Origin of the sequence: Nocardiopsis terrae, from assembly GCF_014651695.1 — a bacterium.
GTDB lineage: Bacteria > Actinomycetota > Actinomycetes > Streptosporangiales > Streptosporangiaceae > Nocardiopsis > Nocardiopsis terrae.
In genome coordinates this window covers 366,866-423,754 of the sequence record NZ_BMXJ01000007.1, presented here as the reverse complement: position 1 = coordinate 423,754, position 56,889 = coordinate 366,866, and the positions used below count along the sequence as shown (strand labels likewise).

The 56,889-nt window shown below is 70.7% G+C and carries 53 protein-coding genes and 1 tRNA gene (2 of these 54 only partly in view); 14 read left to right on the top strand and 40 right to left on the bottom strand.

What is annotated here, in order from left to right; genetic code table 11:
* Positions 1–370, top strand: partial view of a hypothetical protein gene (locus tag IE195_RS21775; protein ID WP_191274540.1) — the 3' portion only. Its footprint begins 95 nt before the window's first position; 370 of the gene's 465 nt are visible here — the last part of the coding sequence; its start codon lies off the left edge, out of view; its stop codon occupies positions 368–370.
* 42 nt (positions 371–412) lie between these two features.
* Here the strand turns inward: IE195_RS21775 and IE195_RS21770 are convergent, their stop codons facing one another.
* The 24 genes from IE195_RS21770 to IE195_RS21655 form a co-directional block, all read right to left on the bottom strand.
* Complete coding sequence (locus tag IE195_RS21770; protein WP_191274538.1) at positions 413–718, bottom strand: MTH1187 family thiamine-binding protein; 306 nt, start codon at positions 716–718, stop codon at positions 413–415.
* A gap of 47 nt (positions 719–765) precedes the next feature.
* Entirely contained in the window at positions 766–1,254 is a 489-nt protein-coding gene (locus IE195_RS21765) for a DUF2550 domain-containing protein (RefSeq protein WP_191274536.1), read from the bottom strand.
* Between the two features lie 22 nt (positions 1,255–1,276).
* The gene (locus IE195_RS21760) at positions 1,277–1,666 is read right to left on the bottom strand and encodes a F0F1 ATP synthase subunit epsilon (RefSeq protein ID WP_191274534.1); all 390 of its coding nucleotides are present in this window, start codon (positions 1,664–1,666) and stop codon (positions 1,277–1,279) included.
* A 129-nt stretch (positions 1,667–1,795) separates the two neighbouring features.
* Positions 1,796–3,241, bottom strand: coding sequence for a F0F1 ATP synthase subunit beta (atpD, locus tag IE195_RS21755; protein WP_191274531.1), 1,446 nt, complete (start codon positions 3,239–3,241; stop codon positions 1,796–1,798).
* Positions 3,242–3,246: 5 nt separating this feature from the next.
* Positions 3,247–4,167 (bottom strand): F0F1 ATP synthase subunit gamma, encoded by a 921-nt coding sequence (locus IE195_RS21750; RefSeq protein WP_191274529.1) that lies wholly within the window; start codon positions 4,165–4,167, stop codon positions 3,247–3,249.
* 3 nt (positions 4,168–4,170) lie between these two features.
* A complete protein-coding gene (gene atpA, locus IE195_RS21745) occupies positions 4,171–5,808 on the bottom strand; it encodes a F0F1 ATP synthase subunit alpha (protein WP_191274527.1) in 1,638 nt (545 codons plus the stop codon).
* A 74-nt stretch (positions 5,809–5,882) separates the two neighbouring features.
* Positions 5,883–6,704, bottom strand: a complete 822-nt coding sequence (locus tag IE195_RS21740; RefSeq protein ID WP_191274525.1) for a F0F1 ATP synthase subunit delta — start codon at positions 6,702–6,704, stop codon at positions 5,883–5,885.
* The gene (gene atpF / locus IE195_RS21735; protein ID WP_191274720.1) at positions 6,704–7,246 is read right to left on the bottom strand and encodes a F0F1 ATP synthase subunit B; all 543 of its coding nucleotides are present in this window, start codon (positions 7,244–7,246) and stop codon (positions 6,704–6,706) included. Before atpF ends, IE195_RS21740 begins: the two co-directional genes overlap by 1 nt.
* Positions 7,247–7,302: 56 nt before the next feature.
* Entirely contained in the window at positions 7,303–7,533 is a 231-nt protein-coding gene (gene atpE / locus IE195_RS21730) for an ATP synthase F0 subunit C (RefSeq protein ID WP_191274523.1), read from the bottom strand.
* A 124-nt stretch (positions 7,534–7,657) separates the two neighbouring features.
* Positions 7,658–8,488, bottom strand: a complete 831-nt coding sequence (atpB, locus tag IE195_RS21725; protein WP_191274717.1) for a F0F1 ATP synthase subunit A — start codon at positions 8,486–8,488, stop codon at positions 7,658–7,660.
* Between the two features lie 106 nt (positions 8,489–8,594).
* Positions 8,595–8,825: an AtpZ/AtpI family protein gene (locus IE195_RS21720; protein ID WP_191274521.1), complete on the bottom strand. Its 231-nt coding sequence runs from the start codon at positions 8,823–8,825 to the stop codon at positions 8,595–8,597.
* 105 nt (positions 8,826–8,930) lie between these two features.
* Positions 8,931–9,353 carry a hypothetical protein gene (locus IE195_RS21715; RefSeq protein ID WP_191274511.1) on the bottom strand — a complete coding sequence of 141 codons (423 nt, stop codon included), beginning with the start codon at positions 9,351–9,353 and terminating at the stop codon, positions 8,931–8,933.
* A gap of 224 nt (positions 9,354–9,577) precedes the next feature.
* Positions 9,578–10,744, bottom strand: coding sequence for an MraY family glycosyltransferase (locus IE195_RS21710; RefSeq protein ID WP_191274509.1), 1,167 nt, complete (start codon positions 10,742–10,744; stop codon positions 9,578–9,580).
* Positions 10,745–10,756: 12 nt separating this feature from the next.
* Positions 10,757–11,659, bottom strand: coding sequence for an L-threonylcarbamoyladenylate synthase (locus IE195_RS21705; protein WP_191274508.1), 903 nt, complete (start codon positions 11,657–11,659; stop codon positions 10,757–10,759).
* Between the two features lie 80 nt (positions 11,660–11,739).
* Positions 11,740–12,603, bottom strand: coding sequence for a peptide chain release factor N(5)-glutamine methyltransferase (gene prmC, locus IE195_RS21700; RefSeq protein ID WP_191274496.1), 864 nt, complete (start codon positions 12,601–12,603; stop codon positions 11,740–11,742).
* Entirely contained in the window at positions 12,600–13,667 is a 1,068-nt protein-coding gene (gene prfA / locus IE195_RS21695) for a peptide chain release factor 1 (protein WP_191274494.1), read from the bottom strand. The genes prmC and prfA overlap by 4 nt, the downstream gene beginning before the upstream one ends.
* A gap of 118 nt (positions 13,668–13,785) precedes the next feature.
* Positions 13,786–13,995 carry a 50S ribosomal protein L31 gene (gene rpmE, locus IE195_RS21690; RefSeq protein ID WP_191274491.1) on the bottom strand — a complete coding sequence of 70 codons (210 nt, stop codon included), beginning with the start codon at positions 13,993–13,995 and terminating at the stop codon, positions 13,786–13,788.
* 395 nt (positions 13,996–14,390) lie between these two features.
* Positions 14,391–16,376: a transcription termination factor Rho gene (rho, locus tag IE195_RS21685; RefSeq protein ID WP_191274482.1), complete on the bottom strand. Its 1,986-nt coding sequence runs from the start codon at positions 16,374–16,376 to the stop codon at positions 14,391–14,393.
* A gap of 438 nt (positions 16,377–16,814) precedes the next feature.
* A complete protein-coding gene (thrB, locus tag IE195_RS21680) occupies positions 16,815–17,753 on the bottom strand; it encodes a homoserine kinase (RefSeq protein WP_229826379.1) in 939 nt (312 codons plus the stop codon).
* 113 nt (positions 17,754–17,866) lie between these two features.
* Complete coding sequence (gene thrC, locus IE195_RS21675; protein ID WP_191274715.1) at positions 17,867–18,925, bottom strand: threonine synthase; 1,059 nt, start codon at positions 18,923–18,925, stop codon at positions 17,867–17,869.
* Positions 18,926–19,124: 199 nt separating this feature from the next.
* Positions 19,125–20,411: a homoserine dehydrogenase gene (locus IE195_RS21670; protein ID WP_191274477.1), complete on the bottom strand. Its 1,287-nt coding sequence runs from the start codon at positions 20,409–20,411 to the stop codon at positions 19,125–19,127.
* 72 nt (positions 20,412–20,483) lie between these two features.
* Positions 20,484–21,869: a diaminopimelate decarboxylase gene (gene lysA, locus IE195_RS21665; RefSeq protein WP_191274475.1), complete on the bottom strand. Its 1,386-nt coding sequence runs from the start codon at positions 21,867–21,869 to the stop codon at positions 20,484–20,486.
* 197 nt (positions 21,870–22,066) lie between these two features.
* Positions 22,067–23,185 (bottom strand): DALR anticodon-binding domain-containing protein, encoded by a 1,119-nt coding sequence (locus IE195_RS21660; RefSeq protein WP_191274473.1) that lies wholly within the window; start codon positions 23,183–23,185, stop codon positions 22,067–22,069.
* Positions 23,182–23,580 (bottom strand): response regulator transcription factor, encoded by a 399-nt coding sequence (locus IE195_RS21655; RefSeq protein ID WP_191274470.1) that lies wholly within the window; start codon positions 23,578–23,580, stop codon positions 23,182–23,184. The genes IE195_RS21660 and IE195_RS21655 overlap by 4 nt, the downstream gene beginning before the upstream one ends.
* Before the next feature lie 133 nt (positions 23,581–23,713).
* On the opposite strand from IE195_RS21655, the gene IE195_RS21650 reads away from it, so the two are divergent.
* A tRNA-Arg gene (locus IE195_RS21650) sits at positions 23,714–23,785 on the top strand.
* Positions 23,786–23,942: 157 nt separating this feature from the next.
* On the opposite strand, the gene IE195_RS21645 is transcribed toward IE195_RS21650, so the two are convergent.
* Entirely contained in the window at positions 23,943–24,653 is a 711-nt protein-coding gene (locus IE195_RS21645; RefSeq protein ID WP_191274468.1) for an exonuclease domain-containing protein, read from the bottom strand.
* Positions 24,650–25,654: a LysR family transcriptional regulator gene (locus tag IE195_RS21640; protein ID WP_191274466.1), complete on the bottom strand. Its 1,005-nt coding sequence runs from the start codon at positions 25,652–25,654 to the stop codon at positions 24,650–24,652. Before IE195_RS21640 ends, IE195_RS21645 begins: the two co-directional genes overlap by 4 nt.
* 108 nt (positions 25,655–25,762) lie before the next feature.
* Here IE195_RS21640 and IE195_RS21635 point away from each other — a divergent pair, with 108 nt between their 5' ends.
* The 3 genes from IE195_RS21635 (at position 25,763) to IE195_RS21625 (ending at position 27,863) form a co-directional block, all read left to right on the top strand.
* Positions 25,763–26,737 carry a DMT family transporter gene (locus tag IE195_RS21635; RefSeq protein ID WP_191274464.1) on the top strand — a complete coding sequence of 325 codons (975 nt, stop codon included), beginning with the start codon at positions 25,763–25,765 and terminating at the stop codon, positions 26,735–26,737.
* 85 nt (positions 26,738–26,822) lie between these two features.
* Positions 26,823–27,311, top strand: coding sequence for a MarR family winged helix-turn-helix transcriptional regulator (locus IE195_RS21630; RefSeq protein ID WP_191274462.1), 489 nt, complete (start codon positions 26,823–26,825; stop codon positions 27,309–27,311).
* 48 nt (positions 27,312–27,359) lie between these two features.
* Positions 27,360–27,863, top strand: a complete 504-nt coding sequence (locus IE195_RS21625; RefSeq protein WP_191274460.1) for an LURP-one-related/scramblase family protein — start codon at positions 27,360–27,362, stop codon at positions 27,861–27,863.
* 12 nt (positions 27,864–27,875) lie between these two features.
* Here IE195_RS21625 and IE195_RS21620 read toward each other — a convergent pair whose 3' ends face one another.
* The 5 genes from IE195_RS21620 to IE195_RS21600 all read right to left on the bottom strand — a co-directional run bounded on the left by IE195_RS21620 (position 27,876) and on the right by IE195_RS21600 (position 32,605).
* Positions 27,876–28,421, bottom strand: coding sequence for a DinB family protein (locus IE195_RS21620; RefSeq protein ID WP_191274458.1), 546 nt, complete (start codon positions 28,419–28,421; stop codon positions 27,876–27,878).
* Positions 28,422–28,473: 52 nt separating this feature from the next.
* Positions 28,474–29,373: a bile acid:sodium symporter family protein gene (locus IE195_RS21615; RefSeq protein ID WP_191274456.1), complete on the bottom strand. Its 900-nt coding sequence runs from the start codon at positions 29,371–29,373 to the stop codon at positions 28,474–28,476.
* Positions 29,374–29,629: 256 nt separating this feature from the next.
* Positions 29,630–30,181 carry an ATP-binding protein gene (locus tag IE195_RS21610; protein ID WP_191274454.1) on the bottom strand — a complete coding sequence of 184 codons (552 nt, stop codon included), beginning with the start codon at positions 30,179–30,181 and terminating at the stop codon, positions 29,630–29,632.
* 230 nt (positions 30,182–30,411) lie between these two features.
* The gene (locus tag IE195_RS21605; RefSeq protein ID WP_191274452.1) at positions 30,412–31,944 is read right to left on the bottom strand and encodes a glycerol-3-phosphate dehydrogenase/oxidase; all 1,533 of its coding nucleotides are present in this window, start codon (positions 31,942–31,944) and stop codon (positions 30,412–30,414) included.
* Positions 31,945–32,017: 73 nt separating this feature from the next.
* Positions 32,018–32,605: a TetR/AcrR family transcriptional regulator gene (locus IE195_RS21600; RefSeq protein ID WP_191274450.1), complete on the bottom strand. Its 588-nt coding sequence runs from the start codon at positions 32,603–32,605 to the stop codon at positions 32,018–32,020.
* Between the two features lie 17 nt (positions 32,606–32,622).
* Here IE195_RS21600 and IE195_RS21595 point away from each other — a divergent pair, with 17 nt between their 5' ends.
* The gene (locus tag IE195_RS21595) at positions 32,623–34,257 is read left to right on the top strand and encodes an FAD-binding oxidoreductase (protein WP_191274448.1); all 1,635 of its coding nucleotides are present in this window, start codon (positions 32,623–32,625) and stop codon (positions 34,255–34,257) included.
* 19 nt (positions 34,258–34,276) lie between these two features.
* Here IE195_RS21595 and IE195_RS21590 read toward each other — a convergent pair whose 3' ends face one another.
* Positions 34,277–35,200, bottom strand: a complete 924-nt coding sequence (locus tag IE195_RS21590; protein ID WP_191274445.1) for a hypothetical protein — start codon at positions 35,198–35,200, stop codon at positions 34,277–34,279.
* A 151-nt stretch (positions 35,201–35,351) separates the two neighbouring features.
* Here IE195_RS21590 and IE195_RS21585 point away from each other — a divergent pair, with 151 nt between their 5' ends.
* Both IE195_RS21585 and IE195_RS21580 read left to right on the top strand, forming a co-directional pair.
* Positions 35,352–37,892, top strand: coding sequence for an ATP-binding protein (locus IE195_RS21585; RefSeq protein ID WP_191274443.1), 2,541 nt, complete (start codon positions 35,352–35,354; stop codon positions 37,890–37,892).
* Positions 37,873–38,550: a response regulator gene (locus tag IE195_RS21580; protein WP_191274713.1), complete on the top strand. Its 678-nt coding sequence runs from the start codon at positions 37,873–37,875 to the stop codon at positions 38,548–38,550. The genes IE195_RS21585 and IE195_RS21580 overlap by 20 nt, the downstream gene beginning before the upstream one ends.
* Before the next feature lie 455 nt (positions 38,551–39,005).
* Here IE195_RS21580 and IE195_RS21575 read toward each other — a convergent pair whose 3' ends face one another.
* Positions 39,006–39,926 (bottom strand): aminoglycoside phosphotransferase family protein, encoded by a 921-nt coding sequence (locus IE195_RS21575; RefSeq protein WP_191274441.1) that lies wholly within the window; start codon positions 39,924–39,926, stop codon positions 39,006–39,008.
* A gap of 330 nt (positions 39,927–40,256) precedes the next feature.
* Positions 40,257–40,934 carry a sirohydrochlorin chelatase gene (locus IE195_RS21570; protein ID WP_191274439.1) on the bottom strand — a complete coding sequence of 226 codons (678 nt, stop codon included), beginning with the start codon at positions 40,932–40,934 and terminating at the stop codon, positions 40,257–40,259.
* A 790-nt stretch (positions 40,935–41,724) separates the two neighbouring features.
* On the opposite strand from IE195_RS21570, the gene IE195_RS21565 reads away from it, so the two are divergent.
* From IE195_RS21565 to IE195_RS21555, 3 genes are all read left to right on the top strand, one after another.
* Positions 41,725–42,537, top strand: a complete 813-nt coding sequence (locus IE195_RS21565) for a nucleotidyltransferase domain-containing protein (protein WP_191274437.1) — start codon at positions 41,725–41,727, stop codon at positions 42,535–42,537.
* Between the two features lie 152 nt (positions 42,538–42,689).
* On the top strand, positions 42,690–43,247 hold the full coding sequence (gene def, locus IE195_RS21560; protein WP_191274435.1) for a peptide deformylase: 558 nt from the start codon (positions 42,690–42,692) through the stop codon (positions 43,245–43,247).
* Positions 43,248–43,464: 217 nt separating this feature from the next.
* Positions 43,465–44,427, top strand: a complete 963-nt coding sequence (locus IE195_RS21555; protein ID WP_191274433.1) for a coiled-coil domain-containing protein — start codon at positions 43,465–43,467, stop codon at positions 44,425–44,427.
* On the opposite strand, the gene IE195_RS21550 is transcribed toward IE195_RS21555, so the two are convergent.
* The 3 genes from IE195_RS21550 to IE195_RS21540 form a co-directional block, all read right to left on the bottom strand.
* On the bottom strand, positions 44,414–45,718 hold the full coding sequence (locus tag IE195_RS21550) for an MFS transporter (protein WP_191274431.1): 1,305 nt from the start codon (positions 45,716–45,718) through the stop codon (positions 44,414–44,416). The two genes, IE195_RS21555 and IE195_RS21550, sit on opposite strands and share 14 nt — an antisense overlap.
* Positions 45,719–45,789: 71 nt before the next feature.
* Positions 45,790–46,587, bottom strand: coding sequence for an alpha/beta hydrolase (locus IE195_RS21545; RefSeq protein ID WP_191274429.1), 798 nt, complete (start codon positions 46,585–46,587; stop codon positions 45,790–45,792).
* 17 nt (positions 46,588–46,604) lie between these two features.
* Positions 46,605–47,852, bottom strand: coding sequence for a CPBP family intramembrane glutamic endopeptidase (locus tag IE195_RS21540; RefSeq protein WP_191274427.1), 1,248 nt, complete (start codon positions 47,850–47,852; stop codon positions 46,605–46,607).
* Positions 47,853–48,033: 181 nt separating this feature from the next.
* On the opposite strand from IE195_RS21540, the gene IE195_RS21535 reads away from it, so the two are divergent.
* Positions 48,034–50,205 carry an elongation factor G-like protein EF-G2 gene (locus IE195_RS21535; RefSeq protein WP_191274425.1) on the top strand — a complete coding sequence of 724 codons (2,172 nt, stop codon included), beginning with the start codon at positions 48,034–48,036 and terminating at the stop codon, positions 50,203–50,205.
* 94 nt (positions 50,206–50,299) lie between these two features.
* Here IE195_RS21535 and IE195_RS21530 read toward each other — a convergent pair whose 3' ends face one another.
* Positions 50,300–51,067, bottom strand: coding sequence for a M48 family metallopeptidase (locus tag IE195_RS21530; protein WP_191274423.1), 768 nt, complete (start codon positions 51,065–51,067; stop codon positions 50,300–50,302).
* A gap of 42 nt (positions 51,068–51,109) precedes the next feature.
* A complete protein-coding gene (locus IE195_RS21525; protein ID WP_191274421.1) occupies positions 51,110–52,981 on the bottom strand; it encodes an amidohydrolase in 1,872 nt (623 codons plus the stop codon).
* A 453-nt stretch (positions 52,982–53,434) separates the two neighbouring features.
* Between IE195_RS21525 and IE195_RS21520 the strand changes: the two genes are divergently transcribed.
* Positions 53,435–54,595, top strand: coding sequence for an acyltransferase family protein (locus IE195_RS21520; RefSeq protein ID WP_191274418.1), 1,161 nt, complete (start codon positions 53,435–53,437; stop codon positions 54,593–54,595).
* A gap of 186 nt (positions 54,596–54,781) precedes the next feature.
* On the opposite strand, the gene IE195_RS21515 is transcribed toward IE195_RS21520, so the two are convergent.
* A complete protein-coding gene (locus IE195_RS21515) occupies positions 54,782–55,705 on the bottom strand; it encodes a CDP-alcohol phosphatidyltransferase family protein (protein ID WP_191274416.1) in 924 nt (307 codons plus the stop codon).
* A gap of 243 nt (positions 55,706–55,948) precedes the next feature.
* On the opposite strand from IE195_RS21515, the gene IE195_RS21510 reads away from it, so the two are divergent.
* Positions 55,949–56,889: the 5' portion of a GuaB1 family IMP dehydrogenase-related protein gene (locus IE195_RS21510; RefSeq protein ID WP_191274414.1), read on the top strand. Its footprint extends 499 nt past the window's final position; only the first 941 of its 1,440 coding nucleotides appear in the window; it begins with the start codon at positions 55,949–55,951; its stop codon lies off the right edge, out of view.

Here is a 56,889-nt window from a genome sequence, read left to right as displayed (position 1 = left end):
CTTCGGTGCCTTCGTCGTCGAGGGCACCGACCTGATGGAGCAGATGCCGACGGAGATGGACGCCGTGGCCGAAACGGCTGAGCAGAACGTCTGGGCCATCTACCTGGGGGGCGCCGTCTGCCTGGTCTACGCCGTGGCCGCGACGGTCCTGGCCGTGATGGTCGGCAGGGGCGAGCCCCGGGCCCGCCCCCTCACCATCGGTGTCAACGCCGTCTTCGGTGTGGCCAACCCGGCTCTGATGATCCCCATGGTCTACGGACCGGGTGCCGTCATCTCCGCGGTCTTCGCGTTGGTGGTGGCGGGCCTGCTGTTCCGGCGTGCGGCGCAGGACTACTTCAGCGCCCCCGCCGGTGAAACCGTACGGAGCTGACCCGGAGGTCCGGTGCCCGGTCGGGGCACCGGCCCACGAGCCCTACCGGAGGCCGTCGAGTTCACGCTCGACGGCCTCCACCTTGCTGTGCAGTCCGTCGGTGACGCCCTTGCGCACGTCGGCCTTGAGGGTCATGCTCACCCGGTCGGCACCCTCGCCCGCAGCCTCAACCGCACGCCTGACGACTTCCATGACCTCGTCCCACTCGCCTTCGACGGTGGTGAACATGGCCGAGGTCTCGTTGGGAAGACCGCTCTCACGCACCACCTTGACGGCGCGTGCAACAGCCGGGGCGACGGAGTCGCCGGTACCGAGCGGGGATACGGAGAAAGCGACGATCGTACTCATGGGCCCATGCAAACACACCGGTCCGCCCGTGTGAACCTGCCACGGCGTCACGCCTCCCAGCGGGTTCCGGGGGGCATCGACTCGATCCACGACAGGAACCCGGTGAGCACGCTCTCGCCCATGGCGACCTCGTAGGTCGCCTCGCGGGGCTCACTGCCGTCCTCGGCAAGCCAGCCGATCTCCAGAACGGTGACGTCGGCGGGCAGGTGGGCGTCCCCGGCCCCGGGGGAACGGCGCCCCACAACGACAAGACCGCGGCGCGACAGCCTCGCTGTCGGCCGCGGTCTGAGCGAGAGGATCGGGAACCAGCCCAGGTGCTCCGAACCGTACCGGCCGAAACCGATCCGCCAGGAGCCCCGGCGTCCCTTCGCCCCGCGCGCACGCAGGTAACACTCGACGGCACCGCCGCTGCGCAGCAGCACGAACCGTCGCATCACGCCGGCGACCAGCACCAGCAGGACGGCGACGAGGAGGGCGAGGACCACCCACCACAAGGACTCCAACCACGACGTTCCCTGCAGCGGTTCCACACCCACGTCTCGTTGCCCCCTGACTCGGCTAGGCGACTTCCTCGCCAGCAGCACGCAGGCGGCTGCGCGCACGAGCCGCGGCCAGGCTGTCGCCCGACTCGCTCGCACCCTTCAGCGCCTCGCGCGCACGGTCCACATCGATGTCCTCGGCGAGCTCGGCGCTCTCGGCGAGAACGGAGATCCGTCCCTCGCCCGAGACCGAGACGAAACCGCCGTGGGCGGCCACCCGGACCTCGCCGGTCTCACGTGCGCCCAGGACACGAACGACCGCGTCCTCGGCCAGAAGCGACAGCACCGGGACGTGCCCGGGCTGAACGCCGATCTCGCCCTCGACGGTCTTCGCGATGACCATGTCGCCCTCGCCCGCCCAAACCTCACGGTCCGGAGAGACGATCTCGACGAAAAGCTTCTTCGACACTGCCACAAACTCCTCGGCTAGCGGGTGGGTTCGGCGGGGTCGAGTACGAACCGATACCCGACCCCGCCTGGGAACTAGCCCCGCCCGTCGCCCTCCGCTCCCGGAGCGGGGGGACACTGACGCGCAGTACTAGCCTTCCTGCAGCTTCTTGGCCTTCTCGACGACCATGTCGATGTTGCCGACATCGAGGAAGGCCTGCTCGGGAAGGTGGTCGTACTCACCGTCACAGAGCGCCTTGAAGGAGGCGATGGTCTCCTCCAGCGGCACGAACACGCCCGGGTTGCCGGTGAACTTCTCGGCGACGAACATGTTCTGCGAGAGGAAACGCTCCAGACGACGCGCCCGGTTGACGATGATCTTGTCCTCTTCGGACAGCTCGTCCATACCCAGGATGGCGATCTGGTCCTGCAGGTCGTTGTTGCGCTGCAGGATCTCCTTGACGCGCTGGGCCACCGCGTAGTGCTCCTCGCCCACGTACTGCGGGTCGAGGATACGGGAGGTGGAGGCCAGCGGGTCGACCGCCGGGTAGATGCCCTTCTGCGAGATCGGGCGGGAGAGCTCGGTCGTCGCGTCCAGGTGGGCGAAGGTGGTCGCCGGAGCGGGGTCGGTGTAGTCGTCCGCGGGGACGTAGATCGCCTGCATCGAGGTGATCGAGTGGCCCCGCGTCGAGGTGATCCGCTCCTGGAGCTGACCCATCTCGTCAGCCAGGTTGGGCTGGTAACCCACGGCCGAGGGCATACGGCCCAGCAGCGTGGAGACCTCCATGCCGGCCTGGGTGAAACGGAAGATGTTGTCGATGAAGAGCAGCACGTCCTGGTTCTGGACGTCGCGGAAGTACTCCGCCATCGTCAGAGCCGAGAGCGCCACGCGCAGACGGGTGCCCGGGGGCTCGTCCATCTGGCCGAAGACGAGCGCGGTGTCCGGGAGGACGCCCATCTCGTCCATCTCCAGGAAGAGGTCCGTACCCTCACGGGTGCGCTCACCGACACCGGCGAACACGGACACACCACCGAAGTTACGGGCGATACGGGTGATCATCTCCTGGATGAGCACCGTCTTGCCCACACCCGCGCCACCGAAGAGGCCGATCTTCCCACCGCGCACGTACGGGGTGAGGAGGTCGATCACCTTGATGCCCGTGACCATCATCTCGGTCTTGGACTCGAGCTGGTCGAAGGCGGGAGCCTTGCGGTGGATCGGCCAGTACTCGGTCGCGCCGAGCTCGGACGAGGGCACGTCCATGGACTCGCCCAGGGTGTTGAACACGTGGCCCTTGACGACGTCACCGACGGGCACGCTGATGGGCGCGCCGGTGTCGCGGACCTCGGCGCCACGGACCATGCCGTCCTGAGGGGCGAGGGAGATGGCCCGCACCAGGTTGTCACCCAGGTGCTGGGCGACCTCCAGGGTGATGACCTTGTTGGTGCCGCCGATGCTGACATCGGTGTGCAGGGCGTTGTAGATGCCGGGCAGGGAGCCGACGGGGAACTCCACGTCGACGACCGGGCCGGTGACCCGGGCGATGCGGCCGGTGGCGGTGCCAGCGCCGGCCGAACCTTCAACTGTCGCAGTCACTTCTGTTACTCACTTCCCGCGCTGGACCCAGAGAGCGCATCGGCACCGCCGACAATCTCACTGATCTCATTGGTGATCTCGGCCTGACGCGCCTGGTTGGCCAGACTGGTCAGGTTCTTGACGAGTTCTTCCGCGTTGTCGGTCGCGGCCTTCATGGCCGCGCGACGGGACGCCTGCTGGGAGGCGGCCGCCTCGAGGAGGGAGGCGTAGATCCGGTTGACCACGTACTGCGGGAGCAGCTGGTCCAGGACCTCCTCCGCGGAGGGCTCGAAGTCGTAGAGCGGCAACGCGTTGCCACCCTGGGACTTCTCGAGCTCCTCGTCCTCGACCTCTTCCACCTCCAGCGGAAGGGCGCGGACCACCCCGGCCCGCTGGGTCAGCATCGACACGAACTCCGTGGAGACCACGTGGATCTCGTCGACGCCGCCCTCAGCGGTGTCCTGGGAGAACTTCTCCATGAGAACGGAGCCGATCTCCTGGGCGTGCGCGTAGGTCGGACGCTCGGTGAAGCCTTCCCACGACTCCTCGACCTCGCGGCCGCGGAACTTGTAGAACGCCGCACCCTTGCGACCCACCATGTAGGTGAGGACCTCCTTGCCCTGCTCCCGCAGGAGCTGGGTGAGGGCCTCGGCCTCCTTGATGACGTTGGTCGAGAAGGCGCCGGCCAGACCCTTGTCACTGGTGATGACCAGGACGGCCGCGCGGGTGGGGTTCTCGGCCTCGACCAGCAGCGGGTTGTAGGTCACCCGGCTGGCCAGGGCAGACACCGCCCGCGTGATCTCCCGTGCGTAGGGACCGGCAGCCTCGGCCGCGCGCTGCGCCTTGGTGATGCGCGTGGCGGCGATGAGCTCCATGGCACGGGTGATCTTCGCCGTCGCCTTCGTCGCGCGGATCCTCCGGCGATAGACGCGAAGCTGTGCACCCATCGGTTACTTCCCGCCCTTGGCGACCTTGATGGTTTCCTGACCGACCTTCTCCGGCGAGAGCGCCTCGGTCTCCTCGGTGCCCAGCAGGGTGCCCGCGGAGGTCTGGAAGCTCTGCTTGAACTTCTCGATGGCGCTCTGGAGGGTCTTCTGGCTGTCGTCCTCGAACTTGCCGGTGTCCCGGATGGTGTCGAGGACGCCCTTGTGCTCACGGTCCAGGAAGGACAGGAAGTCCTCCTCGAAACGGCGCACGTCCTCGACCGGGACGTCGTCGATCAGGCCGGTGTTGCCCATCCAGATCGAGACGACCGTCTTCTCCATGGAGAAGGGCGAGTACTGGCCCTGCTTGAGGAGCTCCATCATCCGGGCACCGCGCTCCAGCTGCTGCTTGGAGACGGCGTCCAGGTCCGAACCGAAGGCCGAGAACGCCTCGAGCTCGCGGTACTGGGCCAGGCCCAGACGCAGCGTGCCGGAGACCTTCTTGGTGGCCTTGGTCTGGGCCGCACCACCGACACGGGAGACCGACACACCGACGTCGATCGCCGGACGCTGGCCCTGGTTGAACAGGTCCGAGTTCAGGAAGACCTGACCGTCGGTGATGGAGATGACGTTGGTGGGGATGTACGCCGAGACGTCGCCCGCCTTGGTCTCGATGATCGGCAGGGCCGTCATCGAACCGGCGCCCAGCTCGTCGGAGAGCTTCGCGCAACGCTCCAGGAGACGGGAGTGCAGGTAGAAGACGTCACCCGGGTAGGCCTCACGGCCCGGCGGGCGGCGCAGCAGGAGGGAGACCGCACGGTAGGCCTCGGCCTGCTTGGTCAGGTCGTCGAAGACGATGAGGACGTGCTTGCCCTCGTACATCCAGTGCTGGCCCAGGGCCGAACCGGTGTACGGGGAGAGGTACTTGAAGCCGGCCGGGTCGGACGCCGGGGAGGCGACGATGGTGGTGTACTCCATCGCGCCGGCCTCTTCGAGGGCGCCGCGCACGCTGGCGATGGTCGAACCCTTCTGACCCACCGCGACGTAGATGCAGCGCACCTGCTTCGTGGGGTCGCCGGTCTCCCAGTTCGCCTTCTGGTTGATGATCGCGTCGATACCGATCGCGGTCTTACCGGTCTGCCGGTCACCGATGACCAGCTGGCGCTGGCCGCGGCCGACCGGGGTCATGGTGTCGATCGACTTGATACCGGTCTGGAGCGGCTCGCCGACCGGCTGGCGCTCCATGACCGTCGCGGCCTGGAGCTCGAGCTCGCGGCTCTGGGTCGTCTCGATCTCGCCCTTGCCGTCGATGGGTTTGCCCAGGGGGTCCACCACACGGCCGAGGAAGTTGTCGCCCACCGGGACCGAGAGGAGCTTGCCGGTGCGACGCACCTTCTGCCCCTCCTCGATGCCGGTGAAGTCACCCAGCACCACGACACCGATCTCGCCGATCTCAAGGTTCTGGGCCATGCCCAGGGTGCCGTCCTCGAACTCCAGCAGCTCGTTCGCCATCGCCGAGGGAAGGCCACCGACGCGGGCGATGCCGTCACCGGAGTAGGTGACGGTTCCGACCTCTTCCGCGCGGGTGGCGTCAGGCTCGTACGACTGGACGAAGCGCTGTAGCGCGTCCCGGATCTCATCCGGCCGGATCGTCAGCTCCGCCATCTCTACGTTGTCCTTGCTCTCAAATGGCGCCGGGCCGGCGCCGTGCGTGCTTGCCTTGCGTGTGTTCGCGTGTGTCAGCCGGCCAGACGGCGCTGGACCTCAGCGATGCGCCCGGCGATGGTGCCGTCGATGACCTCGTCGCCCACCTGGATGGAGAGTCCACCCACGATTTCGGGGACGACCTCGGTGTTCAGGTGGATTTCACGGCCGTACTTGCGCGTCAGGAGCGCCCGCAGACGCTCCTGGTGCGCCTCACTCAGCGGAACCGCGCTGCGCACCACTGCGATGTAGCGCTGGGCGCGCTCGGCGACCAGTTGCCCGAAGTTCTGGAGCGCCTGCTCCAGAGTACGTCCCCGGGGCCGGGTGACCGCTTCGCTGACCAGGGCCAGCGTCGCGGAGCTCACCTTGCCCGACAGCAGGTTCTCCACCAGCGCGTGCAGGTGTGAGGGGGCCACGCCGTCACGGGTGAGCGCCGACCGCAGGTCCGGCTGTGCGATGACGATCCGCTCGAAACGGAACAGTTCGTCCTCGAGCTCGTCCAGGCGGGTGCCCTCGACGGAGGCCACGGTCGCGTAGACCGCGAGGCGCTCCAGGGCGTCCACCATGTCGCGGGGCCCGGCCCACGGCTGGGACACGACGTCGTTGACCACGATGACCGTGGACGGCGACGTCTTGCCCTCGAGGATCTGACCGATCAGGCCGGTCTTCTTCTCCGCCGGGTTGGCCTGGTCCGCGAGCCAGCGGCGCAGCGAGTGCTCGCCGCCGAGCAGGGCGACGACCTCGAAGAGCTCGCCGCCGAGGGAGACCGCGTGCTGGGCGGCGTCCGCCGGCGCCAGGACGTTCTCGTCCAGGCGCCGGGTCACCTCAGCCAGGGAGCTACGGCTGATACCACGCATCAGCGCACCTCGGCTTGCTTCGCGCTCTCGTCCTGCTCCAGCTCCTCCAGGAACCGGTCCACGACGCGGTTCTGAGCGGCACCGTCGCTGAGCGTCTCACCGACGATGCGGCTCGCGAGCTCAGTGGACAGGGCGCCGATCTCGCCGCGCAGCTGGACGACGGCCTGCTGCCGGTCGGCCTCGATCTGGGCCTTGGCGGCCTCGATGATCCGGTTGGCCTCGGTCTGGGCCTCCTCGCGAGCCTCGGCGATGATCACCGCGCGCTGCTCCTTGGCCTTCTCGAGCTCCTGGGCGTACTCGCGGTGCGACTCCTCGAGCTTCTCGCGGTACTGCTGGCGGATCTCCTCGGCCTCGGCCTCGGCCCTCTTGGCCCGCTCGATGCCGCCCTCGATGGCGTCGTGACGCTCGTCGAGGACCTTCATCACCCTCGGGACCGCCTTGCGGACCACAAAGAAGTAGATCACGGCGAGCGCGATCGCACCGAAGGTGAACTTCACCCAGTCGATCCGCAGAATGTTGTACTCGGCTGCCAACTCCACCAACATGGTCAGCCCTCCTTCGCGTCAGTTGCCATCAGAAAACGGTTGGCAATCTCCGACTAGGCGCCGGCCGGAGCCGCGAAGGCGAGCACGAAGCCCAGAATCGCCAGAGCCTCGATCAGGGCGAAGCCGAGGTAGATGTTGGTCTGCAGCGGGCCGCGGGCCTCGGGCTGGCGGGCGATGGCCTGCATACCGAGACCGAAGACGATACCGACACCAATACCGGCGCCGATGACGCTGATGCCGTAACCGATGGTGTTGATGTTGCCGGTGATCGCAGCGATGTCCATTGTGTTTCCCTTTACTCGACGTCCGGCGTTGCGGTACGCAATTGGTCAGTTCGCCGGTGTGGACGGGTCTGAAGCACTCCTCGTCCCTGGTCCGACCACGGGGCCGGGGGAACGCGGAGGGGGTCTAGTGAGCCGCTTCGAGCGACTGGTTGATGTACAGGCTCGCCAGGAGGGTGAAGACGAAGGCCTGGATGAGCATGATCACGATCTCGAAGACGAAGAAGGCGACGTAACCGAGCAGCGCGGCACCCGAGTAGAGCACCGAGACGCCGGCCAGCAGGGGCTCCGCCGTCAGGTTGAGCATGTACCAGCCGCCGTAGGCGAACACGGCCAGCAGCAGACTGCCCGCGAACATGGTCGCGAACAGACGCAGGGCGTGCGTCACCGGACGGATGAGGAAGACCGAGAGGATCTCGATCGGGGTGACCAGGACGTAGATCGGCTTGGGCATCCCGGGCGGGAAGATCTGGTTCCTGAAGTAGCCCCAGCCGCCCTGGTTGCGGACACCGATCACGATGGTCATCACGTAGATGACCAGTGCGAACATCGCCGTGAAGGCGAGGTTGCTGTTGACCGGAATCATGCCCGGGATCAGGCCGGTGAAGTTCATGGCCAGGATGAGCGTGAAGATGCCCGTCATGAACGGGATGAAGCTGTCGCCCTTGGCACCCATGGTGGGTCGGGTGATGTTGTCCCGGATGAACAGGACCAGCATCTCGCCGACACTCTGCCTGCGGCCGGGGACGAGGCTCAGCTTCTTGCTGAACCACGACCACAGAAGCAGGACGGCACCGACCGCGACGAGCAACAGAACCAGGTACAGGTCGATGCCAGCGCTGCGGGGGATACCGGTGTACCACGGCTCCGGGAAGAACATCCCGATGGTGGGGGCCTCGAACCCGCAACCGTTGTCACCGAAGAGATGGCAACCCGGTTCGGCCGCGAGAATGCGCACGTCAGCACTCACGGCGAATCCTTTCGTCGTGACGCAAGAAAGCCTCGTTGATGGTTGTTACTGCAGCGTCGTCGCGCGATGGGCGACGCGGGACTAAGGGGGTGCTTCAGGGCTGGCGCGTCTTGACGACGATCAGGTAGATCGCCCCGACCATGCCGAGAACGGCCCCGATCGGCAGGAAGAGTGCCTGGAAGCCCAGGAGCCTGTCCGCGCCCCAGCCGACCGCGCTCCACAGGAGCACACCCGCGAGCAGAGTGGAGAAGAGCGCCCAGCCGTCGGCCTCGCGCGGCGCCGGGGGCGCGCTGGAGTCCTTCTTCTCGGTGGGTTCGCTGCTCATCTCGCTCCGGAATATAGCATGTGGGGCTTGGCTGGGACATGGCCGTCCGCCTGCCGTGGAACAGGTTATTACGCCCGTTCCGACGGGCCGCGGCGGGGCACCCCATCACGTGTTCTCCGAACTCTCGTTCGGCTCCACGTGCAGGATCTTCGCCTTGGAGGTGGCCCAGGTCTGCCCGCCCAGCCAGACCAGAACGACGGCCAACGCGCTGTAGACGAAGGCGTTGTTGCTCAGGTCCGTGATGAGGGGGCTGCGCCCGAGGGTCACCAGGAGAACACCCAGCAGCGCCATCTTGACGACGAAGCCGAGGAGGTTCGCGGCGAGGAACAGGTCCTTGTTCCGGCGGGTCACCATGATGACCGCCCACTGCCCCAGGCCGAAGCACGCGAGGACGATCGCGACCGCGAGAGCTGAGCTCAGAGCTCCGGCAGTGCCCGCGAAGAGGGCCGAGACCGCAATGGCCAGGACCCCGCACGCGGCGCTCGGAAGCGCGGCGCCGCGGAGAATCCGGGCGTCGTGTTCCTGCATGACGAAGCTCCGTGGGGTTCAGTGGGTACCTGCTCGTGAAAGCTATCACAAGGTTTTTGGTGCCAAATCCAGGGGTTCCTTAACGCGACCTTAACGCCTCACGAAAGACCCGTTCCGGGGCGCCTTCGGGCCTTGTGTCACCTTGACCACACTTGCCTCGACCTTCGCACCAGCGCACATTCGGTATCCCGGAGAGGACCTCCGCCCCGAACGTGACCAGGCATTTATCCATCGGTTGACGGATGGTGATCCGCCTTCTTCCCCGTCACCCTGTTTCGCCCCCAGGGCAACAGTCCGCGACGGCGGAGTCGCGGCAGGGCGATGAGACCGACCGCACAGGTGGCCACCAGCAGCGTGACCGTCAGAACGATGAACGCGGAGTCGAAGATGGACAGTGCCACCGCGGCGAAGGCGACGATCCCGGCCCACAGGTACATCAGCAGCACCGCACGTGTGTGGGTGTGCCCCATGTCGAGAAGCCGGTGGTGGAGGTGTCCCCGGTCGGGGGCGAAGGGTGACTTCCCCGCCAGGGTCCGGCGCAGGACCGCCAGGACCAGGTCGGACAGGGGCAGCGCGATCACCAGCAGGGGCAGCGCGATCGGCAGGAAGACCACCAGACCGGAGGAGTTGAACTCCTCCCGGGCGGTGTTGGCGTCGAACTGGCCGGTCACCGTGATGGTGATCGAGGTCAGCAGCAGCCCCAGGAGCATCGACCCGGTGTCGCCCATGAACACCCGGGCCGGGTGGAAGTTGTGGAAGAGGAAGCCCGCGCAGGTCCCGGCCAGGATGATGGCGATCATCGCCGGGTAGGACTGGCGGACGAAGCCCTGCTCGACCGCGACCACGTAGTAGTACGCGAAGAAGGCCAGGGACGAGATGCCGACGATGCCCGCGGCCAGTCCGTCCAGACCGTCCGCGAAGTTGACCGCGTTGATGGTCACCACGATGAGCAGGATCGAGACCATTGCCCCCAGCCAGGGCCCCAGGGACAGCTGGGTCCCGGGCAGCGGCAGCCACAGCAGCTGCACGCCCTGCGAGACCAGGATGCCCGCCGCGGCCACCTGGCCGGCCAGCTTGCTCAGGGCGTCCATCCCCCACCGGTCGTCGACGACGCCGATGGCCGTGATGAGGCCGCCCGCCAGCAGCAGGCCGATCCAGGTCTTGGCGACGAACACGTTCTGCAGGTGCGGCAGCTGCGCCGAGATCAGCAGCGCCGCCGCGAACCCGCCGTAGATCGCCAGACCACCCAGCCTGGGGATGGGTTCGGTGTGCACGTCGCGGTCGCGCACCGGGGGTGCGGCACCGAAGGCGATGGCCAGTCGGCGCACCAACGGGACGAGCAGGTAGGTCACCGCTGCCGCGATGACGAAGGTGAGCGCGTACTCCCGCACGGCCTGACCCCTCTAGCTCTTGGAGCGGTCTGTGCCCTCGGGCCCGGCGGCCTCCGGCTCGGTTCCGGCCCGGTCCGCCTCCGCGGTCCCGGGCCCGGTGGCGTCGGTCCCGGCGTCCCCGGTCTTCACGTCCCCCGACTCAGCGGCCGCGGACTCGGCGGCCTCGGACTCCACCGCACCCGCCTGGGCGGCATCCTCGGTTCCGGGACCGCCCGCGGCCTCGGTGTCCTCGTCCTCGGCCTTCCGAGGCTTGGTGCGGCCCTTGCGCAGCTCCCCGATCACGGTGCCGCAGACCGCGCGCAACCGCTCGATGGAGATCGCTCCGGAGCGCAGCACCCGCGGGACCGCGTAGGTGAGGTCGACGATGGTGGAGGCCACCGGGCTCTCGCTCTCGCCGCCGTCGAGGTAGACCGCGACGTCCTCGTCCCCGAGCTGTTCGATCGCCTCCCCCGCGGTGGCCGCGGCGGGCTGCCCGGACTTGTTGGCGCTGCTCACCGCCATCGGCCCGGTCTCCTTGAGGAGTTCGAGGGCCACCGGGTCCATCGGCATCCGTACGGCCACGGTGCCCTTGGTGTCACCCAGGTCCCAGGACAGGCTGGGGGTGGCGGTGCACACCAGGGTGAGCGGTCCGGGCCAGAACTCCTCCATCAGGTCGCGGCCGTGGTTGCCCAGGTCGTCGATGAGCGCGGTGGCGGCCCGGATCGACCCCACCAGGACCGGCGGCGGCATGTCCCGGCCCCGCCCCTTGGTCTCCAGGAGGTTGGCCACGGCCTTCGGACTGAAGGCGTCGGTGCCGATGCCGTACACGGTGTCCGTGGGCAGCACCACAAGGTCGCCTCGGCGTACCGCGGACGCGGCGTCGGCGATGCCGTCCTTACGGGCGGTCTCGTCCGCGCAGTCGTAGATGCGGCTCACCTGCGTTCACCTCAATCTCGTGCGGGTCGGCCGGACGGGGCTGTCGGTCCGGCGCTGGGGATGGGGCGGGGCGGGCGGCGCTAACCCTCGTCCCCGGCCCGGCGCATGACCACGAAGCGGTCGCGCCTGGCCATGTCCTTGCGGTTGAGGACGTCGCGCCAACCCTTGTCCTCGGGGAACAGCCAGGGGATGTCGATGCCCTGGCCGTCGTGGTGTTCCACGGCCATGGCTCCGCCGGGGCGGAGCAGCCTGCGGCCGACCCCCTCCAGGGCGCGGATCATGTCCAGGCCGTCCTCGCCCGACCACAGCGCGGGCGCCGGGTCGTAGTCGCGCACCTCGGGCGGGATCGCGCCCGCCTCGTCGGTGGGGACGTAGGGCGGGTTGCTGATGAGCAGGTCGACGCGGCCGTTCAGCTCGGGCAGGGCGGTGCGCATGTCGCCCTGGTGGGAGGTGACGCGGTCGGCGTGCCCGCTGGCGTCGATGTTGCGGCGGGCCCACTTCAGGGCCCCGGGGTCGATCTCGACGGTGTGCACCCGCGAGCGCGGGACCTCCTGGGCGATGGAGATCGCGATGGCGCCGGAACCGGAGCCGAGGTCGACCACGAGGGGGTCGGCCACGTCCATGGCGCGCAGGGTCTCGATCGCCCAGTCGACCATGATCTCGGTCTCCGGCCTGGGGACGAAGACACCCGGGCCCACCTGGAGTTCCAGGTAGCGGAAGTAGGCACGCCCGGTGATGTGCTGGAGGGGCTCGCGCGCCTCACGGCGGGAGACGCACTCCCAGTAACGCGCGTCGAAGTCGGCGTCGGCGACGGCGTGGATTTCCCCTCGACGGACACCGTGCACGAACGCCGCGAGTTCCTCGGCGTCCGTGCGGGGTGAGGCCACGCCGGCCTCCGCGAGCCTCAGCGTGGCGCGGGCGACCTCGTCGAGCAGGAAGTTCATGACTGAGCGGCTTCGAGCCTTTCCTTGGTGTCCGCGTCCACCAGGGCCTTGACCACACCGTCCAGTTCCCCGTCGAGGACCTGGTCGAGGTTGTAGGCCTTGTAGCCGACCCGGTGGTCGGAGATGCGGTTCTCCGGGAAATTGTAGGTGCGCACGCGCTCGGAACGGTCCACGGTGCGGACCTGGCTCCTGCGCTCGGCGGAGGCCTCGGCGTCCGCGCTGGCCTGGGCCTCGGCGTAGAGGCGGGAACGCAGGATGCGCATGGCCTGCTCCTTGTTCTGGAGCTGGCTCTTCTCGTTCTGGCAGGAGGCCACGATGCCGGTCGGCACGTGTGTGATGCGGACCGCGGAGTCGGTGGTGTTGACGCTCTGACCGCCGGGGCCGGAGGAGCGGTAGACGTCGATCCGCAGGTCGTTGTCGTTGATGACGACCTCGATGTCCTCGGCCTCGGGGACCACGAGGACCCCGGCCGCGGAGGTGTGGATGCGGCCCTGGGACTCGGTGACCGGAACGCGCTGCACCCGGTGGACGCCGCCCTCGAACTTGAGCATGGGCCACACGCCCGAACCGGGTTCGGGGGTTCCCTTGTTCTTGAAGGCGATCGTGATGTCCTTGTAGCCGCCCAGATCCGAGTGGGTGGCGTCGATGACCTCGGTCTTCCACCCCTGGCGCTCGGCGTAGCGCAGGTACATGCGGACGAGGTCGCTCGCGAACAGGGCGGACTCCTCGCCGCCCTCGCCGGCCTTGACCTCCATGATGAGGTTCTTGTCGTCGGCGGGGTCGCGCGGGACCAGCAGGACGCGCAGGCGCTCGGTGAGCTGCTCGGCCTCCTCGGTCAGCCGGTCGGCCTCCTCCGCGAAGGAGGAGTCCTCGACGGCGAGCTCACGCGCGGCGTCGATGTCGTTCTCGACCTCTTTGAGCTGGCGGTAGGCCTCGATGATCGGGGTGAGCTGTGAGTAACGCTTGCCCAGCGTGCGCGCCTTGGCCTGGTTGGCGTGCACCTCGGGGTCGGCGAGCTGTTGTTCCAGCTCGTAGTACTCCCCAAGAAGGTCGTCCAGCTTCACTTTCCCACGTTCCCGTCTGTTCGCTCGCCCTGTCCGTCTCCCCAGCTCAAGGGGGGTCCTGGCCCGGCGGCGCCGACCGCCCCGGAAGGGAGGCGGCGCCGCCGGACGAAGGGCAGCGCTACTTGCGCTTGCCGAAGCGCTTCTCGAAGCGGGCGACCCGGCCACCGGTGTCGAGGATCTTCTGCTTGCCGGTGTAGAACGGGTGGCACTCGGAGCACACGTCGGCGCGCACCCGGCCCTCGGGGTTCGTGCTCCGGGTGACGAACTTGGCCCCGCAGGTGCAGGTCACCTCGGTCGGGACGTACGTGGGGTGAATGTCGGCCTGCATGTGTGTTCTCCTTCTCAGGGCGCGACCGCCGGACGCATGACGACCGCACCACCGTCGGGGGTGGGGCGGTGTCCGTTGACCATGCGCGAACCGGTGCCGCGGCGATCCAGGTAAGAGGGCGGCGTGCTCTCCCGGGCGGGAGGACGGCCGTTCCCTGATACCAGTTTGCCAGACCCACAACCATGCCGGGACCAGTACCTATTCCCGGACCCGTCCCACCCGTCTCCCGGGACGGCACGGTGAGGCCTGCGGGTCTCGTCCCGGAACGGGTGAGGGCACCCTCCCCGGGCGGGGAGGGTGCCCTCACTGCGTTCCCGCGGACCCCGTGGCCCGTGCTGCGGCGGGCCACGGCCGGTGCGCGCGCCCCGCGGACACGCGCCCTGCCGGGCGGGGCCCTAGCGCTCGGGTCCCACCGTGGTCTTCTGGATCTGCATCAGGAACTCGGCGTTGCTCTTGGACTCCTTCATCTTGTCCAGGAGCAGCTCGATGGCCTGCTGGGTGTCGAGGGCGTGCAGCACCCGGCGGAGCTTCCAGACGACGTTCAGCTCCTCCGGCGACATCAGGATCTCCTCCTTACGGGTGCTGGAGGCGTCCACGTCCACGGCCGGGAAGATCCGCTTGTCAGCCAGGGACCGGTTGAGCTTGAGCTCCATGTTGCCGGTGCCCTTGAACTCCTCGAAGATCACCTCGTCGGCGCGCGAACCCGTCTCGACCAGTGCGGTGGCCAGGATGGTCAGCGAGCCGCCGCCCTCGATGTTGCGGGCCGCACCGAAGAAGCGCTTCGGCGGGTAGAGGGCGGTGGAGTCCACACCACCGGACATGATGCGTCCGCTGGCGGGCGCGGCCAGGTTGTAGGCGCGGCCCAGGCGGGTGATGGAGTCGAGCAGGACGACCACGTCCATGCCCATCTCCACGAGCCGCTTGGCGCGCTCGATCGCCAGGTCGGCGACGACCGTGTGGTCCTCGGCCGGGCGGTCGAAGGTCGAGTGGATGACCTCACCCTTGACCGTGCGCTGCATGTCGGTGACTTCTTCCGGTCGCTCGTCGACCAGGATCACCATCAGGTAGCACTCGGGGTTGTTCTCGGTGATCGCGTTGGCGACCGCCTGCATCACCATCGTCTTGCCCGCCTTGGGGGGCGAGACGATGAGACCGCGCTGGCCCTTACCGATGGGCGCGACGAGATCTATGATGCGTGTGGTGAGGATGTTCGGCTCGGTCTCCAGCCGCAGGCGCTCCTGCGGGTAGAGCGGAACGAGCTTGGAGAACTCCTGGCGCCCCCGGGCCTGGTCCGGCGACATGCCGTTGACCGAGTCCAGGCGCACCAGCGCGTTGAACTTCTCGCGCCGCTCACCGTCACGGGGCTGGCGGACCGCACCGACGATGTGGTCACCCTTGCGCAGACCGTGCTTGCGCACCTGGGCCAGAGAGACGTAGACGTCGCTCTGTCCGGGCAGGTAGCCGGTGGTGCGGACGAAGGCGTAGTTGTCCAGGATGTCCAGGATGCCCGCGACCGGCAGCAGGACGTCGTCCTCACCGATCACCGGTTCCTGTTCCTGGCCGCCGCCGCGTCCGCCACGGCGGTCCCGGCGGTCCCGGCGGCGTCCCCGCCTGCGGCCACCACCGAAGTCGTCGTCGTCGTTGTTGTTGCCGCGGCCCTGGTTCTGGCCGCCGCCCTGCTGGCGATCGGAGTTGTTGTTCGAGTTCTGGTCGTCACCGCCGCGGTTGCGGTTGCGACGGTTGCGCTGGCGCTCGCGACCCTGCCCGGACCTGGTGTCACGGTCCTCGGAGTCGGGGCCGTTCTTCTGGGGGGTGCTGGATGTCTTGGTCACGCTGCTCGCGGAGGTTGAGGAGTCGGTGCCGTCCGAGCGGGGCTGTTCACCGGACTCGTCGCCGCGCCTGCGGGACGAGCGGCGGTTACGGGAGGGCTTGTCACCCTTCCCACCCTGGGTCTCGGTCACGGCCTGGTCCGACGACCGCTCACCCGCGCTTTTGCGCGGGGCCTCGTCCGTGCCCGACTTGGCGGGAGACTGGGCTTCGGCCGGGCCGTCAGTTGCCTCGACCTTACCGGCCTTGGGAGCGGTGTCGGCTTTCTTTGCTGATTTGGCCTTCCCAGGGCTGCTGACCGGGCCGACCGGGCCGCCCTGCTTGGCCTCGATCGCAGCGATCACATCGCTCTTGCGCATGCGCCCCGTGCCGGTGATGCCCATGCTCGACGCGAGCTTCTGGAGCTCGGGGAGCTTCTGGGCGGCGAGCCCGGTACCGCGCGAGGCCGCGCGGGACCGTGGGGCAGTCGCGGCTTCGCCGGCCTCCGAGGAGGCGTCAGCGCTCTTCTTGCTGTCGACCGCCGCGTCCGTTCGGAGTTCGGTGGTGTCGCTCACTAAGGGTCCTTCCCAAGGAGCGGGCTTCGGCCGTCAGCGGTTTGCTTGAGCGGCCGGCCCGGTGGTGCGAACCGGCAGGGGCCGGGTAGGGCGTGCCCCACGTGGATGTCGGAAACCGGCGAAGACGGTCCCCTACCCAATCGCGGCGGGCTCTGGGTACAGCCAGACGTCGGGGCGGATGGCTCGGAGGTGATGCCCGTCAACCGTGGTGACACGCTCATCCGAGGAGGAGCGGACTTCGAAGACGTGGGCACAGTCGCGGTGAAACCGCGGACTCGACACTTTGGCCACCGCTTCCGACAGGTCGAGAGATCGGACCGCCGGAGTATGGGACGCGGAAGCCGTTGTGGCGGATGAGCACACGCCCCGCAACGGGGCATCTGGTGCTTCACCCAGCCTAACATCACCAGAGGCCACGGCTATTCCTCGACACAGATGCTACGGATGGGGAGATGGGGTCCGCACCCCCGCCGGCTCGATGTGCAGGGGGCGTACGTCCCAATCATTACCCGCCCGCTGACGGATCGAATCAACCTGTCGGGTGATTTCCGGCGAATCCTCCGTCACCGCCCCCGCCGCCACGGAGCACAGAACGAGCACCGTGGGGCCCGCACCGGAGACGACGGCCGGGAGTTTCTCGTGTTCGCGCAGGTCACCGATGAGCTTGAGGGTGCGGGGCATGGCCGGGGCGCGGTACGCCTCGTGTAGCCGATCCTCGGTGGCCGCGTACAGGGCTTCGGGTTGGCCACAAACGGCCGCCGTCATCAGCGCGGCGCGGCCGGCGTTGAAGGCCGCGTCTGCGTGGGAGACGGTCTCGGGAAGGAGCCCGCGGGCGCGTTCGGTGGACAGCCGCCAGCCCGGTACGCACAGCACGGGCAGGACCCGCTGGTCCGGGGTGAGCCGGGCGACGCCCCAGGAGCCGCCGTCCCGGTAGGCGACGGTGTACCCGCCGTGGACGCAGGGGGCCACGTTGTCCGGGTGGCCCTCGATGTCCGCGGCGATCTGGTAGATCCAGTCCCGGTCCGGCCCGCCGTCGGGCCCGGTACGGCCCAGCAGGGCCGCGGCCGCGGCGACCCCGCCGACGATCGCGGAGGAGGACGAGCCCAGGCCCCGGGCGTGCGGGATGCGGTTGACGCAGCGCAGGTCCAGGCCGGGCAGCTTCTCGCCGGCCCGGTCGAAGACCTCGGCCATGGCCCGGACGACCAGGTGGCGCCGGTCGAGCGGTACCTCGCCCGCGCCCTCCCCCTCGACCCGGATGCGGAGTTCGCCGTCGTCGCGGACCGCGGCGTCGAACTCGTTGTACAGCTGGACGGACAACCCGAGGGCGTCGAAGCCCGGCCCGAGGTTGGCGCTGGTGGCCGGGGCGCGGACGGACACCCGGTCGGGGCGAGGTGAGGTCACAGTGTGCTCCATACAGGCGATGATCTTGCTACCAGAGGCAATCCCGACGCCGATCCCGCTTCTGGGAGCAAGATCATCCCGAAGGGCGGCTAGGCGAGGTCGAGGGCCTTGGCGGCGGCCCGGGCGTCGACGGGGACGGTGGTGGCGGAGGAGGCCCCGGCCAGTGCCCAGTCGGGGTCCTTGAGGCCGTTTCCGGTCACGGTGCACACGATCCGGCTGCCCTTGGGAACCTGCCCGGCCTCGACGGCCTGGAGGAGCCCCGCCACGCTCGCGGCGGAGGCGAGTTCGACGAACACGCCCTCCTCGGCGGCGAGGAGCTTGTAGGCGGCCATGATCTGGCGGTCGGTGACCTTGTCGATGAGGCCGCCGGACTCGTCCCGGGCCTGCTCGGCGAGCTTCCAGGAGGCCGGGTTGCCGATGCGGATCGCGGTGGCGATGGTGCTGGGGCTGGTGACCGGGGCGCCGTTGACGATGGGTGCCGAACCGCTGGCCTGGAAGCCGAGCATCCTGGGGGCCTTGCTGGAGACCCCGTCCTGGGCGTACTCGGTGTAGCCCATCCAGTAGGCGGTGATGTTGCCGGCGTTGCCGACCGGGATGCAGTGGATGTCCGGCGCGTCGCCGAGGGCGTCCACGATCTCGAAGGCCGCGGTCTTCTGCCCCTGGAGGCGGTAGGGGTTGACCGAGTTCACCAGGGCGACCGGGTAGTCGACGCTGAGCTTGCGCGCCAGTTCGAGGCAGTCGTCGAAGTTGCCGTCGACCTGGAGCAGCCGGGCGCCGTGCACGAGGGCCTGGGCGAGCTTGCCCATCGCGATCTTGCCCTGGGGCACCAGCACGGCGCAGGTCATGCCCGCACGGATGGCGTAGGCGGCGGCGCTGGCGCTGGTGTTGCCGGTGGAGGCGCAGATGACCGCCTTGGCGCCGTCCTCGGCGGCCTTGGTGATGGCCATGGTCATGCCGCGGTCCTTGAACGAACCGGTGGGGTTGAGCCCCTCGACCTTGAGGAAGACCTCGCAGCCCGTGAGCTCGGATACGCGCGTGGCAGGCAGCAGGGGGGTGCCGCCCTCCTGGAGGGTGACGACGGGGGTGCTCTCGTTGACGGGAAGGCGGTCGCGGTACTCCTCGACGATGCCTCGCCACGCCCGTGCCATGCTCACGACGGTGTCCCTTTCGGGTGGATTCGGTTTCGCTTGACGCGCGATGGATGCGGGTGGGGCGTCGCGAAGGCGTTCCGTCCCCACCAGCTTCGAGTCTACGACCCTGCCCGAGTCGTCTTGCATCCCGGGCACATCTTTCTCACTATCTGGACTCCGGGGTCCGTGTGCGGGACACGGACCCCGGATCGGCCGACTACTCCTGGAAGGTCTCCACCCGCATCACGCTGGCCACCTCGCGGACCATCGGATGCCGGCTGAGCTCCTCGACGGTGCTGCTGAGCGCGGCGTCGGGTGCGGGGTGGCTGACCAGCACGAGCTGGGCGTCGTCCCCCGTGCCCTCCTGGCGCACGTTCTTGATGGACACCCCGTGGTCGGCGAAGATCTCGGCGACCTTGGAGAGCACACCGGGCCGGTCGGCCACGTCCAACGACACGTGGTAGCTGGTGATGGTCCTGCCCATGTCGTGCACCGGCAGACCGGTGTCGTGGCCGCCCTCGCCCACCGAGGTGTCGGCGAGGCGGTTGCGGGCCACGGCCACCATGTCGCCCAGGACCGCGCTGGCCGTGGGGGTGCCCCCCGCTCCGGCGCCGTAGAACATGAGGCGCCCGGCGGACTCCGCCTCGACGAACACCGCGTTGTAGGCCTCCTTGACGCTGGCCAGCGGGTGCTCGACCGGCAGCATCACCGGGTGGACGCGTACGCCCACCGAGTCGCCGTCCTGCGAGCGCTGGCAGATCGCCAGGAGCTTGACGACGCAACCCATCGCCCGGGCGCTGGCGATGTCGGCGGCCGACACCCCCGTGATCCCCTCGCGGTGGACGTCGGCCGCGGTGACCCGCTGGGTGTGGAAGGCCAGCCGGGCCAGGATCGCCGCCTTGGCCGCGGCGTCGAAGCCCTCGACGTCGGCGGTCGGGTCGGCCTCGGCGTACCCGAGGGTCTGGGCCTCCTCCAGGGACTCGGAGAACCCGGCCCCGAGGGAGTCCATCCGGTCCAGGACGTAGTTCGTGGTGCCGTTGACGATGCCCAGGACCCGGTTGACCCTGTCCCCGGCGAGGGAGTCGCGCAGCGGGCGCAGCAGCGGGATCGCACCCGCCACGGACGCCTCGTAGTACAGGTCGACCCCGGCGTCGCGGGCCGCGGCCTGGAGTGTCTGTCCGTCCTCCGCGAGCAGGGCCTTGTTGGCCGTCACCACGGACTTGCCCGCCTTGATCGCGGCGAGCATCAGCGAACGGGCCGGTTCGATCCCGCCGATGACCTCCACCACGACGTCGATGTCCGGGCGGGTGACCAGCGCCGTGGCGTCGGTGGTCAGCAGCGCCGGGTCGACACCGCGGTCGCGGTCCAGCCGGCGGACCGCGATGCCGCCGATCTCGATCGGCGTGCCGATCCGCGCGGCCAGTTCCTCGGACTGCTCGTTGACCAGGCGGACGACTTCCGAACCCACAACGCCGCATCCGAGCAGCGCCACCTTCATCGCCATTTGGGCGTGACTCCCACTTCTCTCGTGTCCGACCTCGCCGGGCACCGGTGCGGCACCCGTGGGGCGGACGGTTCAGCCTACGTCGAGGCGGAGGAGGTCCTCCTCGTTCTCCCTGCGCACGATCACCCGTGCGTTCGCGTCCCTGACCGCCACCATGGCGGGGCGGGGCAGGTGGTTGTAGTTGCTCGCCATGGAGTAGCAGTAGGCGCCCGTGGCGGCGACCGCCACCAGGTCGCCCGGCCGCAGGTCGGCGGGCAGGTAGAGGTCGTGCACGATGATGTCACCGCTCTCGCAGTGCTTGCCGACCAGACGGGAGAGCATCGGCTCGGCGTCGCTCTCCCGGGACACCAGCTGGCTGGTGTACTCGGAGCCGTACAGGGCGGTGCGGATGTTGTCGCTCATACCGCCGTCGACGCTGACGTAGGTGCGGATGCCCTCGACGTCCTTGACGGTGCCGACCTCGTAGACGGTGACCCCGGCCGGGCCGGCGACGGCGCGCCCGGGCTCCACCGCGATACGCGGCACGGGCAGTCCCGCCTCCTGGCACTCGCGGCGCACGATGGCGGTGAGGCTGGCGGCGATGGTCTTGGGGTCGAGCGGATCGTCACCGGAGGTGTAGGCGATGCCCAGGCCGCCGCCGAGGTCGAGTTCGGCGAGGGTGACGTCGAGTTCCTCGTGGATCCGGGTGAGGAACCGGGTGACCCGCCGGGCGGCGACCTCGAAGCCCGAGGTGTCGAAGATCTGCGAACCGATGTGCGAGTGCAGGCCGACCAGGTCCAGGTGCTCGGCGGCGAGGACGCGGCGGACCGCCTCGGCGGCCGCACCCGTGCTCAGCGCGAAGCCGAACTTCTGGTCGTCGTGCGCGGTGGCGACGAACTCGTGCGTGTGCGCCTCCACGCCGGTGGTGACCCGGATGAGCACCTTGGGACGGGCACCGTACTCGGCGGCCACCGACTCCAGGCGGTCGATCTCGTCGAGGGAGTCCAGGATGATCCGCCCAACCCCGGCCTCGACGGCACGGCGCAGCTCGGCGACCGACTTGTTGTTGCCGTGCATGGCGACGCGGTCCGTGGGGACCCCGGCGGCCAGGGCCACGGCCAGCTCGCCGCCGGAGCACACGTCGAGCTTGAGCCCCTCCTCGACGACCCAGCGGGCGACGGCCTTGGTCAGCAGGGCCTTGCCCGCGTAGTAGACGTCGGCGTCGGCGAAGGCGGTGGAGTAGTCGCGGGCTCGGGTCCGGAAGTCCTCCTCGTCCATGACGAAGAGCGGCGTACCGTACTCGGCGGCGAGGGCGCGCACGCCGACACCGCCGATGGTGACCTCGCCGTCCGAACGGTGCGCGGTGGCGGGCCAGACCCGAGGGTCCAGCGTGTTGAGGTCCTCGGGCGGCAGCGGCGGGTTCTCCTCCGGCAGGACCTCCGCGTGGCGGGATCCGGCGGGGTGGGCGTAGCGGCTCATGACGGTCTTTCGGCTGGGACTTCGGTACGTCTGGCTGTGCTGTGTCGTGACTCTGCTGTGGAGGCGGACGGTCGTCGGCACGGGGTCCGCGCCGACGGCGCCGACCGGTCTGCGGGGCGCACCCGCGTCCATTGTCCACCAAGACGATCGGAACACGGGGGTTGGGCTCGTCCAACGGGTCCGCGACGGCGGGGCGTCTACAGCCTTGTGGGCGCTGACACCCCGAGCAGGAAGAGGCCGGTGCCGAGCACACCGGCGACGGCGGCGGGCAGCGCCGGGTCGAGGGCGGCCCGCGTCGGTTCCGTCCCCGACGCCGGTCCGGCCCCGGCGGCGGAAGCCGTCCGCCACTCATCGTAGGCACTGGTCAGCGCCTCCAGGTATCTGACCAGGATATGGGGTTCCTCTCGGCGGGCAGCGGTGTCCAGGACACTGGGGCCGTCGAAGAGGAGCCCGCGCACCCCGGCCCCGTGCGTGTGAGGGCAGTCGTGCGGTTCGGGAGCGGTGCCCTGGGCCGCCCACCGGAGACTGCTCAGGGCGTGGGCGTGGGCGTAGCGCAACCGGAAGGCGGGGTTGGCGTCGGTGAGCCGGGACCAGGCCCCGGGGTTCTCCGCGGAGGGCAGCACGGGCAGGCAGCGACCGGTGGTCTCGTTCTCCTTGGGGTGTTCGGGGACCGAACGGCAGAAGGCGACACGGGCGCTGTCCTCACCGACTCTGCCGAGCAGGCGGCCAGCGGGGGTGAACAGCCCGGTGCGGTCGGTGTCCAGGTAGCGGTCGCGCCAGGAGACCTCGCCGACGGGGCCCGGAGGCGGGTCGGGTCCGCCCACGGCCATGGCGATCCGGGCCCGGGCGTCGGCGCGGGCGTAGCGGCGGGCCTGGGCGAGGGGGCCCGCCTCGTGCAGGGCGGAGCGGGGCCACTCCCCCGCTCCCGTCCAGTCCCGGCCGGTGAGGAAGCGGGGGCCGTCGGCCGCGGCGCGCAGAAGGCCGCGGCGCTGTTCGCAGGTGAGGGTGAAGTGGGCGAAGCCGCGCTCGTCCGAAACGATCCGGGCGAACCCGGCGTCGGGCTCGCCTTCCTCGGCCATGGCGCTGATCTGGGCGACGATTCGCCCGCAGACCACGGCCCGGTGGGTGCCCTCCGCGTCCCTGGGCAGTTCGCCGCGGACCCGTCCGAGCAGGCGCGGGGCCAGGGCGACGGCTGCGTCCGCGTCCTCCGCGGCGTGGCCGCCGCGCGGCCAGACGAAGGGGACGTCGGCCTCACCGAGGCCGAAGGCTCGCACGGCGGCGCGGCGGACGACCGTCTCCAGCCTCCGTGGGGTCACGCAGCTCCCCCGATTCCGCCGTCACCCTTCCCGTGCAGGGCCCGGATGAGGTCGACCAGCTCGTCGGGATCGAAGGGCTTGGTCAGGTAGTCGTCGACGCCGATCCGCTCCCCGCGTCTGCGGTCGTCCGCCTGCGCGCGGGCGGTGACCATGATGATGCGGCGGTCGTAACCGTCGGAGCGGAGGCGTTCGACCGTGGTCCAGCCGTCGAGTCTGGGCATCATCACGTCCATGGTGATGACGTCGGGGGCGATGTGCCCGACCCGCTCCAGGCAGTCCTGACCGTCCATGGCGGTGAACACCTCGAACCCCTCAAGTTCGAGGTTGAGGCGGATCAGTTCGCGGATCACCTCGTCGTCCTCGACGACGAGAACCCGTACGGGAAGGGCGTTCACGCCCGTGACACTACCGCCGCGGGGCGCGGCGGCACCACTGGAATCCGGTATCGGCCGGGGTCGGTCGGCGCTTGGCGCACAGGAGTGGACGAGCAACCCGGAACCCCTGCTACAGTTGTTCACGCAGCAGCGCGCCCCCTTAGCTCAGGGGATAGAGCACCGGCCTCCGGAGCCGGGTGCGGAGGTTCGAATCCTCCAGGGGGCACAGGAAAGACGGGAACACCTTCGGGTGTTCCCTTTTTCGTGTGCCCCTCCCTCCCCTTGCGCGCACCCCGTCCGGTGCCCCGGTTTCCTCGCGCCCCGGTCGGCCCCACCGCCTCTCGGCCCCGGTCGGAGGCGTCGCGGGGCCCGGGCGGCCGGGATCAGGTGGCGGCGGGGACCAGCGGCCAGGAACCGTCGACCACCGCTTCGGGGTTCCTGCGGCGCAGGTACTCCTGGAAGCTGGCGGCCTGTTCGGCCTTCCACTTGACCTGGGCGGCGTGCAGGTCCACGGCGGACATCTGCGCGATTTCGGGGTTGGCCGCGGCGATCCGCCAGGCGAGCCGGGCCGAGGCCAGGGCGTCGGCGGCGGCCCCGTGCGCCTCCTCCCGGGCCAGGGGGACCTCGTAGTGGGCGCAGACGTCGACCAGTTTGCGGGAGCCCCGGCGGAACGTGTCCACCCGTTTGTCCAGGACCAGCGGGTCCACCACCAGGGGCTGCGCGGCCAGGGGGGCGCCCGGGCGGTGGAGCGCGAGTTCGCGGTCCAGGAGGGTGAGGTCGTAGGGCGCGTTGTAGACCACCACGGGCAGCCCCTCAGCGGTGACGGCGTCCAGCGCCGCGGCGATCTCGGTGACCACGTCCGCGGCGGGACGGCCCTGGGCGCGGGCCTGTTCGGTGGTGATGCCGTGGATCTCGGCGGCCTCGGCCGGGATCTCGATCCCGGGGTCGGCGAACCAGGTGGCGACCTCCTTGGTCCCGCGAGCGGGGTCGATGCGCCACAGGGCCGCGGTGATGATCCGGTCGCTCTCCACGTCCAGGCCGGTGGTCTCGACGTCGAAGGCGGCCATGGGCAGGTGGTGCCAGGGAGTGTTCACATGATTCCTTGTGTGGTCGGTTCCGCGGGAGCGGACTCGGTGTACGCGGATGTGACGGGTGGTGCCACGGTGGGGGGTGGGGTTGGAGTGGAAGGTGTGGCGGTGAGGGCGGTGACACAGGCTCGGACCGCCGGGGTTTCGGCGTCCGCGCGCCACACCGCTCTGATGGTCCTGCGGATCAGCGGGTCGGTGGGCACGAACCGGACCCCTTCGGGGGCGGTGCGTCGGCCGAGGTCCGGGACCAGCGCCACGGCGAGGCCGGAGGCCACCAGCTCCAGTTGGGAGGGGATCTCGGCGAGCCTGTACCTGATGTCGGGTTCCACGCCCCGGGCGCGCAGGGCCTGGAGGATCGCCTCGTAGGGTTCGGTGCCCGCGGGGCAGCTCGCCCAGGGCAGACCGACCGGGTCGCCCGTGGCGGTCCCGCCGAGCTCGGCGATGCGCACGCTCTCCCGTGCGCCGAGGGGATGGCCGGGGGGCAGTGCCAGGCACACCCGCTCGTCCAGGAGTTCCACCGTCCGGACCCCGGCGGGTAGCGCGACCGGGCGGCTGGACCAGCTCTCGGCCAGGACCAGGTCCAGTTCCCCGCGCAGGAGCGGCGGTAGCAGCGAGACGACCTCCCCGTCGCGCACGGTGGGGGTCAGCCGCGGGTGCGCGGCCAACAGGACGGACAGCGCCCCCGGGAGCAGGGTGCGCACAGCGCTGCCCACACCGCCCAGGCGCAGCGGCCCGAGGATCTGGCGGTCGAGGTCGGCGAGGTCCGCCTGCGCCTCCGTGACCTGGGCGAGTACCCGGTCGGCGTGCCCGACGAGGACACGGCCCGCATGGGTGAGCCGCACGGTGCGGCCCGCCGGCTCGAGCAGGCGCTGACCCGCCTCCCGTTCCAGCTTGGTGAGTTGCTGGGACATCCCCGAGGGGGTCACGTGCAGGGCTCTCGCCGCGCGTGCGATGGAGCCGTGGGTCCGCACGGCGGCCAACGCCCTCAGTCGTTCGATGCTGAACACATAAGCAACAGTACCGATTACCGACGACAAAACATCGCTTTTGTTTCCTGGTCGTGGCCGTCAGGCTGGGTCGTGCACCTGGCGGGCGGACGCGGAGGGGACGGGGCCATGGCGGGTACGGACACGGAGCGCACGCCCCGGGAGGGCTCGGTACTGGACCGGGCCGACCCCGTCGTCCTGGCGGTGGCCGGTGCCGGTTGCACCTCGGCCACGGGTGTGTTCGTCAAACTCTCCGGGGCCAACACGGGCACCGCGGCCTTCCTGAGATGCGCGTTGGCACTGTTCGTGCTGGCCCCCATGGCCGTGGCCGAACTCCGCCGGGTCGGCCCGCGGGCGCTGTGGCTGGTGGGCCTGGACGCCGCGGCGGGGCTGCTGCTGGGTGTGGACTACGTGTTCTGGGTGGCGAGCATCCAGCACGTGGGCGCGGGGATGGCGACCGTGCTGCTCAACGTCCAGGTGGTGGTCTTCCCCCTGCTCGCGTGGGTGTTCCTGGGCGACCGGGCGCCGCTGAGGTTCGTGGTCGCGGTGCCGGTGATGCTGGCCGGTCTCGTCCTGGCCGCCGGGGTGGCCGACTCGGGCGGTGCCGCGGGCCCGGACTCCGGGGGCGGCCCGTGGCTCGGGCTGGCCTACGGCTGTGCGGCGGGGGCGGCCTACGCGGGATACCTCTTCCTGTCCCGGCTCGGCGGCGGCCGAGGGCACACGGTGACCCCGGTGTGCGTCTCCACGTCGACCGCGGCGGTGGCGGCCGGTGCGCTGGGCGCGCTGTGGAGCGGAATCGACCTGGCCTCCCAGGACTCGCGGGCATGGCTGTGGCTGGCGCTGTTGGCACTGACCGGGCAGGTGCTGACCTGGCTGCTGATCGGTTCGGCCCTGCCCCGGCTGACCGCGAGCACCGGCGCGGCGGTCCTGGTGCTGCCTCCGGTCCTGGCGGTGGCGATGGGCGCCGTCTTCCTGGGTGAACGGGCGACCCCCGGCCAACTGGGGGGTTGTGCACTGGTGGTGTCCGCGATCTGGCTGTCCCAGAGCGGGGGCCGCCCGTCGGCCTGGCCGGGGCGGCGTGGGGAGCACTCCAGGAGAGAGTGATAGTTGTGTGTGCACTAGTTGCACGCGCTTTCTACATGCGCAAGCTAGGATGATCTGCGAGCAGTCACGAGGAGGTGGGACGGCCATGGGGATCACCGACGACGCCGTGGAGATCCGCGCGCACGGATGGCGCACGCTCGCCGCCGTCCACGGACTGGTCGAGACCGCACTGGAGCGCGCCCTGAAGTCGGAGCACGGGGTCTCCGTGGTGGAGTACACCGTCATGGACGCCCTGAACCGGCAGGACGGCTGGCACATGCGGATGCGCCAGCTCGCCCGCGCCGCGGCGCTGTCCAACAGCGCCACCACCCGCCTGGTCACCCGACTGGAGGACCGGGGCCTGCTCACCCGGGTCCTGTGCGCAGACGACCGGCGCGGCATCTACACCGAGCTCACCCCCGCCGGGACGGAACTCCTCGCCCGGGCACGCCCCACCCACGACGCGGTGCTGCGCCTGGCCCTGGACGAGGCCGCCCGGACCCCCGAACTCGCTCCGCTGGTGGGTGCCCTGCGCGGCCTCTCCCCGGAACCGGAGCCCGCCGGGGAACCGGCCCCGGACCCGGCCGGGGGCTGACCGGCCGCGGTCCTGGTGGCCGCACGGGCCCTCCGTTAGCGTCGGTGCATGAAGTTCCTGGTACGCGAACGCGTTTTCGACATCGGCGACGACTCCTGGGTGACCGACGAACACGGCACCAAGGTCTTCCGGGTGGACGGCAAGGCGCTGCGGATGCGCACCACCTTCGAACTCAAGGATCCGGGGGGCGAGGTCCTCACGGTGATCCGCAGGAAACTCTTCAGGGTCCGCGACCAGATGCGTGTCGAGCAGGGCGGCAGGACCGTCGCGACCGTGCGCAAGCGGCTCTTCGATCCCGTCCGGGACAAGCTCGGCGTGGAGCTCGAGAACGGCCCGGGCTGGGAGGTCGTCGGGAGCTTCCTCGACAGGGAGTACTCGATCAGCGACGGTGAGGGCACCGTCGCGGTCGTCTCCCGCAAGTGGTTCCGGATGCGCGACACCTACGCGGTGGACGTGAACACCCACCGTCAGGATCCCGGCGGCGACCCCGCCCTGGTGGTCAGCGTCGCGGTGGCCGTGGACGCCCTCACCGGAGAGGACGGGGGCGACTGACGGCCGTGCGGCTCAGTGGCCGGTGGCGCCGTCGATGCTCTCCCTCAGCAGGTCGGCGTGGCCGTTGTGCCGGGCGTACTCGGCGATGAGTTTCACCAGCACGGCCCGCAGTTCGACGGGTTCACCGGAACGCTCCTCCGTCCCCGCCTCGTCCAGCGAGCCGGCCGCCGCGACGATCTCCCGGGACCGTTCCACCTCCGCCCGCCAGACGGCGAAGGCCTCGGCGGGGTCGCCGTCCAGCCGGTCGAAGTCCTGGTCGGGGTCCTCGTCGGAGTAGTACAGCAGCGGAAGGTCCTCCCCCGCGAACTGGATGCGCAGCCACCAGCGCTCGACACCGGCCAGGTGCCGCACCAGCCCGTGCAGGCTGAGCGAGGAGGCGGCGACGGACCTCGCGGAGAGCTGTCCGGGTGTGAGTCCCCCGCACTTGGCCTCCAGGGTCCTGCGGTGCCAGTCGAGGTAGCCGCCGAGCACCTCGGCCTCGGTGCCGCCCCGGGGCGGCGCGGGGCGGTCCTCGGCGGGCCAGAGCTCGGAGAGGTTCTGCGGTGGGATCCGGTTCACGGTGCCAGTGTGCACCCGGGCACCGACAGAGGACCGCGGGAGCCGGGCCGGGTCAGCCCTCGGTTCCGGCGGGCTCGGCCGCCTCCTCCCGTGCCCTGCGGCGGGTGAGCAGGGCGCCCGCAGCGGCGGCCGTGAGGAACATCAGCACACCGTAGACGGCGGAGGGGATGGCGATCTCGGTGCTGTCGAGGACGGTCACCGCGATGGTGAGCGACAGGGTGGTGTTGTGCAGGCCGATCTCCATGCAGGAGGCGATGGCCTCGCCGCGCCCGGTCCCGACCAGTCGGGGCGCCCAGTAGCCGATGGTCAGGCTGACCAGGTTGAAGACGAGCACCATGAGGCCGACCGAGACGATGTACCCCGGCAGGTTGGCCCACTCGGCTGCGAGGGCGCCGACGATGACCGCGACGAGCACGAGAACGGATCCGAGCTTGACCGGCCTCTCCATGCGTTCGGCGAAGGACGTCATCCTCGCCCGGACGAACATGCCGACGGCCACGGGCACGAGGATGACCGCGAAGACCTGGACCATCTTGTCGGTCTGCAGGCCGATGGACCCGCCCTCGGTGAAGTAGCCCAGCGAGAACCCGGTGATCAGGGGCAGGGTCACCATGGCGGTGAGCGAGTTGATCGCGGTCAGCGAGATGTTGAGCGCGACGTTGCCCCTGAACAGGTAGCTGTACAGGCTCGCGGTGGTGCCGCCCGGGGAGGCGGCCATCAGCATCATGCCCACCGCCAGCAGCGGGGAGAGGTCGAGGTACCTGACGAAGACCAGGACCAGGCCGAAGCAGAAGGCCGGCAGCAGGATGATCTGGCAGCCCAGGATCAGGACGATGGTCCAGGGCATGGAGAGCAGTCGGGTGAAGTCCTTGACGGTCAGGGACAGGCCGAGACCGAACATGATGATGCCGAGGGCGATCGGGAGGCCGATCGTCGTGAGGGCGGAGTCCATGGGGCACCTTGGGGGAAGGGCCGCCGGAGGCGGCGCGGACGGCCGGGCAGGCGCGGACCGCGTTCGGTGCACGGTGCCGACGTGGGGGTGGCCGCGGCGCCCGGAGCGCATCCCGGCGGGGTTCCGGGAAGCGCACGGAATCGCGCCGTTCCGTGATCTGCGCCACAGTTACCCGTAGGTAGAAAATAGTGGCACGTGCCACGACCTGTGGCAAGGGCGGGCTCCCCGGCTGCCCCGGTCCGTGCCCCGAGCACCCTCAGGCCGCGGGCCAGGAACTTCCGGTCATGTCGTAGGCCAGGTGGAACCACACCTTGCGGATGCTCGGGTGGCCGTTGTCCCCCCATGTGGTGGCGAAGCTGTCGATCAGCGCCAGACCGCGCCCGTCCTCGGCGGTCAGGCGCTCCTCTGGGGGCGAAGCGAACAACTGGCCGCCCTCGCCCTTGAGGGCGTTCACGGGGGTCCCCTGGTCGCGGCAGGTGACGGTCAGCCCGTTCGGCCCCCGGTCCACCCGGAGCACGAAGGTCCGGCCCGGCTCCCCCGAGCGGCTGTGCCGGATCGCGTTGGTGGCGAGCTCCGCCCCGAGCAGGGTGAGGACGTACTGGTAGTCGGAGTCACGTCCGGCCGCGCAGGTCTCCAGGAAGGCGCGGACCAGCGGCACGCTGACCGGTTCGCCGGCGAACTCCCAGCGGCGTTTGGTGAACGGGACCGGCGCCCGGCCGTTGAAGTAGTGCCGGTACTCGTCCGGGACCCTCTCGAGGACGGTGTCCCCGGTCCTGGTGAGGGCGGGCACGGCAACGAGCGTGGGCATGGCTGGCTCCTTCGGCGGGGCGGCTCAGTGGGCGGGCGAGCCGGAAACGGGGGCGGCTGCGGGAGTGTCCGGGGGACGAGAGGGCTCGAACCGGTATGACCTTACGCGATGACATCGTCGCGGAACAGGGGAGGCCGGTGTGGCGAGTTCCCCGAATCAACCGTGCGTCCTCCGTCTCACGCACCGTGCGGCCCCGCCCCGGGGGGCCGGCCACGCGCCTTCCCCGGCCCTTAGCCGACCGCGGCCAGCGCCTCCTTCGCCGCAGCCTCCGCCAGGTCCCGGTCCGTGTCGACCAGGGCGATCCGAGTCCGCCGTTCCAGCAGGTCGGCAACGTTCAGCGCGCCCTCGTGACGCACCCCGAAACGCAGTTCCGCGGGGGTGATGCCGCAGACGACAGGGGTGAGCAGGGCGGGGTCCCCCCCGGCTTCGGCGACCACGTCGACCGCCTCGGCCCCGTACCTGGCCACCAGGCGGCGGGGCGCGTCCAGTGCGTCGAGCTCCCCGTGCGGGGCCGCGCCCACCAGCGGCACCTCACGGGTGCGGCAGGGCCCCGCGGCCAGCCGGCGCGCCCGGACCAACGCGTCCACGGCCTCCTCCGCCATGGCCCGGTACGTGGTGAGCTTGCCGCCGACCACGGTCACCGTGCCGTTGGGGGCGACCGACACGGAGTGTTCGCGGGAGAGGTCGGCGCTCGTGCCGTCGCCGTGCAGCAGCGGCCGCAGACCCGCGAAGGAACCGATGACGTCCTTTCTGGTCAGCTCGGTGGCCAGGGCCCGGTTGAACTGTTCGAGAAGGAAGTCGACGTCCTGCTGCGGCACCCGGGGGACCCGTTCGGCGGGGCCGTCCACGGGTTCGTCGGTGAGCCCGGCGAAGACCCGGCCGTCAGGCTGGGGGAGGGCGAACACGAACCGGCTCACGCTGCCGTCCAGCGGAACCGTCAGCGCGGCCCCGGGGTTGCCGAGCGCCGCCCCGTCCAGGACCAGGTGGGTGCCGCGGCTGGGGCTCAGCCGGATCCGGGGGTCGAGTGCGTCGGCGTGGACCCCGGTCGCGTTGACCACGGCGCGCGGGCGCACCGGGAGGAGCCGGCCGTCGGTCTCGTCGCGCAGGACGGCCCCGTCGGCGCTGATGCTGTCGGCGGAGCAGCGGGTGATGATCCGGGCGCCCTCGCGGGCCGCGGTGCGGGCGATCCCCACGACCAGGCGGGCGTCGTCGACGAGCTGGCCGTCGAAGGACAGGATGCCGCCGAGCAGCCCCTCGGTCCGGACCGCGGGCAGCAGGCGCCTGGTCTGGCGGGCGTTGAGGATCCGGGGTCCGGGGAGCACGTTGGCGGGGGTTCCGGACAGGATCCTCAGGAGGTCGCCCATACCCGTCCCCGCGCGGACGAAGAGGGCCCGGGCCAGGCCGGTGCCCCGGTGGACGGGGATCACCATGGGCATGGGACGGACCAGGTGGGGCGCGGTGACGCGCATGAGGACGTCGCGTTCGCGGGCGCTCTCGTAGGCGATGCCGACCTGTCCCTTGGCGAGGTAGCGCAGCCCGCCGTGGACCAGCTTCGAGCTCCAGCGGCTGGTCCCGAAGGCCAGGTCCTCGCGTTCGACGAGCACGGTGGAGAGGCCGCGCGAGGCGGTGTCCAGGGCCACTCCGGCCCCGGTGACGCCCCCGCCGACCACCAGGACGTCCACCTCGGGACGTGCCTCCAGGTCGGCGAGGTCGGCGGCCCTGCGGGCGGCGTTGAGGGACGTGGACCGGGTGTGCTGACGCATCGGGGCGTCCTTTCCGGGGGATGGTGGTTCGGTTCCGCGCGGATCCGGGAGGGCGGTGGCCGGGCCGGTGCGGTCAGGGGCTCAGGTATCCGTCGAGCAGCGCGGACAGTTCGTCGACCAGCCCGTCCTGGTCGAGCACCTCCGTGAACAGGCGCCGGGAGGTCACGGTGTTCTGCACGGTGACCATGAACAGGTGGGCCAGGACACCGGGATCGCCCTCGCGGACGGAACCGTCGGCCTGGCCTTCGGCGAGGGCCGGTTCGAGCAGTTCGAGTGCGGCCCGGTGGCTGCTGCCCAGCCGGTGGAACGTGTAGGTGGCCAGGAGTTCGGGTTCGGTGTCGACGATCCGGCCGACCAGGGGGTGGGCGAGCATCGCGCGGGCGACCCCGGCGGCGTGCCGCACCAGCCGGGTCCGAACGGTCTCGGCCTTACTGCCCTGCTCGGCGGCCACCTCCTCGGCGATGAGGATGCGCCGGAGTTCACGGGTGAGCAGGTCGGCGACCAGGGCGGTCACGTCGGGCCAGCGCCGGTAGACGGTGGGGCGGCTGACCCCGGCGCGGCGGGCCACGTCGGTCAGGGTGGTGCGGCGTACCCCGAAGGCTTCGACGCAGGTGCGGGCCGCGTCGAGGATTTCGTCCTCTACGTTACGTTTTGACGCCATGTGTAAAACTGTAGGGCATGACCCACGATGCTCGCACTGAACACGCCCCTGCCGCCTCCGACGGCACCGCACCGGACATGAGCTGGTTCGCCTGGGGCGATCCCGCCGAGGCGAAGGAACTCGACCCCGGTACGCGCGAACTCGTCTCGCAGGTACTGCGGACCCGGACCGAGGACATGCCCCCGGTGGCCGAGGAGGACGTGGTCCTGTCCGGGTCCCGTCTGGACGAACGGCTCCGGGAGGTGTTCGCCGGGATCGTGGGGACACCGCAGGTGCGCACCGACGACACCGCCCGCCTGCTGCACAGCGGCGGCAAGAGCACCCCGGACCTGCTCGCCCGCCGAGCCGGGAAGGCGTCCCCCGCGCCCGACGCGGTTCTGTACCCGGCCGACCACGACCAGGTGGAGCGGGTCCTGGCGGTCTGCTCGGCCGAGCGGGTGGCCGTGGTGCCCTTCGGCGGCGGCACCAGCGTGGTGGGCGGGGTCTCCCCGGTCGACGGCGGCTTCCGGGCCGTGATCAGCCTCGACCTGCGCCGCCTGAACCGGCTGGTCTCGCTGGACGCCACCTCGCTGACGGCCGTCCTGGGCGCGGGCGTGCGCACCCCGCACGCCGAGGAGATGCTGGGCGAGCACGGGCTCACCCTCGGGCACATGCCGCAGAGCTACGAGTACGCGACCATCGGCGGGTACGCCGCCACCCGGTCCAGCGGTCAGGCCTCCGCCGGATACGGCCGCTTCGAGGACATGGTGGTGGGCCTGCGGGTCGCCACCCCGCGCGGCACCCTGGAGGCCGGTGGCCCGCCGGCCTCGGCCGCCGGGCCCGACCTGCGCCGGCTCCTGGTGGGTTCGGAGGGCACCCTGGGCGTGATCACCGAGGTGGCCGTGCGGGTGCGGCCCAGGCCGGAGCGGGTTCTGGACGAGGCCTGGTCCTTCCCCGACTACGCCACCGGGGTCGATGCGCTGCGCACTCTCGCGCAGTCGGACACCCGGCCCACCATGGCCCGGCTCTCCGACGAGACCGAGACCTTCGTGAACGCGGCCCTCGGCGGCCGTGAGGCCGTCCCCGGCTGCCAGGCGGTGCTGGGTTTCGAGGGGACGGACTCCGAGGTCGAGTCACGATCGGCGGTGGTGCGGCGGCTGCTGGAGGCCGCGGGGGGCACCCCGCTGGGCCCGGAACCCGTGGCGCACTGGCGCGAGACCCGCTTCCACGCGCCCTACCTGCGCGACACCCTGCTGTCCGCGGGCGTCCTCGCCGAGACCCTGGAGACCGCCGCCTCCTGGAGCGACCTGCTACCGCTGCACGCGGCGGTGGTGGGCGCGCTGACCGGCGCCCTGGACGACGACGAGAGCGGCGCCGTAGTCCAGTGCCACGTCTCGCACACCTACGCGACCGGCGCCTCGCTGTACTTCACCGTGGCCACGGGTGCGGGCGAGGACCCGGCCGGGCGCTGGGACCGCGCCAAGCGTGCGTCCTCGGACGCGATCGTCGCCAACGGCGGAACGATCACCCACCACCACGCCGTGGGCACCGACCACCGGCCGTGGATGACGGCCGAGCTGGGTCCGCTGGGCGCCGAGGTGCTGCGCGCGGTGAAGGCGGCGCTGGACCCGGAGGGCGTGCTCAACCCGGGCAAGCTCATTCCCGAAGCCTGAGCCCGTTTCCCGGCCGTGCCTACCTCTCGGCCACCCGCGGGAGCTGTTCGGCCACGGCCCCCAGCGCCGCCTCGGTCCTGTCGTAGATCTCCTCGATCTCCGGGCTCGACGAGGCTCCGGAGTAGTCGACGGTCAGGGCGAGGACCGCGTTCTCCTGCCGGGCGACACCCATACCGAACTGCGACATGTAGTCACCGCCGGGATCGACCGACCCGACGACGAGGCTCCGGTCCCCGATCGACGGTTCGTCCCACAGGATCTGGACCGTGCTGACGTCCGTGCCGAAGGAGTGCTCGGTGACCTCGCCGGGCGGGATCTCCTCGTCCTGGATCAGGTCGCCCCCGTCGCCCTCCATGTCGAAGGCGCGGTCCATGTCCGACTCCCGGTCCGACGCCTCGCGGTCGTACAACTGGACGTGGACGCCCAACTCCACCCCGTTCTCCGAACCCGAGCAGAACAGCATGCCGTGGAGGCCCTCCTCGGCGGCGCCCTCCCGGGTGAACTCACCGTCCAGGCTCGGGACCGTACCTTCGAAGACGTCGTTCAGGAGGTCGTCACCGACCACCTCCGAGCAGTCGTCGGGCAGTGCGAGGTAGTCACCGCCGGAGTTGACGTACACCAGGGTGCCGCCGATGACCGCCAGCACCACCGCCCCGACCGCGCCGCCGATGATCAACCCGGTCCTGCTCTTCCCGGGTGCGCCGGCTCCCGGGCCCTGCGGGCCGTGGCCGGGCGGGTACTGCCCCGGCGGCGGGTACTGCCCGGGAGGCGGACCCTGCGGCGGCATCCCCTGCTGCGGCTGACCAGGGTGCCCCGGGAAGGGCCCCTGCGGTACACGGCCGGGCGGCGGCCCCTGCGGCGGCGGGCCGGGCTGCCCCGGGAACTGGCCGGGCCGCCCCTGGGAGGGGTCCTGCGGGCCGTACGGGGGCGGGGGTTGTCCCATGGGGAGGTACCTCGTGGTGTGCGCTGTCGAAAAGGGCCATCCAGTTCTATCGGACACAAGCCGCACGAAGGCAGCGACAGTCCACTTCCGGTCACCCGGAGTCGCCGGGATCACACCGGAACCGAACCGGGAGCACGCCCCCGGACCCACAATGGGAAACGTGAAAGGAAGACTCCGCATCCACCTGGGTTCCGCCCCCGGTGTCGGAACCACCCACCACGCGCTGGCCGAGGCGCGCCGCCGGGCCGAACTCGGGGCCGACGTCGTGGTCGGCGCGGTGCACACCCACCGCCGGCTCCACACCTCGGAGCTCCTCGAAGGCCTGGAGACCCTCCCGCCGCACCCCTCCGGTTCGGTGGACACCGCCGCGGTGATCACCCGCGCACCCCAACTGGTCCTCGTCGACGACCTGGCCCGGCCCAACGGTCCCGGAGCCCCCAACCCCACCCGCTGGCAGGACGTGGAAGAGCTCCTCAACGCGGGGATCGACGTGCTGTCCACGGTGGGCGTCCACCACCTGGACTCCCTCTACGACGTCGTCCACCAGATCACCGGTGTGCGGCCCGAGTACACCGTCCCCGACCGGGTGGTGCGCGAGGCGGAGGAGATCGAACTCGTCGACGTCACCCCCCAGGAGCTGCGTCGCCGGATGGCCCGCGGCGACCTGCACCCCGCGGAGCGGGTGGACGCGGCGCTGGCCGACTTCTACCGCGAGGGCAACCTGGCGGCCCTGCGCGAACTCGCCCTGCTCTGGACCGCCGACCGGGTCGAGGAGGGGCTCGCCCGCTACCGGGGCGAACACGAGATCCGCAACACCTGGGAGGCACGGGAGCGTGTCGTGGTGGCGCTGACCGGGGGGCCCGAAGGCGAGACGCTGATCCGCCGCGCCGCCCGGGTCGCGGCCCGTTCCCGCAGCGGCCGTCCACAGCCGAGCCACCTGCTCGCGGTGCACGTGGTCCCGCCGAACGGAATCGGTGAACGGCCCACCGGTGAGCTGCTGCGGCAACGACGCCTGCTCGCCGAGCTGGGCGCCACCTACCACCAGGTGGTCGGGGCCGACGTGCCCTCGGCCCTGCTGGAGTTCGCACGCGGCGTCCACGCCACCCAGATCGTCCTCGGTTCCTCGCGCCGCCGCGCCTGGCAGTACGTGTTCGGGCCCGGGGTGGGCACGATCGTGGCGCGGGAGTCCGGTGACATCGACGTGCACATCGTCACGCACGAGGAGGTGGGCCGGGGCCGCTGGCCGCTACCCGCACCGGGCCGGGGCCTGAACGGGCACCGCAGGGTCTGGGGATGGGCGCTGGCGCTGATGGCCCCGCTCCTGCTCACCCTCGTGTTGGCGCTGCCGGTCTTCGACGGGGTCGGCCCGGCCTCGGATCCCCTGCTGTTGCTGCTCATCACGGTGGTCACCGCCGCAGTGGGGGGTCTGCGCCCGGCTCTGGCCTCGGCCCTGTGGAGCGCGGTCCTGCTCACGGTGCTGCTGTCGCCGCTGCACGGACGGCCCTCGGTGTCCCTGGACAACTTCCTGGCGATGGCGGTGTTCGTGCTGGTGGGGTCACTGGTGGCGGTGATGGTGGAGATGGCGGCCCGCCGCTCGGCGCAGGCGGCGCGCGGCCGGGCCGAGGCGGACGCGATCACCCTGTTGGCGGCGAGTGTGCTGTCCGGGAACGAACCGCTCCAGGCGCTGCTGCGGCGGATCCGGGAGACCTTCGGGCAGCGGTCGGCGACCCTGCTGGAGCGGTTGGACGACGGCCGCTGGCACGCGGTGCACAGTGTGGGCGCCCCGGCCTGTGAGTCCCCGGAGGAGGCGGACGCCCTGGTGTCGGTCTCCGACACCGTGGCGCTGGGGTTGCGCGGCCGGGTGATGCCCGCCGCCGACCGGGGGGTGCTGGGCGCCTTCGCCACACACGTGGGCATCGCCCTGGAGCACAGGCGTCTGGCCTGGGACGCGGCCGAAGCGCGCGGTCAGGTGGCGGGCAACCGGATTCGCACGGCGCTGCTGGCTGCGGTCTCGCACGACCTGCGCACCCCGCTGACCTCCATCAAGGCGAGTGTGTCCAGCCTGCGGGCCACCGACATCGAACTCTCCGCGCAGGACCGCGCGGAGCTGTTGGAGACCGTCGAGGAGTCGGCGGACCGGCTGAACCGGCTCATCGGGAACCTGTTGGACATGAGCAGGGTGCAGACCGACAGTGTGCGGCCCAAGCTCCGCGCGGTCGCGTTGGACGAGGTCCTCCCGGCGACCCTGCTGGGGGTGCCCGGCGACGCGGTCGTGGTGGACGTCCCGGAGGGCCTGCCGCGAGTGCGGGTGGACGCGGGCCTGCTGGACCGGGCCGTGGCCAACGTGGTCACCAACGCGGTGCGGTACAACCCCGACCCCCGGACACCGGTGCTGGTGGCGGCGAGCGCGCACGGCGAGAGCGTGCAGTTGCGGGTGGTGGACCGCGGACCGGGGGTCTCGGACGAGGCCAAGCAGCGGATGTTCGAGGCCTTCCAACGTCTGGGCGACGCCCCCCAGGGCACGGGGGTGGGTCTGGGGTTGGCCGTGGCGCGTGGTTTCGTTGAGGCGATGCACGGCACCCTCGCCCCCGAGGACACCCCCGGCGGCGGACTGACGATGGTGTTCACCCTGCGGGCGGTGGACAGCGGTGACGAAGAGGAGAGGCGGACCGATGCGGGTCCTGGTCGTTGACGACGACGTGCAGATCATCCGGGCGATGCGGATCAACCTCCGAGCACGCGGTTACGACGTGGACACCGCCGCGGACGGTGCGGGCGCGCTCAGGCTGGCCTCGGAGAACCACCCCCACGTGGTGCTGTTGGACCTGGGCCTGCCGGACATGGAGGGCGTCGAGGTCATCCAGCGACTGCGGGGCTGGTCCCAGGTGCCCATCCTGGTGCTGTCGGCCCGGCACTCCGCGGGTGAGAAGGTGCGGTGCCTCGACCTGGGCGCGGACGACTACGTCACCAAACCGTTCGGGATGGACGAACTGCTGGCGCGCATGCGGGCCGCCGAGCGCCGGGCCGTTCTGGTGGAGGAGGCCCCGGTGGTGCGCACCGGGTCCTTCGACGTGGACCTGGGGGCCAAGCGGGTGCTGCGCGACGGCGAGGAGGTGCGGCTCACCCCCACCGAGTGGCACATCCTGGAGCTCCTGGCCCGCAACGCCGGGCAGTTGGTCAGCCAGCGGCAGCTGCTGCACGACGTGTGGGGGCCCAGCTACCAGAACGAGACCAACTACCTGCGGGTGTACCTGGCCCAACTGCGCCGCAAGCTCGAACCGGACCCGGCCCACCCGCGCTACCTGATCACCGAGGCCGGTCGCGGCTACCGCTTCGAACGCGAGGGCTGAGCGATCCCGATGGACGACGACGCACCGAACGGCGGGGTGGAGAACGGCGGCGTCCACGTGGGCAACGCGGGTGAGGACTCGGCTCTGGACCGGGGGTGGCTGCTCGGCCACTTCAAGGATCCCGCCGACCCCCGCCACAGCGAGGACGTCGAGATCAAGTGGGGCGTGCACCCGGCGGGCGACGAGCGGACCGCCTGGGTGGTGGCGGAGGAGCGCACCGCACTGCTGGTGCTGATCAGCGGACGGTTCCGGGTGGGGCTCCCGGGCCGGAGCGTGATACTGGAACAGCAGGGCGACTACGTGGTGTGGGGACGGGGGGGTCGGCCACTCCTGGCGCGCCGAGGAGGAGTCGGTGGTGCTGACCGTCCGCTGGCCCTCGGTCCCGGGCTACCGGGTGCCGGGGTGACCTCGGAGCGTTCCCGAGGACGCCCCGGCACATCCTGCGGACCGGACCGTCAGGTCGGCGCCCCGCACAGGTCCATCATCAGGTCGAACTCCACGGAGTCGGTCTGTCCCCGGTTGACCTTGGCAACCGCGAAGCAGGGGGCGAAGGCCCGCACCCACTCCATCATCCGGTCGCCGTCCACCGCCATCACGTCGGAGAGCACACCCACGCGGCGCTCCACCTCGGCGATGCTCTCGGCCTTCCACACGGCCCAGTCGACCGCGTCCGCGGCGCTGTCACCCAGGCAGGCGCGCGGGTCGAGGACGACGAGTCCGCGTGCGCCGCCGTCGATGACGTTGCCCGGGTGCAGGTCCCCGTGCAGCGGGACGACATCGACCGTCCCGTGGGCCAGGTCCCTGGCGGAGGCGGCGCCCCGGTGCATCAGCGCGGCCGGAACGATGTCGGCGGCCGGCCCCTCGTCGCGTTCCCTTCCGCACACCTCGAACACGTACTGCACGCGCGCGGAGAGCGGACGCAGCTCCATCCGCTCGGCGGGGCTGACCCGGACCGCGTGCAGTTGGGCGATGAGACCTCCGATGGTCTCCATCGGGGGGACCGCACCCGTGCGCGCGACCGTCTCGCCCTCGATCCGCTCCATCAGGATCGCTCCGCGCTCGGCGTCCACGCCCCACACGTCGGGGACGCGCGCGGAGGACTTCCACATCCGCAGGAGCCCTGCTTCCGAGGTGGCGAGTCCGCTGTCCGGGGAGATCTTCAGGACTCCCTCACTGCCGTCGGCGCAACGGACGTAGATGACGACGGAAGTACGACCGTGCGGGGCGGGGCCCTCGACGGTCAGCCCCCACTCGGCGGCGAGCTTCTCGACGATCGCGGGCAGTTCGGTGAGCCATGCGGCGACATGGGCTCCGAAGCGCCGTTCGAGACGGCGGCGCTGTCGGCCATCGACGAACTGCGCTGTGACGTCGTTCATACATCCACCTTAGGTTCGCTCGCGTCGACGACCGCCGGAGCCCGGCCCCGTCTCGCGTCCACGGACGGGGAGGTCCGCGGAGGACGAGCGCCTTCGGGGCCCGAACCGGCCTCGGGAGGAGCTCCGCACCGGGCTGACACGCACGAACTTCGTGAAGGGGCCGCGCCCGCACCGTCTCCGCACCACTCGGGTGTCGACACGTCGGCGGGTACCGCGCTGCGGGTGTGGGGAGTTCCCACCCATGGGGCTCCTACCCACCCGCGTGGCCCGGGTAACGATGTCGTGGCTGTTCTCAGCGGCGTTATCACCTCGGGTACCGGTGCGCGTACGTCAGGTGAGCCTCCTCTTGGCCGCCCGGTGCTGGGCCAGGAGCGTGTCCACGACCAGCTCGGAGGGCCACAGCGGGGCCGTGATGGCGGTGGCTTCGAGCCCGCGCAACAAGTCGAAGTCGGGGCCGTCGACCAGCCTCCAGGCGGCCACCGCGACCCGGTCGCGACCGTCGCGGCGCAGTCGGTCGACCGCGTCGAACACGGAGGGCGCCCAGGTGCGCAGGTATCCGACCTGGACCGGCGAGGAGAGCCTGCGGCTGAGCATCCGGGCCACGTCCATGACCACCTGGCGCTCCTCCGCGCCGGTGGTCCCGTCGGCCGCGAGGACCACGCCGTCCTCGGTCCTCCATCCGGAGTCGGCGAGGCGACCCGCGAGGTCGGCGACGATGGAGGGGACCGCGCCCAGGGGCGAGGTGTGGCAGGAGTTCTCCAGTTGACCGAGGTCGAGCCGGGAGAGCAGGTGGGCGCTGGCGACGTCCCCTCCCGCGACGAAGGCGGGCACCACCACCTTGGGGCCGCGGACGGAGCGGATCGTGGCGCTGACCTCGGCGGGACTGCCGAAGGCTGCCGTCACGGGCGCCTCACCGCGTTCGGCCACCGCTTCCGCCAGCCCGCACAGGGCCTCGCGTCGGTGGGCGTCACGCGAATCATCGGCTACGAGGACCATCGTGGGGACCATGCACGGCTCCTTGGGTCGCTGTGAGTTCTACCGTCACCCGCCGAGCGTAAAGGGGCACAGTTTCAGGGGAGTGCCCTTGTGTTACGCGGATGAAAACAGCAGACAATGGCTTACTTGGTTATCACCTGGGGAAGCCTTGGTGAATCATAACAATCCATCAAGAACGGCCCCGTGTCCACTTCCCCCGGAGGTGTCGTGCGTCTCCGGACACCGCACGGAGAACGCGACCACCCCCCAGACACCACAGACAAAGAGCACTGACCTCGCATAACATACGAAGTCGGCACACGATCCCAGAAACTACCGACGAGTAGAACGTGCTGGACGCCACTTTTCCGATATCGAGCCCCGGAATCTCCCTAGAGAAATCCAACCCGGAAAACCGCGAATGCAAATGCACGAGCCAGGTGCACGTGCGAAGGAATGAGCATGGGCGCACCGCAGGAAAGGCGCATTGGGGACCGCGACCGCCGCACGGTCCGCCCGCGCCCGTGGACCGCGCGTCCCCTGCCACAGGGGCACTCTCGCTGTCAAGGGTGTGCACTCCCCCTCCCTGTCATAACCGCACACCACTTGACGTGGGGGGACAGGATGAGAGTCCGGCGTGATCACTTGCCATCATCCGACGCCCCGACCACACTTGGGAAACAACGGAGGGCCGCAGGGCCCCACCAGCACCTCGGCGCCAGTTCCGCCACGGGAGCGGGAGGGCCCCGCACAGCGCACCGGCGCGACCTCCGTTCGAACCGACCCGCAAGCCACCACCGAACCGCCCCAGACTGGAGTGAGCATGGCCGTCCACCCTCGGGTGCAGACGCTGACCCAGGCTTTCCTCGCCAACGCTGACCAGGAGGCCCCCGGACTGGTCCAGGGCCTCTACCTGACCGGTTCGATCGCTCTCGGCGACTTCCGTCCGCACACCAGCGACGTCGACTTCGTCGTCGTGACCGGCCGCCGCGTCGAGCGGGGCGACCTCGACACCCTGCGCCGGATCCACGCCCGGACCCGGCAGGAGGTCCCCCGCCCCCAGTTCAACGGCATCCACGTCACCTCGGAGGAGCTCAACCGGGACCCCGCCGACTGCGCCCCCGTCCCCTCCGTCGTCAACGGCAGGTTCCGCCACCGGGCCTCCGCCGACGTGAACCCGGCCAACTGGCACGTCCTGGCCGACCGCGGAGTCACCGTACGCGGACCGCACCCCGTGGAACTGGACGTGTGGGACGAGCCGGAGGGCCTGCGCACCTGGTCCCTGGGGTCGCTCGACGAACAGTGGCGGCGCTGGCGGGAGAAGGCCGGACGCCTGGTCACCCCGCGCGGCCTCGCCGTCCTCGGCTCCCTCGCCCCCTCGTGGAGCGTGCTGAGCGTCAGTCGCCTGCACTTCACGCTCAGAACCGGCGAGATCACCTCCAAGTCCGGTGCGGGCCTGTACGCCCTGCACGCCTTCCCCGAGCGCTGGCAGCGCATCGTCAACGAGTGCCTGCGCGTCCGCCGCGGGGTTCAGGCACCCTCCTTGTACGAGAGCGCCCTCGCCCGCCGCCGCGCCGCCCTGGACTACATCGAGATGCTCCTGGACGAGTCCCTGCGCCCCGGCCTGGCCACCTGAACCGCTCCGCCCCCGCGCTCCTCTACGCGGCCCGCTCCGCTGCGCTCCCCCGCCACAAGCCCGCCCACGCAACGGCTCCCGACCCTACGGCGGTGCGCCCGGCCTCTCCCGCTCCGTGCCCGGCGACTGCGGCCTGCAACTAACCTGGTCGCATGACCATGCGCCCCATCGTCCGCTTCGGCGATCCCGTCCTCGTGACCAGGACCGCACCCGTGACCACCTTCGACCAGCGCACGGAGAAGCTGGTCCGCGACCTCCTCGACACGGTGGACGCCCCCGGGCGCGCCGGTGTCGCCGCCACCCAGATCGGAGTGGGTTCGCGGGTGTTCAGCTACGCCGTCGAGGACCGGATCGGCTACGTGATCAACCCGGAGATCGTCGAGCTGTCGGCCGAACTCCAGGACTGCGACGAGGGCTGCCTGTCGATCCCCCGGCTCTGGTACCGGACCGAGCGCGCCGAGCGCGCCGTGGTCAGGGGCGTGGACCTGCGCAACGAACCGGTCACCGTCGAGGGGACCGGGCTGATGGCGCAGTGCCTCCAGCACGAGACCGACCACCTGGACGGCATGCTCTACATCGACCGGTTGGACGCCGAGAACCGCAAACGGGCCCTGCGTGACATCCGCCGCTCGGACTGGTTCCTGCCCGCGGACAAGCCCGCCCCGACCACCTCCGTGCGCCTGCCCAGTGCCTTCGGCGGCAACGGCTGATCCGAACGGCGTTCACGGGCCCGGGCGTCCGGCTTGGTCACTCGGCCCGGGTATCTTCTGGACAGACCCCCGCCATTCCCCCACAGCAACGCGAGTCGACTCACTGTGCACGTAACGCCAAGATCTCGTATGGTCTGCTGAGCAACTCCCCTCCCGTGACGGCCCAGCCCGTCCCCCCGGCGTAGCGGATGCTCTCAGACCGTCCACGGAGCAGACAATGACATCCACTCCTCGTAACGCCCCTCGCCACGGCCGGATAACGGCGTCCCTCGCCGCTCTCACGGCCCTGGCCCTCATCGGTCTGCCCGGTGCGGCCCATGCGGACCCGGACGACGACGTGGACATCGACGAACTGAACAAGCGTGCCGAGGAGCTGGAGGACACCTACGACGGCGAGCTGCTCCAGTACACCGAGATCAAGGACCGGGTGGAGGCCGCCAAGGCCGAGCTGGAGGACCTCGACGAACGCCTGGAGAACTCCCGCGGCGGGGTGTCGGCCATCGCGGCGGCCCGCTACAAGGGCGACGGCTTCGACCCGACCCTGCAGATCGTCTTCTCCAGCGAGCCCGAGGACATGTTCAACGACGCCGCGACCATGGAGTACCTCGGGGACAGCCAGGCCGAGCAGATCTCCGAACTCATCGATCTGCGCGACGAGCAGGCCGAGGTCACCGAGGAGCTCCAGGAGGAGCTGGGCGAGGCCTCCGACCTCGTCGAGGAGCTGGAGGAGCAGCGCGAGGAGGTCGAGGAGCGCATCAAGGAGTACGAGGCCGAGCAGATCCCCGAGACTCCCGGCAACGGCACGGTCCCCGACAGCTCACGCGGCAGCGGCTGGGAGCAGACCACGCCCCGCATGGCGGCCATCCGCGACGAGATCATCATGAAGTTCGGCGCGCCCTACCCGGTGAGCTGCTGGCGGCCGAGCGCACAGGACCACGGCACCGGCCGGGCCTGCGACTTCATGATGAGCGCCAACGGTGCCGCTCCCTCAGCGGCGAACAAGTCCCTCGGCCAGCAGATCTCCGACTACGGCACGGCCAACGCCGACCGGCTGGGCATCAAGTACATCATCTGGGAGCAGCAGATCTGGCAGTCGACGTCGCGCCAGTGGACGTGGATGAACGACCGCGGCGACCTGACCCAGAACCACTACGACCACGTGCACATCAGCTCGTACTGAGTCCGGTCCTCCCCTGCGCTCGGCGGCGCCGCAGGGCGAGCGGGAGGACGGCGGTCAGGGTGACGGCCACCGCCGCGAAGGCCGGGCCGTAACCCATGAGCTGGATGACCAGGCCGAGGCCGATCGCCCCGGCCCCGGTGCCCGCGTCGTAGCCGATGTTCCACACCGCGCTGGCCCGGCCGTACCCGGCCGGTCCGGCGCGGCCCAACATCACGGTGACGGTCTCGTTCTGCACGGCGCCGAAACCGAGCCCGAACAGCGCCGTCCCCGCCAGCACCAGCAGGGCGACGCCCGCGCCCGGCGCACCGTCTCCGTTGGCCCACAGTCCGGCGGTGAGCAGGCCCGCGCCCACGACCGCGGCGGCCATCCCGGGCAGGAGCAGGAGGGTGCGCCGGTACCGGTCGTACACGACCCCCGCGGTCCAGCGGCCGGTGACGAGTGTGAGCGCGTAAGCGGCCAGGAGGGCGCTGACCAGCCAGGCAGCCTGTTCGAGCGGAATCGCGAGAAAGGTGACGACCGCGCTGGCGGCCGAGGAGACCACCAGCATGATGACCAGTGGAGCGGCCAGGGCGGCCAGGAGCCGAAGTCCGCGAGGGGACTCCGGCCTCCCGTCCCCGCCCTGCTGGCCGGCGCCCGCGTCCGCGCCGCGCAGCGCCGCCCGGTTACGACCCCCGTCGGCGAACCAGATCCCGGAGGCCAGCACCGCCGCGAGCACACCGCAGATCCCGGTGAGCCAGAAGGCGGTACCGAAGCCGATGTTGAGCGCCAGCGCCACACCGCCGGGCAGGATGACGATCTGCGGCAGTCCGACGGCGAGGCCGTAGTAGCCGGTGGCCCGGCCGACCTGTTCCTTGGCGACCAGGCGGGCGGCGAGCGCCGTCCCGGCCACGGTGACCATCCCGAATCCCACTCCGCGTACCGCCGAGACCGCCACCAGCGGGCCGAGTTCGGTGGTGAGGGCGAACAGCGGCATGGGCAGGCCCATGACGAGGGAACCGACGGGGAACGTCCACCGGTAGCCGCCCGCGTGGTCCAGCAGCCAGGGCATGCCCAGCTGGGTGAGGACGGTGGTGAGCATGAACGCGGCGGTGGTGCCGCCCGCCCCGAACTCGCCCGCGCCGCCCCGGCTCGCCCACAGGGGCACGAGGGGCAGGACGGCGGCGAACCCGCACAGGCCGACCGCTGTGGCCATGATGAGCAGGGCGAAGCCCCGACCCCGCAGGCCGGGGAGGTCTGCCTCGGTGAACTCCGGGGCCCCGGTTCCGGTGGAGGAGGAGCGAGATCGGATCATCCGTCCTTTCTAGCCGAGTCACGGTGGGCTGTCGATGCGCCCCCGGACCCTCCGGCCCCGGTCCGGGCCGGCTACCGGGGCTGCTCCCGCGGGGGCAGCCGCTCACCGATCCACCGGCGCAGCCGGACCGTCAGCTCGGGGGTGACCGCCCGCTCCGCGTGGCCCATCCCGGGGATGATCCACAGCTCCTTGGGTTCGCGCGCGGCGTCGTGGATGGCGGTGGCGTGCGCCACCGGGAAGTAGCCGTCGGCGTCACCGTGCACGACCAGAAGCGGCGTGGGTGAGATCTCCCCCGCGACCTCACGGGGCTCGGCCGGGGTGGGGTTCCAGCGCTGGTCGGTGACGCGGACCTTGCGGAAGCGCTTCAGGAAGGCGCGGCCGAGCGTCCTACCGATTCCCAGGTGGAGCAGGCGCATCGCCCGGGTGCCCCGGTAGTACCAGCGGCTGGGCCCGCTCACGGACACCACCGCACAGGTTCCGCCGTAGATGGCGGCGTGCCGGACGGCGACCGCGGCACCCATCGAGAAACCCACCACGGCGATGTGCGTGTAGCCGAGTTCACGCAGACGGTTCACCACCGCTTCCAGGTCGTGGATCTCGGCGTTGCCGACGGTGCTGCGGCCACCGGAGCCGTGGTGGCCCCGGAAGTCGAAGGTCATCACGTCGCCGACGGGCAGCAGTTCCTCGGCGATGGCGCGTGTGTGCGGGCTCCGGTAGGTCCCGGTGAAACCGTTGGCGACAACCACCGCGGTGGTGCGGGCCCCGGCGCGGCGCAGCAGCACGGCGTCGATCCCCACCCCGTCCGAGGTGGTCAGCCAGAAACGGTTCTCCTCGGGCTGTGCGATGGAGTGGTCGATGGCGTCGGACACCACTCCATCGTGCACGATCAGTTCCGGTAGGGGACGCCCGGCCCCGGTGTGTCGCCTTCGGACCGGTGGTGCCGGGGATCGCCGGAACCGTACGCGGGCGGCGCCGGCGGGTACTGGCCCGAGGGCCCTGCGGGCGGCGCCGGCGGGTAGGGCCGCGGGGCCTGCTGTTGAGGAGCGGGCGTCCCGAAGGCCGGCGTCCCGAACGCGGGTGTGCCGGTGGACGGGGCCTGCTGGTACGGCGCGGATACCCCCGGCGGTTCCTCCCCGGGCCCGACCGCCTCGAACTCTCCGGTCCGGCCGTACCCCTGCTCATCGGACCCGTACCCGTCGTACCCGTACCCGTCGTCGTGGCGGTCGTCCTCGTAGGAGCCGTCGTCGTCATGGTCGTCGTGGTGGGCGGCGCCCTCCGGAGCCCGGTGTTCCGAGACGGGCGGGAAGGCCACCGAGCGCAGGTTCAGGGCCACGTGGACGAGGACCGGGACGACCAGGCTCCCCGTACCCAGGTAGAGGACGGTGAACAGGGTTCCGGAGAAGCCCGCGCTGAGCAGGCCCCACCAGCCCTGGTAGGCGTGGGCGGCGGAGAAGAGCAGGATCGACAGCACGGCTGCGGACCAGAGCGGGGCGCCCATGCTGGCGACGAGGGTGATGAACAGGCCCCGGTAGAGGAGTTCGCCGAACACGCCCCCGGTGACCGCCATACCCGCGGCCAGGCCCTGCTCCCTGCGGGTGCGCGGCAGCAGGAGGTACTGCTGGTGGCCGGGCTCGGGCAGGCTCGTCGGCCTGCCCGAGCCCCGGCGCCCCCGGTGACCGCTCGCGCGGCGTCCGCGGCGGCCCGACCGGCCCTGCCCGGCCTCGGTCCCCTTGGCCGCACCGCGTCCGGGCAGCCTGTCCAGGAAGGGGATGCGGTCCCTGGCGGGCAGGCCGTTGACCAGCACCCAGAACACGGCCAGTGCGAGGAGCCCGCCGGCTGCGGCGCCCACGACCGGAGCGAACGCGTCCGGGGTGCGCAGTCCCAGGTCGACCAGGTTCAGCTCGGGCGACAGCAGCAGGACCACGAGGACCAGCAGGCCCCACAGGACGTGGACAGCCATCGTGACGGCGTACAGCAGCCCGAGGGCGCGCTCGTCGCCGTCCCGGCGGTGGGACAGCCACGTGAACGCGCGGCGTCCGAGCAGGGGCTCGCCGAACGCCGCGAAGAACAGCAGCAGGACCGTCAGAAGGGTCCCGGCGAGACTGAATTGAGGAAGACTCTCCGACCATGGCACGGGCAACAGCCTAGAAGAACAAGTCGGTTCATAGGCACTCAGATGGTGCCCTCCGACGATGTCCGACCGATGACCTCTTGTGGTCGGGCCCGGGACAGGCGACCGTAGACAGTGTCACAGGTCACACTTTCGGTGGTCCTGGTCGACCACCGCTCGGACCCCGAAGGGCTGGGTAGCAGGGATGGTAGACCGAGCCGTAACCGTGCCCGGGGCCGACAGGCCCCAGAACATCCGCAACGTCGCGCTGGTCGGACCGACCGGTGCCGGAAAGACGACCCTGGTCGAGGCGCTGCTCCACGCCGCCGGGGAGATCAAACGCCCCGGCAGCGTGGAGGAGGGCACCACCGTCAGCGACCACGACGAGGTCGAGATCCGCCAGAGGCGATCCGTGCACCTGACCGTCAACCCGGTCATGGTCGGCGACGTCAAGGTCAACCTGCTGGACACCCCCGGTTACGCCGACTTCGTCGGGGCGATGCGCGCGGGGCTGCGCGGCGCCGACGCCGCCCTGTTCGTGGTCTCCGCCCTGGACGGGGTGGACGGACGCACCCGGATGCTGTGGGAGGAGTGCGCCGCCGTGGGGATGCCCCGCGCCGTGGCCGTCACCAAGGTCGACCACCCCCGGGCCGATTTCGACGAGGTGGTCGGACAGTGCCAGGAGGCCTTCGGACCCGGGGTGCACGCCGCCTACGTGCCCGCTGTGGAGGGGTCGGGCGACCAACGCGAACTGGTGGGGCTCTGGGGCCTGGTCTCGGAGCGCTACTACGACTACTCCGACGGGGGCGGGCCGGGAACCGCCCCTTCTTCGTGCCCGGCACCCGAGTGGCTGCGCGGACAGGCCGGGCCGCTGCGGGAGACCCTCATCGAGGAGGTCATCACCGAGAGCGAGGACGAGGCCCTCATGGACCGCTACATGGCGGGCGGCGAGCTCGACCCCGACCTGCTCATCGAGGACCTCAAGAAGGCGGTGGCCGCGGGCGGCTTCCACCCGGTGCTGGCGACCAGCCCGACCCGGGGCGTGGGCGTGCGTGAGCTGCTCCGCGAACTCCCGCTCTCCTGCCCGGACCCGACCCGGCGTCCGTTCCCTCCGGTGGCCCGGCCCGACGGGCGGCCCGTCGGGGGCCTGTCCTGCGATCCGGACGGGCCGCTGGTCGCCGAGGTCCTCAGCACCACCAGCGACCCCTACGTGGGCCGGATCAGCCTGGTGCGGGTCTTCTCCGGGACGCTGGCCCCCGACGCCGGCGTCCACCTGCACGGCCACGGGGTTCGCACGGGGCTGGGCAATGCCGAGGAACTCGACCGGACCGGCGAGGACGAGCGGTTGGGTTCGCTGTCGGTGCCGCTCGGCCGCCGGACCAGCCCGGTCGGTGAGGTGATCGCCGGAGATCTGTGCCTGGTGTCGAAGCTGCCCGCCGCACGGACCGGCGACACCCTGTCCGCGCCCGAACTCCCGCTCCGGGTGTCGCCCTGGCGGTTTCCCGACCCGATGCTGCCGGTGGCCGTCTCCGCGGCCTCCGCCTCCGACGAGGACAAGCTCTCCCACGCGGTCTCCCGAGTCGTCGCGGAGGACCCGTCACTGCGGGTCCGGGTCAACCCGGAGACCCACCAGATGGTCCTGTGGAGCCTGGGAGAGGCTCACCTGGACGCGGCGCTGGACCGCCTGGAGCACCGCTACGGGGTGCGGGTGCGGACCGAGGAGGTCAGGATCCCGCTGCGGGAGACCTTCACCGTCCCCGGCCAGGGGACGGGCCGCAACGTCAAGCAGAGCGGCGGACACGGCGAGTTCGGGGTGTGCCGGATCAGGGTGGAGCCGTTGGAGTCCGGGGCCGGCCTGGAGTTCGTCGACCGGGTCGTCGGCGGTGTGGTCCCCCGCCAGTACGTCCCCTCGGTGGAGAAGGGGATCCGTGCCCAGATGGCCGACGGAGTGGATGACGGGTACCCGCTGGTGGACCTGCGCGTCACCCTGTACGACGGCAGGGCGCACTCGGTGGACTCCTCCGACATGGCCTTCCAGAAGGCCGGTCGGCTCGCGCTGCGCGACGCCGCCTCAGCCTCGGAGCTGGCCGTCCTGGAGCCGGTGGACACCGTGGCCGTGGAGGTTGACGACGCCTTCCTGGGCGCGGTCCTGAGCGACCTCTCGGCCCGGCGCGGCCGGGTGGTGGGCACCGAGACGGTGGCGGGCGGCCGGATCGTGATCCGCGCGGAGGTGCCCGAACTGGAGATCGTGCGCTACGCCGTCGAACTGCGGTCCGTTTCGCACGGGACCGGGGTGTTCACCCGCGACTACCTGCGCCACGAGCGGCTGCCTGAACACGTGGGGCACCGGAGGGCCAGGGCCCGCGGCACGGCCTAGCTGTGCCTGGCTGTACTGACCATGGAGGTTGGTGAGACCCGCCCCGACCGCGGATATAGCGGTTCCGGAAGCAGCGGACAGCGCTCCCCGCCCCTCACAGGACCCGCCCCGGTCGGGTGCGGTCGGCCAGGGCCGCGAACCGGAAGGTGTTGACGGGGTGGCTGGACAGGAGGTTGACCAGCAGCACGAAGAAACCGGTGTCGGTGTGGGCGCGCGCGGCGATGTCGTCGAAGTCCACGGCCGGGTAGAGGTACTTGCCCGCGGCCAGTACGCGCATCCCCTGCACGCCCTCGGGGCAGAAGTCGTAGGCGTGGTTGTCGGCGGTGTACTCCTGGGCGCGTCCCAGTGTGCTGCCCACCCCCGGGATCACCTGGGCGATGGATATGCCGAACTGCCGCCAGAACGAGGTGTGTCCCGCGGCGATGTGGCCGACCTCGTGGCCGATGACGAACCGTAGGGCGTCGGGGTCGCCCAGTCGGCCGCCCACCTCGAACAGGTCGCTGTGGATGGCCACGTACCGGCGGAAACCGTGCCCGGAGGCGAAGGCGTTGATGACGCCGTTGCCCAGGACGATGTAGGCCTCCGGGGCCCGCCTCATCCCGAAGTGCGCGGCGGCTTCGGCGACCATCCGGTGCGCCTCCGGGAACTGGGCTTCGGTGATGCGCACCCCGTTGACCCGTTGGCGGGCGTAGAGCTGGCCGCGCACGAAGTAGACCAGCGCGGGGATGCTGAGGAGCAGCAGCGGCTCGTTGGGGTCGCCGGACAGGGCCCGGCTGACGGCGCCCACGACCGCCAGCACCGTGACGGCGACACAACCGACCAGAAGGGTGTTCTCCCGGCGGTGCCGCAGGGTGCGGCGCACGTGGGGGTCACCCCATTGGCACGGGACGACCCCCACGTTCGGTCAGAGCCGGTACTGGGAGTCGGGCAGGTCGTCGTCGGGGCCGGGGGGCGGCGGGGCGTTGTGCGCGCTGCCCGTGGGCGGAGGCCCACCGTAGGAGGGTCCCGCGGGCGGCCCGGGCGTCTCGTCCTCGTCCAGGATCGAGGCCATGTCCGCGGACAGGGTCGACTCCTCGGCCTTCTCACTGCGCCACTCGTCGCGAATTTCCTGGTCCTGTGCCCCCATCACCGAGTCCATGTCGGTGTCGTGGGTGGACTTGGCGGGGTCCTCCGGCCAGGAGGAAGCCAGGAACGCGCTGTCGTAGGCGTCGTTGGCCCTGTCCGAGAATCCCGGCTCCGAGGGGCGCGGACCGGTCAGGGGGTCCGAGAGCGGGTCGAACGGTGCGGGAGCCTCCGTCTGCGGCGGTGTGTCCAGCGGGCGGTCGGAACCGTCGAAACCGTCGAAGCTCGCACCCGGGTCGGTGTGACCGCGCGGGTCCGCGGTCCCGGCGGGTGCCGGGCCGGGGAAGGCGGAGCCCGTCGGGGCGGCGGAGGCCTGGTCCAGGGCGGAGGGCTGTGGGTTGTCGCTGCCCAGGTAGGAGAGGGCGGCGACGGTCAGCGCGGCGAGCCCCGCCCGCAGTGTGGGCTCGCGGTCGGGTGAGAAGAACGGCGAGTGGTTGCTCGGGACGTTGCCCATCTTCTCGTAGGGCGTGTCGCCGGGCGCCGACTCCCAGACGTCGTGCGGGGTGGCGCCGACGAACCAGAACACGTAGGGGATGGGCTGCGGGTCGTCGGGCAGACCGTAGCGGCAGAAGTCTTCGGTCGACGGGGACGGGTCCGGCAGGTGGATGACGTACTCGTCGCCGAAGTACGCGTGGTGGGCCGCGGCCACGTCGGCGGTGCTGGCGGGGTCGTTGTGGGTGACCCCGCTGCCCTGGAAGCGCTCGACCTGCGGTTCGCGGCCGGCGCCGGAGGCCGCGGCCTCGGCACGCACGACGCGTTCGATGGCCTGTTCCAGTTGGGCCGCGACGTTGTCGTTGAGGGCCCTGGTGTTGATCTCCAGGTACGCCTCGTCCGGGATGATGTTGGCCTTGGTGCCCGCCTGGATCCTGCCGACCGTGAGCACGGCCATCTCGCTCGGGCTGATCTCGCGCGAGACGACGCCCTGCAGCCGGGTGACGATGTTCGCGGCGATGAGCACCGGGTCGACGGTGGTGTGCGGCTGGGAGGCGTGGCCGCCCTCGCCGAAGATCCGCACCCGGTAGGAGCTGGAGGAGCCGAGGATGATCCCGGCCCGGTGGGAGATGAGTCCGGCGGGCTGCGGGCCCAGGTGCTGACCGAGGACGACGTCGGGACGGCCGAAGCGGTCGAACAGGCCGTCGTCGATCATCCGCTGGGCGCCGTCGAGGGTTTCCTCGCCCGGCTGGGCCACCACCATGACGGTTCCCGCCCACTCCTCGCGTGTCTCCGAGAGCAGGTCGGCGACCCCGACCAGGCACGCGGTGTGCGCGTCGTGGCCGCAGGCGTGCATGACGGGGACTTCGGCGCCGTCGGCGTCCAGGGCGCGCGCCGTGCTGGCGTAGGGCAGCCCGGTCTTCTCCTCCAGGGGGAGGGCGTCCATGTCCGCGCGGAGCATCACCGTGGGACCGGGGCCGTTGCGGAGGATACCGACCACGCCGGTGCCTCCGACGCCCTTGTGGACCTCGTAGCCGGTTCGGTTCAACCATTCCGCGACAACGCTGGCGGTGCGCTGTTCGGAGTGGGAGAGCTCCGGGTTCTTGTGCAGGTCGACGTAGACCCCCTCGACGAGCGGGAAGAGCTCGTCGAGGAGTCGCATGACCACGCTCCCGTGCTGGGCTGCACGGTTGGGATCCACCGCGTGCGGCACGGTTTCCACCGCCTTCTTCGTTCTCGACTGGCGGGCACTGAAAGGGCTGAAAGGGGGCAGCCGCCTGGGGCAGCCTATCGGCGCGACCGCAGACGGTTCACACCGCCGTGTTCGTGCGGGGGTGCCCCGCAGTGGGACCCGTGGGTTATGGTCTGAACACGGTAAGCCATCATCTGTCCCCTTCGGTGACCCGCGATCCCGCGCACGAACCGCTTCCCGGATCCGAGCGCACCTCGTGGACTTTCACCTGATTTGCGCGAACCACTGGCATACCACAGCATGTCTCAGTAATGTAACGGAACCGTGTTTGCCGAAGTGAGACGCTCGGCGCCCCCTCGCGCGCCACGCGGCACCGGATCCTCGGCCTGTCGGCCCCGCCCCGGTCAAACGGCCCCGCCCCCGCACGTGGGGGCCGCCGGACCGACGTCCAAGCCCCAGAAATCCGCGACCTCGGAGACCCCAGTGGCCTCATCCGCAACCAGTCAGGCGCCCCGTCCTCGGGATGACGGGCCCGGCGCGACCGCCCGGACCTCCGAAGGCCGGACCGAGGCGACAGCACAGCCGCCGGGTCGCGACGCCCGTCTGGACAACGCCAAGTTCATCCTCATCGCGCTGGTCGTCGTCGGTCACGCGATCCAACCGCTCACCGGCTACGGGCCCGCCGGTGCCCTCTACTACTGGATCTACTTCTTCCACATGCCCGCGTTCATCCTGATCAGCGGCTACCTGTCCCGGTCCTTCGACGCTTCGTCGAACCGGGTGGAGAAGCTGGTCCTGTCGCTGGGCGTGCCCTATCTCCTCTTCTGGACCGCGCACCAGAGCATCTACACGGTCCAGCGCGGCGGCCTGCCGGACACCCTGTCGGTACTCCAACCGACCTGGACCCTTTGGTTCCTGGTCGCCCTGTTCCTCTGGCGCCTGAGCGTGCCGGTGTGGCAGCGGCTCCGCTGGCCGGTGGCGATCGCGGTGGCCGTCTCCGTGTTCGGGGCCACCTCCTCCCTGGGGGAAATCCTCTCGATGGGACGCGTCGTCAGCTTCCTCCCCTTCTTCGTGCTGGGGCTGAGCCTGCGCCGCGAACACTTCGCCTGCCTGGACCGGTTGTGGGTCCGCCTCTGCTCGGTGCTGGTAATGGGCGTGACCGCGCTCCTGGCGGTACCGATCTCGGACCGCCTGAGCCGGGACTGGCTGTTCTGGCGGGCCAGCCTCACCGACCGTGACATCGACCCGCTGCTGCCGAGCATCGGCATCCGGCTGGCCTTCATGGGCCTGGCCCTGGTCATGACCATCGCGATGCTGGCGCTCACGCCGAAGCGGCGGACCTGGTACACGTCGCTGGGCTCCTACACCCTGTTCATATACCTGGGCCACTCGGTGTTCCTCCTCCTGTTGAAGAACACCCCCTGGTACGACGTGGTGTCCGGCCCGGTGGGCCTGTCCGTCACCGTGTCGTTGGCCCTGGCGCTGATCCTGCTGCTCTGTACCCCGTGGGTGCGCGCGGGCATGCGGTGGGCGGTCGAGCCGCAGGCGACCTGGTTCCTGCGCCAGGACGGGAAGGGTCTCGCCGGGAAGGGAACCGGCGCCAGCAGGCGGGCGGCGGCTGAGCGGGAGAAGAGTTCCGTCTAGGGGCCGAGGCCGGTCGGGCCCCGGGAGCACCACACGGGCACAGAGAACCTGGTGGCGCGGGGCCCGGAAACGCGAAGGGGGCGGTCCGCGCGACGCGGACCGCCCCCTGTCGGGACCGTGGACCGGGCCGGCGTGTCAGGGTCCGTCGCCCCCGGCGGGGCGCCGGGCCCCGGCGCCCCGGTCAGCTCAGCTTTCGCCGCCCGCCGCGGCCGGGGCCGCCGCGGCCAGTTCGCGACGGCGCACCTCGAAGCGGCGGGTCTCCTTCCACAGGCGCAGCACCAGCACCACCTCGAAGAAGGCCAGCGCGAGAACGGAGAAGACCGCCACCGGGATGACAAGGCTGTTCAGCGGGGTGAAGAAGGAGACCAGCACGGTCGCGGGCGCCAGCACGCACAGGAACATCTCGAACTCGATGCCGCTGAACAGGTGCGGGCGCACCCGGTGCCGGAGGAGGAAGTTCCGTACCCGCGGGTAGAGGCCCCTGGGCGCGGGGGCGTCCGCACCCGCCGGGGCGTCCGCCATCTCCTCGTCCTCGGGGTCGGCGTCGCCGGGCGCCTCGGCACGCAGTTGCTCGGTCTCACCCGAGGCCGCGGCGAGGGTCTGCTTCATGCTCTTGCGGGTCTTGGCGACCTGGGCCCCGTTGAGGTAGCGCAGCAGGTCGAAGAAGACCACCACGGGAGCGACGAGCAGATAGGCGGAGTTGTCCGTGACCAGCCACTGGCCGACCAGGAGGGCCATCACACAACCGAAGAAGCGGATGCGGTCGAAGACGAAGTCGACCCAGCTGCCGAAGACCGAACCGGTGCCCTTGAGCCGGGCGATCTTGCCGTCCATGCAGTCCAGGACGAAGCTCAGGTGGAACAGCAGCGCCCCGGCCAACAGCCACGCCCAACCGGTCGCCCCCGCCCAGACCGGCGCCGCGAAACAGATCGCGGACAGCAGCCCCAGCACACCGGCGCCCAGGGTGAGCTGGTTCGGTGTGATGCTGGTCCGGTTCGCCGTCCAGACCACCAGCCGACCCGCCAACGGGTCGACCAGGAAGACCGTCCACCAGGCGTCCTTGGCCTTGTAGGTCTCTTCCTTGACTTGCGCGAGAGTGAAACGCGACATGCGGGGTTCTCCTGGAGGGCCGGCGCCCCCGAACGCCGACGGCGCACGGTTGACGGTCACCGTTTCACGGCAGGGGCGAAGGCCGGGTCGGGGCGGGAATCGAGTCATCATGCCAGACGGAGGTACCTCCAACCTAATCGGTGACGGCATACTTGACTGGTAAGAGGGGGATCAACAGGGTGCCGCCCGTGCCTTACGCGGCGGAGTGGTCCACCCCCTTCGGTCTCGACCGAGGTAGAGCCATTGCGTTTTCTCAACGACCAGGTCCCCAGCCAGGACCTGACCTACAGCGACGTGTTCATGGTCCCGGGCCGCAGCGCCGTCGGCTCCCGGCTCAGCGTCGACCTGTCGTCTCCGGACGGCACCGGCACCACCGTGCCGCTGGTCGTAGCGAACATGACCGCGGTCGCGGGGCGCCGGATGGCCGAGACGATCGCCCGCCGCGGCGGCATCGCGGTCATCCCGCAGGACATCCCGATCGACGTCGTCGCCGACGTCGTCGCCTGGACCAAGCAGCGCGACCTGGTCTACGACACCGCCATCACCCTCAACCCGGCCAGCACCGTCGGTGAGGCGCTCAACCTGCTGCCCAAGCGTGCGCACAACGCGGTGATCGTCGTGGACGGGGACCGGCGCCCGGTCGGCGTGGTCACCGAGGCCGACTGCGCGGGAGTGGACCGCTTCTCGCAGTTGCACGACGTGATGTCCACCGAGCTGCTGACCATCCCCGAAGGCACCGAGCCGCAGGAGGCCTTCGGAACACTGCACGACTTCCGGCACCGGCTCGCCCCGGTCGTCGACGGCGAGGGCGCCCTGGTGGGTGTGCTGACCCGTACCGGCGCTCTGCGCTCAACGCTGTACAAGCCGGCCGTGGACTCCCGGAACCGGCTGCGCGTGGCCGCCGCCGTGGGCATCAACGGCGACGTGGTGGGCAAGGCCTCCGAGCTGTTGGCCGCCGGGGTGGACACCCTGGTGATCGACACCGCGCACGGCCACCAGGAGAAGATGATCTCGGCGGTCGAGAGGGTCCGCGCGCTCTCGCCGGACGTGCCGATTGTCGCGGGCAACATCGTGACCGCCCAGGGCACGCGCGACCTCATCGAGGCCGGGGCCGACATCGTCAAGGTCGGCGTGGGGCCGGGAGCGATGTGCACCACCCGGATGATGACCGCGGTGGGCCGTCC

Coding starts and splice junctions, on each gene's coding strand:
- IE195_RS21770 (WP_191274538.1), bottom strand. CDS start 718: ATGAGTACGATCGTCGCTTTCTCCGTATCCCCGCTCGGTACCGGCGAC.
- IE195_RS21750 (WP_191274529.1), bottom strand. CDS start 4,167: ATGGGTGCACAGCTTCGCGTCTATCGCCGGAGGATCCGCGCGACGAAG.
- atpA (WP_191274527.1), bottom strand. CDS start 5,808: ATGGCGGAGCTGACGATCCGGCCGGATGAGATCCGGGACGCGCTACAG.
- IE195_RS21740 (WP_191274525.1), bottom strand. CDS start 6,704: ATGCGTGGTATCAGCCGTAGCTCCCTGGCTGAGGTGACCCGGCGCCTG.
- atpE (WP_191274523.1), bottom strand. CDS start 7,533: ATGGACATCGCTGCGATCACCGGCAACATCAACACCATCGGTTACGGC.
- IE195_RS21720 (WP_191274521.1), bottom strand. CDS start 8,825: ATGAGCAGCGAACCCACCGAGAAGAAGGACTCCAGCGCGCCCCCGGCG.
- IE195_RS21715 (WP_191274511.1), bottom strand. CDS start 9,353: ATGCAGGAACACGACGCCCGGATTCTCCGCGGCGCCGCGCTTCCGAGC.
- prmC (WP_191274496.1), bottom strand. CDS start 12,603: ATGAACTTCCTGCTCGACGAGGTCGCCCGCGCCACGCTGAGGCTCGCG.
- rpmE (WP_191274491.1), bottom strand. CDS start 13,995: ATGCAGGCCGACATTCACCCCACGTACGTCCCGACCGAGGTGACCTGC.
- thrC (WP_191274715.1), bottom strand. CDS start 18,925: ATGGCACGGGCGTGGCGAGGCATCGTCGAGGAGTACCGCGACCGCCTT.
- IE195_RS21670 (WP_191274477.1), bottom strand. CDS start 20,411: ATGGCGATGAAGGTGGCGCTGCTCGGATGCGGCGTTGTGGGTTCGGAA.
- lysA (WP_191274475.1), bottom strand. CDS start 21,869: ATGAGCCGCTACGCCCACCCCGCCGGATCCCGCCACGCGGAGGTCCTG.
- IE195_RS21635 (WP_191274464.1), top strand. CDS start 25,763: ATGGCGGGTACGGACACGGAGCGCACGCCCCGGGAGGGCTCGGTACTG.
- IE195_RS21630 (WP_191274462.1), top strand. CDS start 26,823: ATGGGGATCACCGACGACGCCGTGGAGATCCGCGCGCACGGATGGCGC.
- IE195_RS21625 (WP_191274460.1), top strand. CDS start 27,360: ATGAAGTTCCTGGTACGCGAACGCGTTTTCGACATCGGCGACGACTCC.
- IE195_RS21615 (WP_191274456.1), bottom strand. CDS start 29,373: ATGGACTCCGCCCTCACGACGATCGGCCTCCCGATCGCCCTCGGCATC.
- IE195_RS21610 (WP_191274454.1), bottom strand. CDS start 30,181: ATGCCCACGCTCGTTGCCGTGCCCGCCCTCACCAGGACCGGGGACACC.
- IE195_RS21605 (WP_191274452.1), bottom strand. CDS start 31,944: ATGCGTCAGCACACCCGGTCCACGTCCCTCAACGCCGCCCGCAGGGCC.
- IE195_RS21600 (WP_191274450.1), bottom strand. CDS start 32,605: ATGGCGTCAAAACGTAACGTAGAGGACGAAATCCTCGACGCGGCCCGC.
- IE195_RS21595 (WP_191274448.1), top strand. CDS start 32,623: ATGACCCACGATGCTCGCACTGAACACGCCCCTGCCGCCTCCGACGGC.
- IE195_RS21590 (WP_191274445.1), bottom strand. CDS start 35,200: ATGGGACAACCCCCGCCCCCGTACGGCCCGCAGGACCCCTCCCAGGGG.
- IE195_RS21585 (WP_191274443.1), top strand. CDS start 35,352: ATGGGAAACGTGAAAGGAAGACTCCGCATCCACCTGGGTTCCGCCCCC.
- IE195_RS21580 (WP_191274713.1), top strand. CDS start 37,873: ATGCGGGTCCTGGTCGTTGACGACGACGTGCAGATCATCCGGGCGATG.
- IE195_RS21575 (WP_191274441.1), bottom strand. CDS start 39,926: ATGAACGACGTCACAGCGCAGTTCGTCGATGGCCGACAGCGCCGCCGT.
- IE195_RS21570 (WP_191274439.1), bottom strand. CDS start 40,934: ATGGTCCCCACGATGGTCCTCGTAGCCGATGATTCGCGTGACGCCCAC.
- IE195_RS21565 (WP_191274437.1), top strand. CDS start 41,725: ATGGCCGTCCACCCTCGGGTGCAGACGCTGACCCAGGCTTTCCTCGCC.
- def (WP_191274435.1), top strand. CDS start 42,690: ATGACCATGCGCCCCATCGTCCGCTTCGGCGATCCCGTCCTCGTGACC.
- IE195_RS21555 (WP_191274433.1), top strand. CDS start 43,465: ATGACATCCACTCCTCGTAACGCCCCTCGCCACGGCCGGATAACGGCG.
- IE195_RS21550 (WP_191274431.1), bottom strand. CDS start 45,718: ATGATCCGATCTCGCTCCTCCTCCACCGGAACCGGGGCCCCGGAGTTC.
- IE195_RS21535 (WP_191274425.1), top strand. CDS start 48,034: ATGGTAGACCGAGCCGTAACCGTGCCCGGGGCCGACAGGCCCCAGAAC.
- IE195_RS21515 (WP_191274416.1), bottom strand. CDS start 55,705: ATGTCGCGTTTCACTCTCGCGCAAGTCAAGGAAGAGACCTACAAGGCC.